Here is a 55,544-nt window from a genome sequence, read left to right on the forward strand (position 1 = left end):
CGCAGGGGCGGTCTTCGCCCGGCCTGTGGGTGGGGTTCTAGGTCTTCCACCCAAAAAACCTCCCGTTTTTTCCGCGGCCGGCGGCGCGGTCGCGGTTATACTGGGGGGCGGGGTTGCCCCGGCCCCACGGTTCATAGGCCAGCCTACATGCCGAGCGAAGCTTTGTAGAGCTTGATCTGGTTGTCGCGGCCGATCTGGTCGGTCAGCTTCTCCCAGGCCGCCGCAATGGCGTCGGCGCCTTCCTGCGCCTTCATCTTGCCGGCGAAAGTGTTGGCCAGGATGTCCTCGGCGGCGCTGTAGTACTGGAAGATGCCGGGGATGCGTGGCTCGATCGCCGCGTTCGGATGGTTGTAGCTGTCGGATTCCGACTTGAGGTAGGAGGTGATGAACGCCTCGTCGTAGCCGGCCGCCACCCATTCGGGAATGTCGAAATGCGAGTTGCGGTAAGGCTGGAAGCCCGATGGATACATCGCCGTCCAGATCGACAGGTCCTTGCCGCCGAGATGAGCGGCGGCGGACCATGCCGCCTTCTTCTTCTTTTCGTCGGCATCGACGCGGGCCATGACATAGACGCCCCAGCCGAGATAGGCGCAGTTGGGCGCATAGTTCGGGCCGCTGGCGAGCTTGTCCCAGGCGCCGGTCTTCGCATTGTAGACATCGTCCGAGCCAGGCAGGATCGAGAAGCCGGTGACGTCGCCGACGACGGAAGAGTCGTTGGTCTTGACGTTGGAGCCGACGTCGCCCCACCAGGTGACCATCGAGCCGGTGCCGGCCAGGAACTGCTGGAAGGCGGTCGTGTTCGGATCGGCGTTGATCTGGTCGGCGGGTTCGGACGGCAGCGCGTCGATGACGTCCTGGATGGCGCGCACCCAGGCCGGATTGTTGACGCGCGGCTTCATCGTGTCGGCGTCGAACAGCCAGGCCTTGTCGTCCGGATGCTTGGCATAGGCGCTAGCGCGGCTGCCGAGGAAATAGAAGCCGAAACCACCCCACGCCTTGGGCGCGTCGAGATAGCCAAAGACGTCCTGGTCCTTGAGTTTCTTTCCCTTGAGGAACTTCGTCACCGCCTGGACCTGCTGCCAGGTCTTCGGCACGCCCCATTCACCTTCGCCGCCGCCGTCCTTCCAGGCCTTGGCGAGGTCGGCATCGGTAAACACGTCGGTGCGGTAGTTGAAATTGTGCGCGTCGCCGTCGACGGTCACGCGGTATTGCTTGCCGTCCCAGGTGCCGACCGGCGGCTGCAGATAGGCCACGACGTCCTTCATGTCGATCTGGTCCTTGACCCAATCCGGCATTTCCGAGGTCAGGCCCTTGCCGCAGACATCGCCTTCGAACGGCGCGCCCATCTCGATGATGTCGAAATCGACGGTGCCGGTGGCGATCGACTGCTGCAGGCGGGCGTTGTAGTCGGCCTGCGCCAGGTCGATCCAGTTGATCTTGGCGCCGGTATAGGTCTCCCATGGCTTCAGGAAGCCGCGGAACAGCACATTGTGCAGGTTCTGGTTGTTGAGACCCATGAAGGTCAGCTCGACGCCGGCGAATTCGCCTTCCTTGACGTTGGCCTTGGTCGCCTCGAGGCAGAGTTCACCGACCTTCTGGAAATCGGCGTCCGTCGGCTGGCCTTTGCCGACGCCGGGGATCTGCAGGATTTTGGAGCGCAATTCGCTTGCCGCGGAGGCCGGTCGCGTCAAGGCGCCAAGTCCGGCGCCGGATGCGGCTGCGATCGCGGCCATGCTGGCCGCGCCCTTCAATATGTCGCGCCTTGTGGCGCCGGCACGAACCAGTTTCTCGTAAAGACCCGTTCTCATCGCCTATTTCCTCCCAGAACATCAGTGTGAATAAATCGGCCAACTGTCGGACGCTGGAGCGCCAAGGATGCTCCCCGGTTCGGAAACGAATTAGGCAGGACCCCACCCTGCGTCGATTGAAATTCCCTGCGGATCGGGTACCGACATTTTGACCAGCGCCTGCCACTATTCTCACAACCAAACGCCGTGTCAACGAGAGCGGGTTTTTATCTATAAGAGACCGACTTGCCCTGGCAGGTCGCGTTGGGTAGCTTCTGCGCCTACGGCTAATGGAGCCGATGGGGGAGATATGGCGCAAGTCGCGATCAGCAAGGTGGCCAAGGCCTTTGGAACGGTCAAGGTTCTGCACGAAGTCAGCGTCGATATCGCAGACGGACAGTTCGTGGTGCTGGTTGGCCCTTCGGGTTGCGGCAAGTCCACGTTGCTCAGGATGGTGGCTGGGTTGGAGACCGTCTCCGCCGGCACGATCGCCATCGGCGACCGCGTCGTCAATCATCTGCCGCCGGCCAAGCGCGACATCGCCATGGTGTTCCAGAACTATGCGCTCTATCCGCACAAGACGGTCGAGCAGAACATGGCCTTTGCCCTCAAGCTCAGGAAAACCGATCCGGCCGTGGTCGCCGAGCGGGTCAAGCGCGCCGCCGATATCCTCGACCTCAACCCTTATCTGAAGCGCTATCCCCGCCAGCTTTCCGGCGGCCAGCGCCAGCGCGTGGCCATGGGCCGCGCCATCGTGCGCAATCCGCAAGTGTTCCTGTTCGACGAGCCGCTCTCCAATCTCGACGCCAAGCTGCGCGTGCAGATGCGCACCGAGATCAAGGAGCTGCACCAGCGGCTGAAGACCACTACCATCTACGTCACCCACGACCAGATCGAAGCCATGACCATGGCCGACAAGATCGTCGTCATGCGCGACGGCCGCATCGAGCAGGTCGGCGCGCCGCTCGAACTGTTCGACAGACCGGCCAACCTGTTTGTCGCCGGCTTCATCGGTTCGCCCTCGATGAACCTGCTCAAGGGCGTCATGCGCAAGGGTGCCAGGCCCGGTGTCGACATTGCAGGCACGCTGTTCCCGATTGCACCAGGCAATGCAGCGCAGGATGGCCAGGCTGTCGTCTATGGCGTGCGCCCGGAGCATCTCGAGATCCATCCCGATGGCGTGCCAGCGAAGATTTCGGTGGTCGAGCCGACCGGCTCGGAAACGCTGGTGTTCCTGCGCTTCGGCGACGGCGAGATGGTGGCGCTGTTTCGTGAGCGGCACGACTTCAAGCCCGGCGACACGCTGACCCTGAAGCCCCGGCTCGATCAGATCCACCTTTTCGACGCAGAGACCGGCAAGCGTCTCTGATCCCAACTCACGAGGAATACCATGCTCAAAGGCATCAACCCGCTGCTCAATGCCGACGTGCTGCAGGCATTGCGGGCAATGGGGCATGGCGATGATCTGATCATCGCCGACACCAATTTTCCGTCCGATTCGGTGGCGCGCCAGACGGCGCTCGGCCGCGTGCTGCGCATCGATGCCTCGGCGGCGCAAGTGGTCAAGGCGGTGCTGTCGCTCTACCCGCTCGACACATTCGTCGATGATTCGGCCGCACGCATGGAGATTGTCGGCAAGCCGGACGAGATTCCGCCCGTGCAAAGCGAAGTGCAGAAGGAGGTCGACAACGCCGAGGGCAAGTCGTGGCCGATGATCGCGGTCGAGCGTTATGCTTTCTACGAGCGCGCCAAACAGGCCTATTGCGTGATCCAGACAGGTGAGCGCCGCTTCTACGGCTGCTTCGCCTTCCGCAAGGGCGTCGTGCCGCCGGATGCGGAGTAGCGGCATGGCTTCGGGCAAGCCGGTCGTCATGAAGCCGGTCGTCATCCTGGGTGTGTTCGTCGCCGACACCGCCTACAGGGCGCAGCGGCAGCCGCGCATGGGCGAAACCATCCTCGGCACATCCTTCACGCTGGGGCCGGGCGGCAAGGGCTCGAACCAGGCCGTGGCCGCCGGGAAGCTCGGCGCCGACGTCACCTTCCTCACCCGCCTCGGCGTCGATCCCTTCGCCGACATGGCCAGGCAGACCTGGGCGCAGGCGGGCGTCAAGAATGCCGTCATCGACACGCCGGAAAGCTACACCGGTGCCGCCTACATCTTCGTCGAGGAGACCACCGGCAACAACGCCATCATCGTCAGCCCCGGTGCCGCCATGCTGATCTCGTCAGCCGATATCGAGGCCAATGCCGGGCTGATCGGCGGTGCCGCGTCTTTGTCACCCAACTCGAACAGCCGATCGAAGCAGCCATGCGGGCGCTGGAGATCGCGCGTGGGGCAGGGGTGACGACGATCCTCAATCCGGCCCCCGCGGCAAAGCTTCCCGACCGCATCTACACGCTCTGCGACTACCTCACACCCAACGAGACCGAGACGGAGGAACTGACCGGGATGAAGGTGTCCTCGGTCGACGAGGCGCGGCGCGCCGCGGACAGCCTGCTCGAAAAGGGGGTCGGCACGGTCATCGTCACGCTCGGCGACAAGGGCGCGCTTTTGCACTCTAAGACCCGCTCGGACCATGTTCCAGCCGTCAGTGCCGGGCCGGTGGCCGAAACCACGGGGGCAGGCGATGCCTTCAATGGCGGGCTTGCCGCAGCACTTTCGAGGGGCGTGGAGCCGCTGCAAGCGGTGCGCTTCGCCTGTGCCGTCGCTGGCATTTCGGTGACCCGGCCAGGGACCGCGCCGTCAATGCCGACGCTTCGGGAGGTCGAGGCGCTGCTGGCTGGGGGATAAGATCGGCTTGGCTGACTGGCCGCTGACGCCGCCTCCGGCCAGTTCTTGAGGCCCTATGGTTTTTTCGAACGCAAGCTTGTGGAGATATTGCGCAGCGGGCCTGTGAAGCGCCAGCTTCTGGACTGATGCAAGGCCGCGACTTGCATCTGGCACGCTTGCAACCTTTGTTCGATCTCGTCCTTCTCGTTCCTGGCATCCGAAGCGGCGCTCTGCAGCCCGACGCTGCTTTGGTGAGCCGCCTCAAGCGCACTGCGCAACCTTGAGATTTCAGAATGCAATGTCGCCTTCTCGGCTTCAGCGCTTGCAAGCATCGGTCGGATCGTCTGCACATCCTCCCAGGCAAGGCGCGCTACCAGATCCCCGACGGCACGGCGCATCTGCTCGCTCCAGGCCCTGGGATCAACGCGCATGAGGCGCGAGTATTCGGATTGTTCCTTGCTGGCGTTCGGTATCCAGACTCGCAAGGCCGAAGGCCACCAGCCGGCTCTGTCGGCGATATCAAGCAGTGTGGCGAGTTGGGATACTGCGGAGTGCCGTGATTTTTTCCATGCGGCGCTGAAATGCAGGACGGTTGGAACGCGGCAATAGGTGAAGGGGTTTCGCGGATTCTCGCGCATGATTCGCCGCCACAATTGCCAGTCCCCGGCCGATGCGACGTCTTCGGGCCAGACATCTCGCGACGGCAGGCAATCGGCCCGATACAGGAAGCAACTGGCGGGTATCGTGTTGCCGACCTCAGTGAACCCCCTGAACTCGTCGGCCAGGTCCAGATTGGTCAGGAAGGGGGCTGCGATGCCATCGGTGGAAACCCACAGCGCCTGACTGTACGCGATGGCAGCTCCAGTTTTGAGGCCATCCGCCAGGATCTCAAAATGATCCGGAAACAGGAGGTCGTCATCGGCGGCAAAGCCAATCAGCTCGCCGCGTGCCTCACGCAGCACGATGTTGCGGTTCGCGTAGCCGAAGTTCGGCGCCTTGGGGAGATCGAAGAAACGAATGCGGCTGTCATGGAAGGCTTCGACCACCTCGGCCGTGCCGGCCGCGCAGCCGTCGCCGACGACCAGCAATTCAAAATCGTCGACGGTCTGGTCCAGCACCGATTGGATAGCCACACCGATGACATCCACGCGCGAGTGCGTCGGCATGAGGATGGAAAAGCGGGGCTTGCTCACCATCCCTTCGCGCTGCCGAAATCATGGGGGATGAGATCGGTATCGATCGGCAGGCGATACTTATCGGGATTTGCGTGATCGTATTGTATCGTTGGGAAGTTGATGGCGACCACGTCGGATGTTCCGATGTTTCGGTCGGCATGCCAGACAAATTTCGGAATATTGACCAGGCGTGGATGATTGCTGGAGAGGTAAACCTTCGAAATCTTGCCGTATGTGCTGGATTCGGGGCGAGGGTCATAAAGGACCAGTTCCATCTCGCCGCTGATCACAAAATAGCGGTCCTCGTGCAGCTTGTGCAGGCCCCACCCTTTCACCAAGCCAGGGCGAATTGTGAACATGTAGGAAAAGACCAGCGGGTCGGCATGCCAACCCCAGCGCGGGTCATAGATCTCCGTGACGCTGCCGCGGTCGTCATTGTGCCGGATGCTGTCGAAAAAGGACATGCCGTCCACAAGAGGCGTGGTGCTTTGCCGCTGCTCGTCCAGAGTCCGTTGATCCTGCTGGGCGGCGGCAAGTGTGGTCTCCAGAAGATTCAGGCTGGTGTGATCGCTCATGAACAAAGTCCCCGCTGTTTGACTGCCTTCAGATCGACCTTCCTCTCACAATTTTCGATGGATGTCCTGATCGAGCTCACAGGTTCGTGCAGCCATGATGACTTTTTCGGGGGCGGTTGGATGGGATCGGAGACAGGGGATGGCCAGACGTGCGGGTGCGCGCCGGCGTGCGACTGACAGGATTTGGGCGGCGCCTTGCTTGCGCCGGTTGACGCGACCAGAGCGCGGCGTCGTCAATGCCGACGTTGCAGAGGCGGTTCCTGGGTCTATGCTTGGGAGATCAAACTCAGATCCGAGACAATCCGAGTTGCCTCATCCAAGATGATTTTTTGACAATCAATGTCGACATTTCTCTGAAGCCAAGGGCTTGATACCCTTGAGAGAAATGGCGCGAGTGACGGGGCTCGAACCCGCGACCTCCGGCGTGACAGGCCGGCACTCTAACCAACTGAGCTACACCCGCGCATGGCGAACACGTGTCAGCCGTGTTCGTCGTTGGGGCGCTGGATAAGGGGTTCGCCACCGGGTGTCAAGCGTGACAGGACAGCATAACAGCAAACAGGAGAAGGTTTTTTGACAGCCGGCGTTTTGTTGGCAAAACCGGCATCCAACCAGGGCGTCCTGCATTCATTTGGCCTTGCGAAGCGGACCCTGACCGCTTAAAGGTCCGGCCCGGAGCGGGCGATTAGCTCAGTTGGTAGAGCGCTTCGTTTACACCGAAGATGTCGGCGGTTCGAGCCCGTCATCGCCCACCATTCCATAGTCCATTCAAACTGTTGCCAGACACGGACCCGAGTCGTCTGGTTCGTGCTGCACTCAAGGCGGCAACAGACGGAAATCATTGCCCTCGGGCAGCAGCTGTCCGCCATCGACAACAATGGTCGTGCCGGTGATGTAGCTGGCATCGTCGGAGGCGAGGAACAGGAAGGCGTTGGCGACGTCGCGCGGGCTGCCGAGGCGGCCGAGCGGAATGGAGTCCTCCATGTTCTTGATGTAAGCCGCGCCGCGATGCAGCTCGATGGCTTCGGTCAGGATGTTGCCGGGCTCGACGCCGTTGACGGTGATGCCGTAGCCGGAGAATTCCAGTGCGGCGGCGCGGATGAAGCCGTTGATGCCGGCCTTGCTGGCCGAATAGTGGCCATGGCCCGGGCTGGTGACATGCGGGCCGGTAATGGACGAGGTGTAGAGCATGCGGCCGAAGCCTTGCGCCTTCATCGGCACCAGGGCCGCGCGGCTGGCATTGAAGGTGCCGCGCAGATTGACCGCCATGACGCGGTCCCAGTCATCAGTGCTGGTGTTCTCGATCAGCTGCCAGGGATAGATGCCGGCATTCTGCACGATGACGTCGAGGCGGCCATGGAGTTTGAGCGCCAGCGCCACGGCGGCCTCGGCGTCGCTCATTTGCGAGATGTCGGTGCGGATGAAGGGGACGCCCAACTCGCCAGCGGTGGCTTGCCCGGCCTCGACCTCGGTGTCGGCGAGCACCAGCCTCGCGCCTTCCTCGGCAAAGCGTAGCGCGATGCCCTTGCCGATGCCGCGGGCGCTGCCGATGATCAGCGCTACCTTGTCTTGTAACCGATTGGTCATGCGAGCCGTCCTGTCATGCGAGTCTTTGGCGAATGGTTTGCTTGAAGGCGTCGAGCAGCACGGCCGCCAGCACCAGCAGGCCGTGGATCACCTGGGTGAAATTGGCCGGCAGGCCCATCAAATTGATCGCCGTGTTGATGGCCGAGAGCAAAAGCACGCCGGCATAGACGCCGGGGAGGGTGCCGACACCGCCTTTCAGGCTGACCCCGCCGATGACGACCGCGGCGAACGCGTTGAACAGCAGGCCGACGCCGAGATTGGCGGTGGCGCCCGAGGTGCGGATCGCCAGCAGCCAGCCGGCAAGGCCGGCAATGGCGCCGGCGAGAACGAAGGCGATGATGAGATTGCGGTTGACGCGGATGCCGGCGCGGAAGGTCGCCGTCTCGTTGCCGCCGATCATCACCAGATGCCGGCCGAACGGCGTCTTGGCCATGATCAGCGAAAAGACGACGAAGCAGCCAACCGCGATCCAGGCGGTCAGCGGCAAGCCGATCAGGCGCTGGATGCCGAACCAGCGGATGGCCGGCGCCAGGTCCTGTGCCGAGCGGCCGCCTGACACGACCAGCACGAGGCCGCGCACCCAGATGTAGGACGCCAAGGTAATGATGAAGGCGCTCATCTTCACCTTGACCACCAGATAGCCGTTGAAGGCGCCGATGAGGCCGCCGACTGCCAGCGCCAGCAGCAGCGAAACCGGAACCATCAGCCATTCGGGATGCAGCTGCACGCCCATGCCGATGCCCGACGAGCAAAACAGGATGCCGACCGCCATGGCGCTGAGCGCTGCGACGGATTCGACCGACAGATCCATGTGGCCGGCGATGATCACCAGCGCCAGGCCGATCGACATGACGCCGAGCACGCTGGAAGCCTCGATGATGTTGGCGAAAATGCCGAGCTGAAAGTAGTTCGGGACAAAGATGGAGAAGACCACCAGCACGAACAGCAGCATGAACCAGACGAGGTTGTCGAGTACGAACTCCAGGGCTTTGCGTGTGCGCGGGTTCATGGGCTGATCCGGTTGGCGCCCCCGCGAAATCAACTCGATTTCGTCGGGTTAAGGCGCGGATTCAAATTCGCCACGGCATCCTTTCGGACGCGGCGTTGTGAAAGGGCAGGCTCCGGGCTGCTATGGCCCGGAGCGCTTTCAATGACTATTCGACCGACTTGACGGTGTCCGTCGGTGGCTTCTGGTTGCCCCAGAAGGCCGGATTGTCGACGTTTTCCTTGGTGATGGCGGCACCGGGGATCTTGATGTTCGGACCCCAGGCTTCCGTGGTCACGGTCGATTTCAGGCCGAGCACGTCGTATTCGCCGGGCTTGATCTCCTGCTTCTTGACGATCTTGTCCATGAACATGGCGACAGCCGCGGCCTGCGCGTAGAGCGGCTGCTCGATTTCGGCGTTGAGCCAGCCCTTGCGGATCAGGTCGAGGCCGACCGGAGCGCCGTTCGAGCTCATCAGCATGACGTCGCCCGGCTTCTTGCCGGCCGCCTCGAGCGAGGCGACGGCGGCGACTGATAGGTGCGCGGCATGGCTGAAGATCAGGTCGATGTCGGGGTTGGCCAGCATCTGGTCGGCAACGATTGTGCCGGCATTGCTGGCTTCCCATTGCATGGCCGGAAGCGAGATGATCTTGACGTCCGGAAACGCCTTCATCTTCTCCTCGAAGCCCTTCTGGATGTCGAGCGTATAGGGATCGCCGGGATCGCCGAGCACCTGCAGAACCTTGCCCTTCACCGAGCCGTTCTTGGCTTTCAGCAGCTTCTCGGCCTGGTCGGCGGCGACGTAGCCGATCTCGACCGTTCCGGCGACAGAGGTGAAGTCGGATGGCGTTGAGGTGATCTGGCGGTCGAACTCGACCACTGGGATGCCGGCGGCGCGGGCTGCCTCGATCGACGGTTTCAGTGCATTGAAGTCAACTGCCGCCAGGATGATGGCCGCCGGCTTCAGCGCGATGACATCGTTCATCTGCGATTGCTGGGCGTCGGTCTTGTTGTCGGCGTTCAGCGTCTTCATCTCGTAGCCGGTCTGCTTCAGGAACAGTTCCAGCGCGCTCACCGATCCGGTCTGAAACTCGTCCAGCAGGGTCGGCACCATATAGTAGACGATACCCTTGGACTGGGCGAATGCCGGCGTGAGCGTGGCAAAGGCCAGTGCAAGGATACCGAAGACAGCAAGAAGTATTCGCTTCATGTCGTTCGCTCCTCTTAAGCCGGACCCCTCTTTGTCCCTCAGCCTGTCGGTCCGGCACCGGCAAGCGTCTCACCGGTGATCATGTTGATCACCGCATCGGGACTTGTTTTATTGCGTGCGACATCGCCGGCCACGACGCCTTGGCGGATCACCACGATCCGGTCGGCGACCTGAAAAGCCTGCTGCATGATATGGGTGATGATGACGACGCCGATGCCCTGGTTCGCCACCTGGCGGATCATGTCGAGGCCGCGCCGCGTCTGTTCGACCCCGAGCGCTGCGAACGGTTCGTCGAGCAGCACCAGCTTGCCGCCCCAATGCACGAACCGGTTGAGCTCGATGGCTTGCCGCTGGCCGCCCGAAAGGTGCTCGACATTGGCGCGCAGCGAGGGAATGCGGGTGCCGGCACTGGCCAGCGCCTTTCCGACGACGGCTTCCATGGCGCGCTCGTCGAGCACGGGAATGCCGAAAACCTGTCTGGTGATTTCGCGGCCCATGAAGAAATTGGCGACCACGTCGACATTGGTGCACAGCGACAGGTCCTGGTAGACGGTCTCGATGCCGGCTGCCTTGGCCTCTGCGGGCGACCGGGCAAGGAACTCCTTGCCCTCGAACAGCATTCGGCCGGAGGTCGGCTCCAGTCCGCCGGCGATAATCTTGACCAGTGTCGATTTGCCGGCGCCGTTGTCGCCCAGCAGCGCCACGACCTCGCCCTTGCCGATCGAGAAGCTGATGCCCTTGAGCGCTTCGATCGCGCCATAGTTCTTGGTGACGTTGTCGAGCACCAGCAGGGGTTCACTCATGCCGCAATCTCCCTGCCTTTGAGAAGGTCGCGCTCGCGTTCGCGTTCGGCCGCGAACATCTGCCCGAAGCGAGGTGACAGCACCCCGGAAACCGCAAGGGCGGCGGCGCCGCGCAGCACGGAATGCTGCCCGCCGCGTGCGACCACAACCCTGGGCGTCGTGCGGTCCTTGCGAGCCGAGACGGAGTTGTGCAGGCCTCCGACCGAACCAGCCAGCATTTCGAGCAGGTCGGCGGACGCCAGCCCGCCGAGGATGACCGTCTCCGGGTCGAACAGGTTCTCGATGACGGCGACGGCGTTGTGAAAGATCGGTGCGACTTCGGCGACCCAATCCGCCTCGCTGCCGTTCCAGCGCCGGAGCGCCTCGAGCGACAAATATCTTTCGAGACAGCCGCTGTTGCCGCACGGGCAAGCCTCGCCGCCCGGAATAACGGGAATGTGCCCGATCTCGCCGGCATTTCCCCAGGCGCCGCGCAAGGCGCTGCCGTCATGAACCATGACGCCGCCAAGGCCGACGCCGAAATAGAGATAGTAATATTCGGAAAACTGGGCGCCGAGGCCGTAGAGGCGCTCGCCCATGGCGGCTGCTGCCATATCGGTTTCAAAGAAGGCCGGCAATCCGGTGGAGGCCGCCAGCCGTTCGCGCAGCGCTACATCCTTCCAGCCGGTCATGGTGGTCGGCCCCACGAAACTCATGGACTCCACGTCGAATGGGCCGGGCAGGGCCATGCCGACGCCTAGCACCCGTCCGCCAGCCCGTAGTCTGGTCAATTCCACCACCATCGCCCCGATCAGCTCGAAGGCGTGGTCCGGCGTCGCATTTGGCGCCTCGCGGTAGATGCTCTCGATCACGTCGCCGCTCAGATTGATCAAGGCGGCGCTGATACCAAGCGGAGTGATGTGGATGCCGACGGCATAGCCCCCATCGGGGTTGATCCGGAGCGTCGCTGGCGGCAGGCCGCGCCCCTTCGGCTCTTCGCGCAGCGACAGGATGTAGCCCTGATCTTCCAGTTCGCGAACGATGGTCGACACCGTCTGGACGGTGAGGCCGACGCGCCGGGCGATCTCGCCGCGGGCGATAGGTCCATGCAGGCGGATGGACTCAAGCACGATGCGCCGGTTGTACGGCCGCCCGAACTCCTGATTGGTCCCCCGCAGTGCCATGATTGCGCCCCTTAGGAGAGCGCAGCTTTGCATTGCTTATTTATTCAGTCAAATGGAATTCAAAAATAAATTCACGACGAAGTTTTCCAGGGAAGGCTTTCGAGGACGTATTCGGTTCAGGACCTGCTCACACGCCGCCCTGGCTGATTGCCGCCATGTCGAAACCGTTTCAAAGGTGGGCGGACCCCGCGACCGTTGATCCGACAAAGCATGGAGCAAAGATGATCGAATTGCCGTTTGCCCGCGACGAGTACCAACAGCGGCTACGAAAAATCCGCACCGAGATGGCGAAGCGCGATCTCGAGCTCCTTGTCGTCAACGACGTTGCCAACCAGCATTACATCACCGGCTACGATGGCTGGTCGTTTTATACGCCGCAGGTGGTGCTGGTTCCAATCGAGGATGTCGAGCCGGTCTGGATCGGGCGCGCCATGGATGCGGCAGGCGGTCTTCTGACCGCCTGGATGAAACCGGAAAACGTGGTCGGCTTTCCGGAAGATCATGTTCAGCGCGTCGATCGCCATCCCATGGACTGGATCGCGAACTGGATCGTCGCCAGGGGCTGGGGTGTCAGACATATCGGCATCGAACTCGAAGCCTATTATTTCTCCCCCAAGGCGCACGCCCGGCTTGTCGCCGGACTTCCCAACGCAAAATGGCACGATGCCGACCTGCTGGTGAACTGGATCCGCGCGGTCAAATCGGCGCCCGAGATCGCGTATTTGCGCAAGGCATCGACCCTGGCCGAAGCGGCCGTCACGCGGGCTTTCGAGGTGATTGCGCCGGGTGTTCGCGAATGCGATGCCATCGCCGCCATCCAGGCGGCGCAGATTGCGGGCAGCCCGGATTTTGCCGGCGACATCACCGCGCTTCCACCGACAATCCTCGGTGGCGAGAATGCCTCGGCGCCGCACATCATGTGGAGCGACAGGCGGTTCGGGGAAAACGAGACGATCGCGCTGGAACTTGCCGGCGTCTGCCGCCGCTATGCCGCCGGCCTCGCCAGGACCATGCAGCTTGGCAAGACGCCGACAAATGTTTCGGACACGGCAAAAGCGGTGATCGAGGGTATGGATGCGGTGCTCGACGCGGTCAGGCCGGGAACATCAGCCGAAGCCGTCGAAGCCGCCTGGCGCAAGGTCATCCAGCGCTACGGACTGAAGAAGGAATCGCGCATCGGCTACTCCATCGGGGTTGCCTATCCGCCGGATTGGGGCGAGCACACGATCAGCCTCAGGCCGGGCGACAAGACCGTGCTTGAACCGGGCAATGTCGTTCATTCCATCCTCGGCATGTGGATGGACGGCTGGGGCATCGAGATCAGCGAGACCATCCTGGTCACCGAAACCGGCCATGAGACCCTGACGAAGTTCCCGCGAGAGATCCATGTCAAATCCTGAGGGTTCGGCCACGGCGGATGGTGTTGCGAAAACCGTGACGACCGATATCGCCGCCGGAATTCTCGATCGGATGATCGAGGTCCGCCGCCATCTGCACCGCAATCCCGAGCTCTCGAACCAAGAGGCCGGCACGCAGCGTTATCTCAGGCAGATGCTGGTGGATCAGGGGATTGCCGACATTCGCGACGTCGCCGGCTTTGGCCTTGCCGTCGATATTGTCGGCACCGGCAAGCCGTCAAATCGAAAGATCGCCATTCGCGCCGACATCGATGCCTTGCCGATCGAGGAGGAGTCCGGCGTCGATTATGCATCGACGAATCCAGGCGTGATGCATGCCTGCGGTCACGACGCCCATGCATCGATGGCTTTCGCAGTGGCCGCGCATCTTCACCGGTCGCGGGACAGTTTTGGCGGCACCGTTCGCCTCATCTTCCAGCCGGCCGAGGAAGACGAACCGTCGGGCGGCAGGCGGGTGGTGGAAGAGGGGCTTCTCGACGATATCGATGCCGCCATCTGCGTCCACGTCGATCCCTACACGCCGACCGGCAAGATCGCCGTCGGCTCCGGTCCCTACACTCTGGCCTGCGATACGTTCGATGTGGCCGTCATCGGCTCGGCCTCGCACGCGGCAAAACCGCATGAAGGTGTCGATGCGTTGGCCGTGGCTTGCTCCCTGGTGAGCGAATTGCAGAAGATCGTTTCGCGCGAGATCGACCCGTACGATCCGCTGGTGATTTCCGTGACGGCCATCAACGGCGGCAACGCCTACAATGTCACCGCCGGCAAGGTCACGTTGAAAGGCACCATCCGCAGCGGCAGCGATGCAACCCGCGAGCGTGCCTGGCGCCGCATTCGTACGATAGCCGATGGGGTAGCGACCAGCCACGGCGCGCGTGTCGAGGTCGACATCCACAAGGGCGAACCGGGGGTTGTCAACGATGTCGAGATGACTGAACTGATTGCCGCCAGCGCCAAGGCCTGCATCGGTGCCGACAACGTCCTCAACACGCCCGGATGGACGATCGCGGACGACTTTGGCTACTACAGCGAGAAACGTCCTTCGGTCTATTTTCGGCTGGGAATCCGAAACGAGGCGATCGGATCGGTCTTTCCGCTCCATCACGCCCGGTTTCGTGTCGACGAGGCCGCGTTGGAGGTCGGCGCGGCCACCCTGGTTGCGGCAGCGACGGCGTTTCTGTCGATGGAAGCGCCTTAGTCAGCCATCATGATGGTCATCGGCGCATGGGGCAGGAGCCCAGGATCGCTTACAGATACTGGGCGACCTTCTTGCCGACCGTGAGGAAGCGCAAGGGATCGATCGCTTCGCCATTGTGGCGGACTTCGTAGTGCAGATGCGGGCCGGTCGAGCGGCCGCTGCTGCCGGTCTTGCCGATGACGGCGCCGGCGTCCAGTTTCTCGCCGACGGTGACGTCGATCTCGCTGAGATGCCCGTAACGTGTCGCAAAGCCATTGCCGTGGTCGACTTCCACCATGCGGCCATAGCCGCCGTTCCAGCCGGCCTTGGTGACGGTGCCGGGCGCGGTGACCTTGGCGGCCATGCCGATCGGCGCCCTGAAATCCATGCCGGAATGCAGTGCCGCGGTGCCGAGGATCGGGTCGGTGCGCACGCCGAACGGGCTGGTGACGGAGTGGCCCGGCGCGGGGTTGGTCAGCGGCAGCTGGCGCGCTTCGTTCTTGAGATGGTCGAGCGCGTCAAGCGCTTCGTCCAACTCCTTGACCTTGCTGTCGAACATCATCGAACTGTCGACCGGAATGAGCGGTCCGCCGACATCGCTGTCGCCCTTGCCGAAGTCGCTGTCGACGGGCAGTCCGGCCGCCTCGAGCGCCTGGGTGATGGCATCGGCGCTCTTGTAGGCATTGTCGGCAAGCGTGCTGATGCGGGTCAGTTGATCGCTCTCGATGGATCTCAGCGATTGGTTGATCGAGACGAAGAGCTTGTCGGCACGATCGGCGGCTGAATCGCTGGGCAGCGGATCGGAGCGGGTCGACCACAGCGAGAACGGCCTTGTGTCGCCGGCGCCGGGATCGGCGCTCAGGCTGGCGACCGCATAATTGCGCGCGGGCTCCTTGATGCTGCCGGTCACTTCGGCGCGTTTGTCCGGCTTCGCAACCGCTGCCGGATATTCGGCCGGCGCTGCGCCGACTTCGCTCTCGGCGCGTTCGAGCAGCGGGCCAAGGCGGCCGTGACGCTGGCTCAGCTGGCTCTGCCGTTCAAGCAGTTCGCTGACCTTGGTTTCCATCAGCTGCTGGTCGAGCAACTGCCGGCTGGTGATGCGGTCGACCTGGGCGCGAAGCGCCGAAATGCGATCTTCATAGGCTTGCTGCATGCGCGCCTGACGCGCCGTGGTGGCGCCGATCAGATCGTCGCGCAGCACGAGATAGGATGTGGCCATGAGGTAGCTTATGGCAATGGCGGCCAGCGCCGAGCCGATGAAGGCCGCCAGCCAGGGCCGGATCGTGAAATGCCTGATCTCGTTGCCCCGGGCGATGATGATCGTATGGGGCTCCTTACGCCTGCCGAAGACTGCGGACTGACCGGTTGCGTTCACGGGACCAAGCTTTCGTTTACGACACCACGACAGCTTGACTACACATTATTAAGGTTAACAAAGGCTTGCAGCGCCGACTTGTCCGCAGCGATTGCCCGCCAGGCGTGCGTAAGGTTGTAAGGGAAACCGGGCCGGCCTCGCCGGCAAAATCTCAAAGCGCACGAACGGCCTCGAGCACCTCTTCCGCATGGCCCTTGACGCGGACCTTGCGCCAAATCCCAGCGATCCGCCCGTCGCGGCCGATCAGGAACGTCGCGCGCTCGACCCCCATATACTTGCGGCCATACATCGATTTCTCGACCCACAGATGGTAGGCCTCGATCACCTTGCGCTCCTCGTCGGCGGCGAGGTCTATGGTGAGATTGTACTTCGACTTGAACTTGTCGTGCTTCTTGACGGGGTCGGGCGACAGGCCGATCACCACGGCGCCGGCCTTCTCGAACTCCGGCTTCAGCTGCGAGAAGCTGATCGCCTCCTGCGTGCAGCTTGTTGTGTCGTCCTGCGGATAGAAATAGAGCACGATGGGCTTGCCGGACGATGCGGCAAGGCTGACTGATCCGCCGCCGTCCCGCGGCAGGTCGAATTGCGGCGCGAGATCGCCTACGTCGAGGTCAGCCATACCGATGCCCTTGTTTGAGGTTACGCGCGAAGCCACACCGATATAGTGTCGGACGGGGATTCGTCCACGATCGAGTTCGTACAACGGAAAATTGCGTGGATCAGGAGCGACCGCAGCACGAGAAGATCCGGTTCAGGCGTGATGAGATCACCGACCTGGGGACCTTTCCGTCCGCCTGCCGTGTGCCGCCGCTCGGTCAGGCGTCGATCGGACGCGGTTTTCGCATCCTGTCGCGACTGTTCGCCGGTCTGGTCGCTTTCGTGCTGCTGGCCGCCATGCTCGTTTATCTGGTTGGCGCCTCCGGCATCGGAGCCGACCGGCTTCGCACCGAGGCGGAAACGGCGCTCGAGAAACTGGCGGGCGTCGATGTCAATGTCGCGGTCGGGCCTGCCCGCATCACGCTCGACGGTTCGAGTTTCATCGCGCTCCAGGTCAGCGACGTCAGCTTGAAGACATCGGACGGCAAGCCGATGGCCGATGCCGGCCGCGTGCGCTTCGGCGTGCGTCTGTTCCCGCTGCTGTGGGGGGATGTGCGGTTGACCAGCGCCAGGATCTCGGATGCCCGCATCGTCGTGGCTGCGATGCCGTCCGGCGGCGACTGGACCGCCGGCCTGCGCAATGGGGACGGCCTCATCGATCCGGAGAAGCTGTCCGCCGCGGTGTTCGGAAACATCAACCACGCACTCGATGCCGTGCGGGAGGATTCGCTACGCCGGATCGACCTTCGCAATGTCGAATTCGTGCTGCCCGAAACCGGAGCAATCAAGCTCGTCAAGATCACCGACGCCACCGTCGTGCAGTCAGGCCCGGGCGGCATGCAGTTCTCGTCCACGGCGGACATCGACGGCAGGACGGCTACCGTTGCCGCTTCCGCCTCCCGCGATATCGCGGCGCACCGCGTCACGGCACTGGATGCGAGCGTCGATCTGGCCGATACCGGCGACATGGCGGCCGCTGCCGGCAAGCTGGGAACCGTCGCGCTGAAGCTGATGGGATCGGAAGGGTTCGGCGCGAACGCATCGCGACTGACGGCCGCTTTGTCGTCGACGGGTTCTGTCCTCGATCTCGGCACGCGAGGACTGCTGCCGGCGGACGTCGATATCAATGCGACGCTGGTTGCGGGCAGCAACAAGATCCAGGTCGACAGATTGCTGCTGAAGACCGGCCGCTCGACATTCGATTTCGCCGGGTCGATCGGGCCGAAGCCGGCAAGCGGAGCGGTGGGTGAAGAACCCTCCTATCGCTACGACCTGACCAGCGACGGGTCATCGCTTGCGCCTTCGGAGTCGCCCGAGCCGGCGCTCACCTTCCTCGCCCGGATTGCCGGGGTCTACAATACGGTGAGCCACAAACTGGTCGCCGAGCAGATCGCGCTTCGGTCCGCCGGCTCCGGCGAGGTGCTTGGCACCGCTGCCGTGGCGTTCGTCGACGGCAAAGTGCCGGGGATCAATCTGGCGTTCAACATCCACGACATGCAGGTCTCTCACGTCAAGCAGCTGTGGCCGTGGTTTTCGGCGCGCAATGCCCGGCTCTGGGTGCTGGCCAATCTGTTCGGCGGCCGTGTCGTCGACGCCAACCTTCAGTTCCAGGTGGTGCCGGGCCGGCTCGGCAACGGCGTGCCGCTTTCGGCCGATGAGGTGTTCGGCCGCTTCCAGATCGAGGGATCGCGCTTCGACACCGCCGGCCGCATCCCGCCGATACGCGACGCGGTCGGTGTCGTCGGTTTCCACGGCAACGATGTCGATATCTCGCTCTCCTCGGGCACCGTCTACATGCCCAGCGGCCGCACCGTGGCGGCCAGCAACGGCACGCTGACCGTCAAGGCGGCCAACCGCCCGCCGGTCGTCGGCGCGCTCGATATCGACGTCGACGGCGAAGCGTCGGCCGTCGCCGAACTCGCATCCTACGAGCCGATCAACGCCATGCGCCATGTCGGCATTCTGCCGGAAGACCTGTCGGGCAGCGTCACCGGCCACGTCAAGGCTGATATTCCGCTGCAGTCGGGCGTCGACAGTTCGAAGCTCGATTGGCTGGTGTCGCTCGACTACACCGGTATGTCCTTGGCCAAGCCCTTCGAGGGCCAGATCGTGACGGATGCCGACGGTTCGATCACGGTCGATCCGGAGAAGGCGGTGATCTCCGCCAAGGCATTGCTGAACGGCATTCCGGCCGAACTCGATCTGGTAGAGCCGCTCAGGGATGACGGGCCGGCGCGCAGCCGCAAGGTGGCTCTGGTGCTTGACGACAAGATCCGCGCCGCCGCCATGCCCGGCCTGAAGCCGCTGCTTGCCGGAACGGTAAAGGTGGCGATCGACAAGAACGGCAGCGGCGACCAGAACGTCTCGGCCGACCTGACCAACGCCAGGCTGGACATTCCCTGGGCGGGCTGGAGCAAGGGGGCAGGGGTCCCCGCCAAGGTCACCTTCGTCATGACCAGGTCCGGCGAGACCATGACGCTGTCCGATTTCGACCTCGACGGAAAGACGTTCTCCGTCGACGGCAGCATCGTGCTGGTCAATGGCGCCTTGTCGTCGGCGCGGTTCAGCAAGGTCACCTTGAACAGGGGCGACGACGTTGCCGTGTCGGTGAAGCGGTCCGGCAAGGGCTATGCGGTCGACATATCGGGCAACGCGCTCGATGCCCGCTCGCTCATCAAGCAGTTCACCTCGGACGTCGACACGGCGACCAAGACCACCGGTTCCGACGCCATTTCCGTCAGCGCCGATGTCGACCGGCTGACGGGTTTCCACGACGAGCAATTGTCCAACCTGAAGCTCGACTACAGCGCGGCCGGCTCGCGGGTGAACGGGCTGAAGGTCAGCGCCACGGCAAGTTCAGGCGCCGCCATATCGATCAGCAACACCACTGGCGCCGGCCGGCGCACGCTCAACATGCAGTCCGCGGACGCCGGCGCCATCCTGAGATTCCTCAACATCTACGAGCATATGGAAGGCGGCGCGATCACGCTCGCACTGGCGGGGCCAAGCGACGGATCGCTCAAGGGCAAGGTCGACACCAGCAACTTTTTCGTCGTCAACGAACCGAAACTCGCCTCCATCGTCTCGACCACGCCGGCCGGCGACAACCGCAGCCTCAATCAGGCGGTCAAGGGCAAGCTGGACACATCGCGGGTGAAGTTCGAACGCGGCTACGCCGAGATCGACAAGGGCAGCGGCTATCTGAAACTGGCCAATGGCGTGCTGCGCGGACCGCGCATCGGGACGACGTTCCAGGGCACGCTCTACGACCAGAACAACAACATGGACATGACCGGCACGTTCATGCCGGTCTATGGCCTCAATCGCATCTTCGGCGAACTGCCCATCGTTGGCGCGCTGCTCGGCAATGGCCGCGACCGTGGCCTGATCGGCGTCACCTATCGGCTCAAGGGCAATGCCAACAAGCCGCTGCTGGACGTCAATCCGCTGTCGGTGATCGCGCCTGGAATATTCAGGTCGATCTTCGAGTACCGGTGAGCTTGGTCAGTTCGCGTATATTGCCAAACTGGTGCTTGTGAGTCCTGCCAAAAATCGGTTAGATCGGCGTGTTTTGGGAGGACTTAGAGCTAATGGTAAAAGAGGCCAACGTTACTTGGCGCTCAAAATATCAGAGCGATATCGAAAGCGGCGAGCTCACCGCGAAATTCAGCGCAGACGGCTCGCGTATCCTGCGTTGGTACATAGACTTTCGACACAAGCTGCTCCATGTGCACAAGGAGTTAAGTGCGCCAGAGCTGTTCATGCTTCAGCACAAAATAGACTCACTGATGGAGCAATGGGACGAAAGGGCGGACGAGCAGCACCGAAAGCGAAAAGTATTTGCCAGCAAATATCAGGCCGAGCAAGATACAGCTGAAGCAACGGTGCGGCTTGAAGGGCTGCATCGGCTTCTAACTCATACACTTGCGGTCAATGACCGCGTTAATTGGAATGCCCTCAAGGACCACAGCTTGTATGATGGCCCAATGACCTTTCAAAGGGCCATGCCTCAACGCAGGAGGCATGTCGAGCCCAAATTCACACCCCCAGACATCTCATTCTTCGACAACTTATTCGGTAGGGCAAAGCGTCGGATAGCGGATGCCCAAGCGCGATTTGAGCGAGAGAAGTCCGATTGGCATACTTTGGAGCAGAGAGAGACCGGCAAGCTTAATCAGTCGATTGCCCATTGGACAGCCGAAAAGGCAGAGTTTGAAGCAACTGCGCAGCGACAGAGGCGTGAATTTCTAGAAAGGCAGGCTGCGGCCAATCAACGTGTCGATGCCTTGGTCGCGAATGTCGCAAATGGCGATCCGCAAGCGGTCATAGAGCACGCGACGCTGGTTCTCGATGCCTCAGATTATGACGAAATGTATGAAAAGTCTTATGAAATTGAATACGCCTCGGACGCAAAAACTTTGATGCTCGAATATCAGTTGCCATCGCCAGATGAACTGCCGGTCGTTAAATCCGTTCGCTTCGTCGCTGCGACGGGCGAACTGAAAGATACCCATATCTCAGAGAAAGAGCAGAAGGCAAACTATGACTCAGTCTGCTACCAGATTTGCCTTCGAACCATTCATGAACTGTTTGAGGCCGACGAGTCCGACAATCTGCAAAGTGTATTGTTCAACGGCATTTCGACGTTCGTCGACCGGACAACAGGTCGGGATACGACATCGTGTATCATGTCGATTTTGGTGAACCGCGAGGACTTCCTTAGAGTTGACCTTCGGCGTGTCGATCCGAAGGCTTGCTTCAAAAGCCTCAAGGGCGTGTCTGCTTCTTCACTTGCAGCACTGGCACCCATCCCTCCCGTTATGGTTCTGAACAGGGAAGACAGGCGTTTTATTGACCCGCGCATGGTTATGGATACGCTTGATACTGCGATGAATTTGGCCTCCATGGATTGGGAGGATTTCGAACATCTCGTTCGCGAACTCTTCGAAAAGGAATTTGCTTCACGTGGAGGCGAGGTAAAGGTCACGCAGTCGAGCAATGATGGAGGAGTTGACGCTGTAGCTTTCGATCCCGACCCCATTACTGGCGGGAAGATCGTGATCCAGGCTAAGCGATACACTCGAACAGTCGGCGTTGCAGCCGTCCGTGATTTATACGGAACTATGCAGCACGAAGGCGCGTCACGCGGTGTCCTCATTACAACTGCTGACTATGGCCCTGATGCGCACAAATTCGCGGCGGGGAAGCCAATCACACTTTTTACCGGGGCCAACCTCCTGCACCTTCTTCAGAGGCATGGGTATAATGCGAAAATCGATTTGCGCGAGGCCCGCAAGGAACTCAACTTGCGCGATTATAGCTGACGGACGGCGGCCCTCAGGCCGGCCGCACCAGAATGTGTTTTTTCTTTCCCAAAGACAGCTTTACGACGTTTTCCGGACTCAAATCCTTCGAGGTCACCAGCCGGCGCTCGTCGCTGACAGGCTCGTCGTTCAGGCGCACGGCACCGCCCTGCACATGCCGCCGCGCTTCGCCGTTCGATGCCGCCAGTCCGGCAGTGACCAGCAGCGACAGGATACCGACGCCGGTTTCAAGCGCCGTTTTGTCGACCTCGACGGTCGGTAGCGACTCCGCGAGCGCGCCTTCCTCGAACGTCTTGCGCGCCGTATCGCTGGCTTGCTCGGCGGCTGCACGGCCGTGCAGCAGGGCGGTGATCTCGGTGGCGAGGATCTTCTTGGCCTCATTGATCTCGGATCCGCCGAGCTGTTCGAGCCGCGCCACCTCGTCCAGCGGCAGCGTCGTGTAGAGCTTCAGGAAGCGGGCGACGTCGGCATCCTCGGTGTTGCGCCAGTACTGCCAGAATTCGTAGGGGCTCAGCATCTCCGCATCGAGCCAGACCGCGCCCGAAGCCGACTTGCCCATCTTGGCGCCCGACGAGGTGGTGAGCAGCGGCGTCGTCAGCGCATAGAGCTGCGCATCCTCCATGCGGCGGCCGAGATCGATGCCGTTGATGATATTGCCCCACTGGTCGGAGCCGCCCATCTGCAGGCGGCAGCCGAGACGCTTGTAGAGCTCGACGAAATCATAGGCCTGCAGGATCATGTAGTTGAATTCGAGGAACGACAGCGACTGCTCGCGATCGAGCCGCAACTTGACGGAATCGAACGCCAGCATGCGGTTGACGGAAAAGTGACGGCCGACATCGCGGAGGAAATTGACGTAGTTGATCTCCATCAGCCAGTCGGCGTTGTTGACCATGATGGCGTCGTTCGGACCGCTGCCGAATTTGAGGTAGGGCATGAAGTTGCGGCGGATGCCGGCTAGATTGTCTTCGATGTCCTGCGGGGTCAAAAGCTTGCGCGCCTCGTCCTTGAAGGACGGGTCGCCGATCATCGAGGTGCCGCCGCCCATCAACGCGATCGGCCGATGACCCGTCTGCTGCAGCCAGTGCAGCATCATGATCTGGATCAGCGAGCCGGCGTGCAGGCTCTTGGCGGTGGCGTCGAAGCCGATATAGGCCGTCACCGTCTCCTTGGCGAAGATATTGTCGAGGCCGGCATCATCCGAAGTCTGGTGGATGAAACCGCGCTCGCTCATCGTGCGCAGGAAATCGGATTTGAAGGCGGACATTGTTTCTTTCCCGAAAGCGCCCGGCCGCTGTGGCTCGGATGTGCATGAACGCGGGCGTTTAGCATCCAAGCGCGATCAGCAAAAGTGGTTTCCGGTTTTGCGTCTGATCGCGCGCCAGACAAAGATCCAGCGATCAGCAAAAGTGGTTTCCCGTTTTGCAGCTCGCGCGGATGGCGTTTGCGAATCCTTGCTTCGTCGTTTGGGCTGGCGTATTGAGGCGCCGCGCAGGGGCAGGGCCTGAGGCGCCGCGACGGGGCCATCCCGCAGATCAGATCCGGAAAGCTCCGCGATGAACAGGAACTATCTTTTTCTCTTTCTGTTCAGCGTGCTGATGACTTTCAGTGGACTGGCGAGCCTTCCACCCGTCGACCGGGACGAATCCCGTTTTGTCCAGGCCACCAAGCAGATGGTCGAAACCTCCGACTATGTCGACATCCGTTTTCAGGATGCCTCGCGCTACAAGAAGCCGATCGGCATCTACTGGCTGCAATCGGCGGCCGTGGCGCTGAGCGGCGAGGGGGCGGCGGCGCCGATCTGGGTCTACCGCCTGGTCTCCATGCTTGGCATTGCCTTGGCCGTCGTCGGCATTGCCTGGACAGGCACCAAGCTGTTCGGGGCCAATGCCGGTCTCGCCGCCGGCCTGATGATGGCGGCTATCTTCGCCACAGCCTTCGAGGGCCGTGACGCCAAGACCGACGCCATGCTGCTGGCCTGCTGCGTGGCGGCGCAAGGCGCGCTCGCCCAGATTTATCTGGCATCGCGCCGCAACGAACCGGTGGCCGCCCATTTGCCGTGGATCTTCTGGGCGGCTCAAGGCCTGGGAATCCTTATCAAGGGGCCGGTGGCTCCGCTCCTGTCGGTGCTGACGGTCGCCGCCCTGTTTGCCTTCGAGCGCGACTGGCGCTGGCTCCTGAAGCTGAAGCTCGTGCGTGGTGTCGCCCTGGTGCTGCTCATCGTGCTGCCCTGGGTCGCCCTCATCACCTGGAAGAGCGGCGGCGCCTTTCTCAGTGATGCCGTCGGCAAGGACATGATGGCCAAGGTCGCCTCGGGTGAGGAATCGCACGGCCTGCCGCCGGGCTTCTACATGCTGACCTATTCCTTGTTCATGTGGCCGTTCGGTCTGATCGCGGTTGGCGCCGGGCTGCAGGCCCTCAACCGTCTGCGCGACGATCCCCGGTTACGTTTCTGCCTCGCCTGGTACATTCCGTTCTGGCTGGTGTTCGAGCTGATCCCGACCAAGCTGCCGCACTATGTCCTGCCGGCCTATCCCGGCATGGCGCTGCTGATCGGCTGGCTGCTGACCTTGCCGCCGCAGGAGGCGAATGCGCCGCTCAGGCGCTGGCAGGATTGGTTGTGGTGGTCGACCGCATTCGGTCTTGCCGTGGTCAGCCTTGGTCTGGCGGCGGTCTGCGTCGGAGCGCCGATCTATCTCACCGGCGCCTTCTCCTGGTGGAGCATTCCGGCAGCCGCGGCAGCACTGGGGGCGGGCTACCTTGCCTTCTCGCGGGAGTTGCAGGTTCCGCTTCCTCGCATCGGCGCCGTCGCGGCTTGCGCGGGCATCACCTATGGGCTGTTGTTCGGCGTCATCGCGCCTTCGCTGAAGCCGATCTGGCTGAGCCCGGCGATCGAGGCGGCGTTCCAGGCCAACAGGCCTTGCGACACCACGGTGCTCGCTTCGGCGGAATATCACGAGCCGAGTCTGGTGTTCCTGGTCGGCACCAAGACCGTCCTGACCGATGTCGATGGCGTCGCCAAGCATCTGCTCGGCGATCCTGCCTGCGCCCTGGCGCTGGCGCAGGTCGGCGACGAGCAGAAACTGAATGGGCTGCTGGCGGCGCAAGGCAAGTCGGCGAACCGCGTTGCCGAGGTCGACGGCCTCAACTATTCATCGGGAGACAAGCTGTCGCTCGGCCTCTATCGTGTAACCCAGTGACGGCTCGCCGATGCCCATGACGGCAACAATAGGGTCGAATTTCCTATGCTGGTGAAATCACGCCCGCCCGTTTCGAGCCTGCTCCTTGGGGTAGGGCGCCGGTCGCTCGACAATTTTCGCGATACGATGCAGATCGCCAAAAGCCGCCTTGCCACCCGTCCGGCCAGATACCCGAACGTTTTGTGGTCGGTCTGGGTGCTGGTCTGGATTTTGCTGACGGCGGCGGCGTTTGTTCGTCTCGACACCCCGGCCGGAATGCTTCACGGCAAGTGGTCGGCGGGATTTGCCCGGACTGCCGACTTTTTCACCCAGTTCGGCCTGGGTGGCTGGTATCTCATTCCGTCGGCGCTTCTGCTTGTCGCCGCGAACCTGACGGATTGGCGAAGCCTCTCCCGGCGCTCGCTGATGCTCCTCTACAACTGGACCTGCCTGGCTTTTCTGGTGCTGTGCGCCACCGGCCTGTCGGGAATCGCCGTCAATGTGCTGAAATATGCGATTGGCCGGGCTCGCCCGCTCTATTACGAGGACTTTGGCGTGCTTACCCTGCACCCCTTCGCTTTCGATGCGCGCTTCGCCGGCTTTCCATCCGGCCATGGTACGACGATGGGCGCGGTGTTCGGGGTCGCTTTGCTGTTGTTTCCGCGGCGCTGGTACATCGCCCTGGCGATCACTGCCTGCATCGCCTCGACCCGTATCTTCGTTGGCGCGCACTATCCCAGCGACACCGTCGCCGGCTTCGGCCTTGGCTGCGGTTTCGCGCTGGCCTGCGGGCTGGTCTTTGCCCGGCTCGGCTTCATCTTCCGGCCGATGCCTTCGGGACTGCCGGTCCGCAAGACAACGTTTTGGCTGATTGGGCGGAGAAGGAAGGCTTCCTGAGCATTCGAAGTTCAGTTGCCGTCCAGCCCGCCATAGGATCTGACCAGGCCGGCCATGCCGGGCGACTGGTGGTCTTCGCTTTCCAGCCCCTGTGCAACGCCGACGCGATCGGCGACCGGCCGGTTCTGGCTGACCTTCCACTTGCCGTGGATTTCGCTGATCTCGATTTCCAGCCCGATAATGCCTTTGATCTGCGACTGGATGAACGGCTCCGGCGCGTCGGTCACTGCCCAGGGCGCTTGGCGAGCGCCTTCCTGCGACGCCGTCAGATCGGCGATCTGCTGCGCCAGCCAGTCCTGGTCATCCATCACCTTGACTGTGCCGCGAACCTGCACGATGGCATAATTCCAGGTCGGCACCACCTTGCCGGTCTCGCGCTTGGTCTCGTACCAGGACGGCGTCACATAGGCATCGCTGCCCTGGAAGACGATCAATACCGGTGAAGCCGGATTGTCGGCCAGCAGGCGCCATTGCGGGTTGGCCCGCGCCAGATGGGCGCGCAGCCTGCCGTTAGGCCCGATTTCCGCGTCGAGCAGGAACGGGACAGCGTTGGCGACCGGCCCATCGGACCCGTTGGAAATCAACAGGCCCAGCGGATGCGTCCGGATCAGCCCGTGCAGGATTTCCGGCCGCGTTTCCCTGAAATGAGGAGGCTCGTACATCGCCGTCCGTTCTTTTCTTGTTTATCTCAGCCGCTTCGGACGCGGATCCGACAATTCGCCGGCCAGCCGGCGGTCGAGATAGTCGGCGCATTCCTCGAGCAGCAGGTCGGCATCGTTGGCGAAGAAATGGTTGGCGCCGGGCAACGTCTTTTGCGTGATGGTGATGCCCTTCTGCGTGTGCAGCTTGTCGACCAGGCCCTGCACATCCTTCGGCGGCGCCACCTTGTCGGCATCGCCATGGATGATCAGGCCCGATGACGGGCAGGGCGCCAGGAACGAGAAATCATAGGTGTTGGGCTGCGGCGCGATCGAGATGAAGCCTTCGATTTCCGGCCGGCGCATCAGAAGCTGCATGCCGATCCAGGAGCCGAAGGAGTACCCGGCGACCCAGCAACTCTTGGAATCCGGATGCAGCGACTGCACCCAATCCAGCGCCGCGGCGGCATCCGACAACTCGCCGGTGCCGTGGTCGAACTCGCCCTGGCTGCGGCCGATGCCGCGGAAATTGAAGCGCAGCGTGGTGAAATCCCGCTTCTGGAACATGTAGAAGAGGTCGTAGACGATCTTGTTGTTCATCGTGCCGCCGAATTGCGGATGCGGGTGCAGGACGATGGCAATCGGCGCGCTTTTTTCCTTGGAAGGCTGATAGCGACCCTCCAGGCGGCCGGCAGGACCGGTGAAAATGACCTCAGGCATAAAATACTCCACTTGGTAATACGAACGCGCGGTGCCTGGAACGTTTCCTCTGGCCTTGACGCAGGGCGAGCGTCTTCTTAGAAGCTAGTTTAGAATTGTTCAAAACTGGGTGGCAAGACATTGAGCCCGGCCACCCGCGCCGCAAGCCGCGTAAATAGGACGGCTCGCCTTGGAATTTCAAGGAAATAACGCCATACGACATCGGAATGGCTTCTGACGGGACTTGACGGACGAAAATGGCCGCAAAACGCGCCTATCTCGATTATAATGCCAGTGCGCCGCTGCTTGCCGCGGCCCGCGAAGCTATGGTCGGGGCGCTTGACGTCGCCGCCAATCCGTCATCGGTTCACGCCGAGGGGCGGGCGGCCCGCCGTATGATCGAAACCGCCAGGCGTGATGTTGCTGCACTGGTCAACGCCAAGCCCGAGCATGTCGTGTTCACCTCCGGTGCGACGGAAGCAGCCTCGACGCTGCTGTCACCCGACTGGCGGATGGGGCGCGGCACCGTGCGCATGAGCCGACTTTATGTGTCCGAGGCCGATCATCCCTGCCTGTTGAACGGCGGACACTTCCCGGCAGCGCAGCTCACCCGGATCGGCGTCGACGCCAACGGCATCGCCGATCTCGGCGCCTTGGAGTCGGCGCTCGGCGGTCATGACAAGAGCGAAGGCCTGCCGCTGGTCGCCATCCACGCCGCCAACAACGAAACCGGCGTCATCCAGCCGATCGATCGCATCGCCGGGATTGTCAAGGCGGCGGGCGGTATCCTCATTGTCGACGCCGTGCAGGCCGCCGGGCGTGTTTCGATCGATCTATCAGCTGGTTACGCCGATTATCTGATTCTGTCCTCGCACAAGATCGGTGGCCCCAAGGGCGTCGGCGCCATCGTCGCCGCTTCGGATCTGATGATGCCGAAGCCGTTGATCAATGGCGGCGGCCAGGAGAAGGGCCATCGCGGCGGCACCGAAAACCTCGCTGCCATTGCCGGTTTTGGCGCGGCCGCCCGCGAGGCCCTGGCCGGATTGCTGGCAATGGATGCGGTGCGCCAGCGCCGCGACGAAGTCGAGGCCATCGTCAAATCGCTGGTGCCGGACGCGGAAATCTTCGGAACCGGTGCGCCAAGGCTTGCCAATACGGCATTCTTCGTTATTGCGGGCGTCAAAGCCGAAACCGCGCAGATCGCCTTCGATCTGGCCGGTGTAGCGCTGTCGGCCGGCTCCGCCTGTTCGTCGGGCAAGGTCGGACCGAGCCATGTGCTGAAAGCCATGGGATACGGTGACAGCCTCGGCGCCTTGCGCGTGTCGATCGGGCCTGCGACCGGCGCGGAAGACATCGAGTTGTTTCGCGTTGCGCTGACGGGAATCGCTGCACGCAGGGCGGATAGGGAAAAGGCCGCGTGAGCGGTTGGACAATTTCGGGCCTTTCGGCCTGGTAGAGCCGTGCGTTTCATGCTGGCCGGGTGAATTTCCGGTCGAAGCGCACTATATGAAACTTACGCTGCCGCTAGCGCTTCTTTGGCGTTCAATTTTGGCGGTGCCATAGTTTGAAAACTGTCGGGCCTTGACCCCGGCGTGGATGGAGAACGCATATGCCTGCTGTGCAGGACACGATCGATCGGGTCCGAAAGATCGACGTCGACCAATACAAATACGGATTCCAGACCGAAATCGCGATGGACAAGGCCCCCAAGGGCCTCAGCGAAGACATCATCCGTTTCATTTCGGCCAAGAAGGACGAGCCGTCCTGGATGCTGGAATGGCGTCTGGAAGCGTATCGCCGCTGGCTGACGCTTGACGAGCCGACCTGGGCGCGCGTCCACTATCCGAAGATCGATTTCCAGGACATCTATTTCTATGCGGCGCCCAAGAGCACGCCCGGCCCGACCTCGCTCAGCGATGTCGATCCCGAACTCTTGAAGGTCTACGAAAAGCTCGGCATTCCGCTGCGGGAGCAGGAAATCCTTGCCGGTGTGCAGAAGACCGATGCCTCGGAGCTCGAGGAGGTCAGCGATAACGTCTACAAGTCGGGCCGCGTCGCTGTCGACGCCGTGTTCGATTCCGTCTCGGTCGTCACCACTTTCAAGAAGGAGCTGGCGCAGGCCGGCGTCATTTTCTGTTCGATCTCGGAAGCCATCCGCGAGCATCCGGAACTGGTGAAAAAGTATCTCGGCTCGGTCGTGCCGACCTCCGACAATTACTACGCCACGCTGAATTCGGCTGTCTTCACCGACGGCTCGTTCGTCTTCGTGCCCAAGGGCGTGCGCTGCCCGATGGAGCTGTCGACCTATTTCCGCATGAACGAGAAGAACACCGGCCAGTTCGAGCGCACGCTGATCATCGCCGAGGAGAGGGCCTACGTCTCCTATCTCGAGGGCTGCACGGCGCCGCAGCGCGACGAGAACCAGTTGCACGCCGCGGTGGTCGAACTGGTGGCGCTCGACGATGCCGAGATCAAATATTCGACGGTGCAGAACTGGTATCCCGGCGACGCCGAGGGCAAGGGCGGCATCTACAACTTCGTCACCAAGCGCGGCGACTGCCGTGGCGACCGCTCCAAGATTTCGTGGACGCAGGTCGAGACCGGCTCGGCGATCACCTGGAAATATCCGAGCTGCATCCTGCGCGGCGACGATTCCCAAGGCGAGTTCTATTCGATCGCCGTGTCGAACGGCTATCAGCAGGTCGACAGCGGCACCAAGATGATCCATCTCGGCAAGAACACGTCGAGCCGCATCATCTCCAAGGGCATCGCCGCCGGCTTCTCGCAGAACACCTATCGCGGCCAGGTCTCGGCGCATCGCAAGGCGACCAACGCCCGCAACTTCACCAACTGCGACAGTCTGCTGATCGGCGACCAGTGCGGCGCGCACACCGTGCCCTACATGGAAGCCAAGAATTCGACGGCGCAGTTCGAGCACGAAGCGACGACGTCGAAGATTTCCGAGGACCAGAAATTCTACGTCATGCAGCGCGGCATTCCCGAAGAGGAAGCGATCGCGCTGATCGTCAACGGCTTCGTCAAGGACGTCATCCAGCAACTGCCGATGGAATTCGCGGTCGAAGCGCAGAAGCTGATCGGTATTTCGCTGGAAGGTAGCGTTGGGTAACTGAGAAAATGCTGAAGGCCTTGGGAAACGTATTGGTAGGCTCATTGGCGATAGCGCTGTTTCTGGCGATCGCAGGCGCGGTGGTGGCGCTTTTTGGTTCTATCTGGGGTTTTTCGGGTTTGAAGCAGGCTGGCGCCTTTGTTTCCGCCATGGGTGCTTTTTGCTTTTTTGCTGCCCTTGTTCTGTTCCGTTACATTGGCCGGATGAAACCGAGGACACCGAGCAGAGCTGATGGCGGGAGCGTGGGGTGACAAAGCCGCCCAAACGCGTATCCACAGAAAAGCACGTCTATCTGCGGGATCGGATGAACGGTTGGTCTGCGGGTCTGGAACTGGCGTTGTGGTTGGGCGCGATGGGCGTTGCTTGGCTCGTCGCCGCCTATTCGCCGGATGGCTTTTGGCCCGGGCTTTGGGAAGCCCTGAAGCAGTTGTTAAATCGAGTTTAGCCGGGCAGACGGCTACGGACAGGACGAATAGAAATGCTTGAAATCAGAAACCTGCACGCCCGCATCGTCGATGACGGCACCGAAATCATCCGCGGCTTGACCCTGACGGTGCAAGCCGGCGAGGTCGCCGCGATCATGGGGCCGAACGGCTCGGGAAAATCGACGCTGTCCTACATTCTCGCCGGCCGCGAGGACTATGAAGTGACCGAAGGCGACATCCTCTACAACGGCCAGTCGATCCTCGAAATGGATCCGGCCGAGCGCGCCACGTCAGGCATCTTCCTCGCCTTCCAGTATCCGATGGAGATACCGGGCGTTGCGACCATGGAATTCCTGAAAGTGGCGATGAACGAGCAGCGCAAGGCACGTGGCGAGGAGCCGCTGAAGATCCCGGAATTCCTGAAGCGCGTGAAGGAAGCCGCCGCCTCGCTCAGCATGGACATGGCGATGCTCAAGCGGCCGCTCAATGTCGGCTTCTCCGGCGGCGAGAAGAAGCGCGCCGAGATCCTGCAGATGAAGCTGCTGGAGCCGAAATTGTGCGTGCTCGACGAGACTGATTCCGGCCTCGACATCGATGCGCTGAAGATCGTTTCCGACGGCGTCAACGCGCTGCGCGCGCCGGACCGGGCGTTCCTGGTCATCACCCACTACCAGCGCCTGCTTGAGCACATCGTGCCCGACACCGTGCACGTGCTCTACAAGGGCCAGGTCATCAAGTCAGGCGACAAGTCGCTGGCGCTCGACCTGGAAGCCAATGGCTATGCCGGCGTGATCGGCGAAGCCGCGTGAGATGCCAGAGGGCAAGGTCAAACTAATGAATATGCACGCACAGCCCCAGCGGACACCGGCCGAGACAGCGTTGATCGACGCGTTCGGCGACCGATTGTCGCTGCTGCCGGGCGACGGCGCGGTGATGCTGAAGCGCGACGACGCCATCGAGACGATCAAGCACGGCCTGCCGACGCGGCGCGTCGAATCCTGGCACTATACCGACCTGCGGCGGTTGCTGAATACCGTGCCGGACTTCGACCCGGCCGCCATGGCTAAAGCCATCGCACCGATCGTCGAGGGTTCTGCCGTGGTGTCGATCCTGAACGGCAAGTCCGACGCGAAGGTGCCTGTCCTTGAAGGCGTCACCTTCCAGCGCCTTTCGGAAAAGCTGGTCGACGGCAGCATCGCACCGGGGCTCGATCCCTATGGCAGCGACGACGCAATCGGCGCGCTGAACACGGCTTTCGTCGCCGACGGGTATTTTGTCGACATCGCCGATGGTGTGGAACTTGAAAAGCCGATCGAACTGCAGAACCTGCAGGCCGGCGGCCAGACGCATGTGCGCCTGCCCGTGCGTGTCGGCGCCGGCGCCAAGGCCGTCATCGTCGAACGGCAGACGGGTGATGGCGCTGCCTTGAGCAGCTCGGTCAGTCAGATCGTGCTCGACGAGGGCGCCGAGGTGACGTGGCTGGTCGTCCAGGAGCAGCCGGAAACGGCGACGCATCTGGCGCAGTTCAAGGCCCATATCGGCAAGAATGCGAAACTGACGCTGTTCGTCATGAACGCCGGCGGCAAGCTCGTGCGCCAGGAGATCATGGTCAGGACGACTGGCGAAGGCGCCGATTTCAAGCTTCGCGGCATCAACCTGCTGGCCGGCGACACCCACACAGACGTGACCATGGTGCTCGACCACGCCGTGCCGCACACGACCTCTACGGAAGTGATCCGCAATGTGGTGACGGGCAAGGCGCGCGGTGTGTTCCAGGGCCGCATCAACGTCCATCAATATGCGCAGAAGACCAACGCGAAGATGGCCTGCAACACGCTGTTGCTGTCGGACGATGGCGAGTTCTCGACCAAGCCCGAGCTTGAAATCTTCGCCGACGACGTGATTTGCGGCCACGGCGCGACGGTCACTGAAATCGACCACGACCATCTGTTCTACCTGATGGCGCGCGGCGTCGACGAGAAAAGCGCGCGGGGGTTGCTCGTGAAGGCCTTCGTCGCGGAGGTGATCGAGGAACTGGACGACGAAGCGATTGTCGAGGCGCTGGAAGCGCGGCTCGACGACTGGTTCGTGGCACACGGGTGACCTGATGAACGCTCCAGGCAAGATCGGAGATTTCTACGACGTCGAAGCGATCCGCCGCGATTTCCCGATCCTGTCGCGGGAAGTCTACGGCAAGCCGCTGGTCTATCTCGACAATGGCGCCTCGGCACAGAAGCCGCAGGTGGTGCTGGACACAATCCAGCATGCCTATTCCCAGGAATACGCCAACGTCCATCGCGGCCTGCATTTTCTCTCGAACGCCGCGACCGACGCCTACGAAAAGGCCCGTGAGACGGTGCGCCGCTTCCTCAACGCGCCAAGCACCGAAAACATCGTCTTCACCTCGAACACGACCTCCGCCGTCAATACCGTCGCCTATGGCTATGGCATGCCCAACATCGGCGAGGGCGACGAGATCGTACTGTCGATCATGGAGCACCACTCCAACATCGTGCCGTGGCATTTCATCCGCGAGCGGCAGGGCGCCAAGCTGGTCTGGGTGCCGGTCGACGATCTCGGCGTCTTCCACATCGAGGAATTCGAGAAGCGCCTGACCGACCGCACCAAGCTGGTCGCCATCACGCAGATGTCGAACGCGCTGGGCACGGTGACGCCGATCAAGGAGATCGTGCGCATTGCGCATGCGCGTGGAATTCCCGTCCTTGTAGACGGCAGCCAGAGCGCCGTGCATATGCCGATCGATGTGCAGGATCTCGACTGCGACTTCTTCGTCTTCACCGGCCACAAGGTCTACGGCCCGTCGGGCATCGGCGTGCTCTACGGCAAGAAGGACATTCTCGCTGGCATGCGGCCCTTCATGGGCGGCGGCGAGATGATCGAGGAGGTGACGGAAGACATCGTCACCTACAACGAGCCGCCCCACCGTTTCGAAGCCGGCACGCCGCCGATCGTCCAGGCGATCGGGCTGGGTGCTGCGCTCGACTATATGGAAAAAATCGGCCGCGAGCGCATTGCCGCCCATGAGGAAGACCTCAAGAACTACGCGCATGAGCGGCTGCGCGCCATCAATTCGCTGCGCATCTTCGGCGATGCGCCCGGCAAGGGCGCCATCATCTCGTTTGAGCTGCAAGGCATTCATGCGCATGACGTGTCGATGGTGATCGACAGGCAGGGCGTTGCTGTCCGCGCCGGCACCCATTGCGCCCAGCCGCTGTTGAAACGGTTCGGCGTAACCTCCACATGCAGGGCATCGTTCGGCATGTATAATACCAGGGCCGAAGTCGACGCTTTGGCCGAGGCGCTCGAAAAAGCGCGCAAATTCTTCGGATGATGATTTTTTTGGGTGACGACCATGGATGATGCAAGCATCGCTGCCGAGACCATTCCGGAAACCGCGCCCAATGCGCTGGTTTCGGGATCGGCCATTCCAGCCGACGAACTGGCGCGGCTGACCGACGACATCGTCTCGGCCCTGAAGACCGTCTACGATCCGGAAATTCCGGCCGACATCTACGAACTCGGCCTGATCTATAAGATCGACATCGAGGACAATCGCTCGGTCAAGATCGACATGACGCTGACCGCGCCCGGCTGCCCTGTCGCCGGCGAAATGCCCGGCTGGGTGGAAAACGCCGTCGGCGCCGTCGAAGGCGTGTCCGGCGTCGAGGTCAACATGACTTTCGACCCGCCATGGTCGGCCGACCGCATGTCGGAAGAGGCGCAGGTGGCGGTGGGTTGGTACTAGCCCGACAGAGGCTGGTGCACTTGCGCCAGGGATAAAACTTCACCATTTTAGGTGAGGAATCATTCGGCAGGCCTTGAACCTGCATGGAATGGAAGGAAAAAGAATGGGACGCTTCGCCGTCATCACGATGACCGAAAAGGCCGCCGACCGGGTGCGCGAGATCGTTGCCACCCGCGACAACGCGCACGGCATCCGCCTCGGCATCAAGAAGGGCGGCTGCGCCGGCATGGAATATACGGTCGATCTGGTGACCGAGCCCAACACCAAGGACGACCATATCGAGCGCGATGGCGCGCATGTCTATGTGGCGCCCGAGGCAGCGCTATTCCTGTTCGGCACCGAGATGGATTTCGAGCAGACGACGCTGCGCACTGGCTTCACATTCCGCAATCCGAATCAGAGTTCGGCCTGCGGCTGCGGTGAGTCCGTCGAGTTGAAGCCGGCGGACCTCAAGGCGCTGGCAGAAGCACGCGCCTCGGCCTGATCTTCCAGCCCCGTAAGCGGCAGGGGTGATCGCATATGACTGGCTTGCGCTCTACGAATACCCCCACCCTTAATCCCTCCCCACAAGGGGGAGGGAGACTCGGTAGGCGCTGATTCCGCAAATCCCCGAGGTTTCGACGCCAAAAGGATGGCGCGCGGCAGCGTTCCCTCCCCCTTGTGGGGAGGGTTAGGGTGGGGGTCCTCTTCGTAAAAACCCATATGCAATCGCCCCGCCGTAAACGAGGTGAAGGACGCTAATCCACCCACATGCCCGTCCGCTTGTGCCAGTCGACGATCGATTCCTCGGGATAGACGTCGAAGACCTTGTCATGCTTGCCAACCTCCGGCTCCACCCAGTTCGCCTTGTATTTCAGCATCAGGTGCACCTTGCTTGGCGGAATGGGTAAATCGCTGTCGACCGCCGAGGCGAAGGGATGCACCAGTTCCGGCCATGTAGGGTCGTAGAGCCAAAGGGCCGCCCCGCATTTCTTGCAGAAATTGCGCTCGCCGGTCGAGATTTCGCAATGCGGATGCTCGTCATCCTCGATCTCCGCCCGAAAGACGCCGAGGCTGCGCTTGCCCCTGATGTTCAGTGTTTCGTTGTCCGCACCGAGATTGATGGCAAACCCGCCACCGCCCTGCTGCTTGCGGCAGATCGAACAGTAGCACAGCATGAATGGCGCCGGCGTGTGGCTCTCCACCTCGAAACGCACGGCATTGCAGCGGCAGGACCCTTTGAGCAGGACGGGCATGGCGGGAAACTCCGATCGACCTCACACAACCTGTCAGCATGATTTTGGTTGCGGCGATGACAAGGCCAGACGCCGGTGACATGATCGCGGCATGGACAATGAACGCATCGCCGAACTGTTCGAAGGCCTTGGCCCTGTCAGCATCCGCAAGCTGTTCGGCGGCAAGGGCATCTATTTCGACGGTGTCATCGTCGCCATCGTGCTGCGCGGCGAATTGCTGCTGAAGGCCGACGAGCAAAGCGCGCCCGAGTTCGAGGCCGCCGGCTGCGCGCAATGGACCTATACCGGCTCGCGCCACGGCAAGCTGGTCGCCATGCCCTACTGGAGCGTTCCCGACAGCGCTTTCGATGATCCCGACGAGATGGCGGCCTGGGTACGGCGGGCGTATGCGGCTGGACGGCGGGCGGGGAAGTGATGCCAGCCTTGGGACGGTCGAGGGACACCACCCCCTCTGGCCTGCCGGCCATCTCCCCCGCAAGGGGGGAGATTGGCGGTTTCACCGTCTGCCTGCTTTTTTCAACGTTGAAGATTGGCAGAGGCGTTGACGACATTCGATCTCCCCCCTTGCGGGGGAGATGTCCGGCAGGACAGAGGGGGGTGCTGTCCCGCCGACGTTGGCCTACAACGCCTTCGCAATCCGTGCCGCCAGCCGCGCGTTGTTTTCCACCAGCGCGATGTTGGTCTTGAGGCTCCTGCCGCCGGTCAGTTCGAGGATTTTCGACAGCAGGAAGGGTGTCACCGCCTTGCCGGTCACGTTGAGCGCTTCTGCGGCCTTTTGCGCGGCGTCGATATAGCCCGCCATCTCCTCAGCCGGGATTTCATGGTTTTCCGGCACCGGATTGGCAATCAGCATGCCGCCGGCGAGCCCCAGCGCTGCCCTCGTCTGGTAGAAATGCGCGATCGCTTCCGGCTCGTGCAAGGTCAGCGGCGCGCGGAACGGCGACTGCCGCGACCAGAAGGCGGGCATCGTCTCGCAGCCATGGCCGATCACCGGCACGCCGCGCGTCTCCAGCACCTCCAGCGTCTTTTCGATGTCGAGGATCGCCTTGGCGCCGGCCGAGACGACGATGACCGGGGTGCGCGCCAGCTCGTCGAGATCGGCGGAAATGTCAAAACTCTTTTCGGCGCCCTTGTGCACGCCGCCAATGCCGCCGGTGGCGAACACTTTTATGCCGACCATATGCGCCGCGATCATCGTGGCGGCGACCGTGGTGCCACCGATGCGCCCTTGCGCCACGGCAAAACCGAGATCGGCGCGCGACAGCTTCATGGCGTCGCCCGTCATCGCCAGCGATTCGCGCTCGCCGTCCGAAAGCCCGATCTTTATGCGGCCGCCAACCACGGCGATGGTCGCCGGCACGGCGCCGCCGTCGGTGATGATCTTTTCGACATCGGCCGCCATGGCGCCATTGTCGGGGTAGGGCATGCCATGGGTGATGATGGTGCTTTCCAGCGCCACCACCGGCCGCCCGGCAGCCAGGGCCTGCGCCACCGGCGCGTGGATGTCGATGAAGGGGCGGGCGGTCTCAGGGGTCATCAGGGTCTCCAATCCGGAATGCGGCGCGTCATCGGGACGCGCGGCAACATCGCGGCACTATGAATTCGCCGGTCTCATGCCACTTCCCTGGCATCCGGCACAAGAGCCAACGCTTCCGCGAAGCTCGCCGCGGTGAACTCCGGAACGGCGTTGGCGCTTTCGATGGCAAGCGTCGCCCCGGCAATGCCTTCGCGCAGAGCTGCCCGCAGCGGCAGGCCACGCAGCAAGGCAGCAACCGTAGCGCCCGCCAGCGCATCGCCGGCGCCGGTGACGTCAGCGACCTTTCTTGGCGGCGGCGGCAGGATCGAGAAGGCGCTGGCTTCATCGAAGCCCAGCATGGGCTCGCTGCCCGCCGTCACCACGCCGCTGACGAGGCCGCTGCATCGCAACCCGTCGACGACCTCGCGCTCCGTGGCAGTCGCGGCGACGCCGGCCAGCACCATGGCCTCGCGCCGGTTCATGAAGACGAGCGAGAGCTCCTTCAGCACCGGTATCAGCCGCGTTACCTTGGCAGGCGAGATGGCAATGGCGAAAACCGGCTTGCCCGCGGCGAGCGCCACCAGCCGTTCCAGCGCCGAAGAGGGCAGATTGGCGTCGCACAGGATCGCATCGGCGGCAGCGATCACCTCCCGCACCTTGGAGCGCCTGATCTGCTTGGGAAACGCCAAATCATAGAGCGCCATATCGGCAAAGCCGACGATCAGCTCGCCTTCGCTGTCGATCAGCGCCGTGTAGCTCGGCGTCGTGCGGTCGAGGAAGACCGCCGACAGGTCGGTAATGCCTGCCTCGGCAATGGCTCGCGAAACGGTATCGGCAGCGGCATCGCCGCCGCGAACCGATGTGAGCGACGCGGAGACGCCGCGCCGCACGGCGCTGCGCAAAGCGTTGAAGACGCCGCCGCCGACATCCTCGCGCATCGTGCCGGGATTGGAGGCAGCCGGCACGTAAGCGCCGGACACCTGGCCGCGCCGGTCGATATGGGCGCCGCCTACGGCCAGTATTTTCGCGGATTTCAGCATGCCGGCGATATGACCTTTGTTATTCCAGCCGCACAAGCGCTAGGCTGTGCGACGGAGCTTCGCATGCAAGGCGGCGATTCGGCAGATCGAAAACAACCGAGCCGTCTGGCCCAACGTGTGGTGCATCCCTGATCGAATCCTTGGACAAAAAAAGAACAAATCCGGATAATGTTTGTTTTTCAGATATTTGACCCCTCTTGCCAAATGAGAACAAAAAAGGTACAAATAGGCAGGGATTACGGATTGTCCGGCCTTCATTGACGACCAAGGGGTGATGTATCATGGCTCAGAATTCTTTGCGGCTGGTAGAGGACAAGGCAGTGGACAAATCAAAGGCTCTGGATGCGGCGCTGTCGCAGATCGAGCGGGCTTTCGGCAAGGGCTCGATCATGCGGCTCGGCGCCAACGATCAGGTCGTCGAGATCGAAACGGTGCCGACCGGCTCGCTTGGCCTCGACATCGCGCTTGGTGTCGGTGGCTTGCCGCGCGGTCGCATCATCGAGATCTACGGGCCGGAAAGCTCGGGCAAGACGACGCTGGCGCTGCACACCGTTGCCGAAGCCCAGAAGAAGGGCGGCATCTGCGCCTTCGTCGATGCCGAGCACGCGCTTGACCCGGTCTATGCCCGCAAGCTTGGTGTCGATCTTGAAAATCTTCTGATCTCGCAGCCGGACACCGGTGAGCAGGCGCTGGAAATCTGCGACACGCTGGTGCGCTCCGGCGCCATCGACGTGCTGGTGGTCGATTCGGTCGCGGCGCTGACGCCACGCGCCGAAATTGAAGGTGAGATGGGCGATTCGCTGCCCGGCCTGCAGGCCCGCTTGATGAGCCAGGCGCTGCGCAAGCTGACCGCGTCGATCTCGCGCTCCAACACCATGGTCATCTTCATCAACCAGATCCGCATGAAGATCGGCGTCATGTTTGGTTCGCCCGAGACCACGACGGGCGGCAACGCGCTGAAATTCTACGCTTCGGTGCGTCTTGACATCCGCCGCATCGGCTCGATCAAGGACCGCGACGAGGTTGTCGGCAACCAGACCCGCGTCAAGGTGGTCAAGAACAAGCTGGCGCCGCCCTTCAAGGTGGTCGAATTCGACATCATGTTTGGTGAGGGCGTGTCCAAAACCGGCGAACTGGTCGATCTCGGGGTCAAGGCCGGTATTGTCGAGAAGTCTGGCGCCTGGTTTTCTTATAATTCGCAGCGTCTCGGCCAGGGCCGCGAAAATGCCAAGCTGTTCCTTCGTGACAATCCCGACACGGCACGCGAGATCGAGTTGTCGATCAGGCAGAATGCCGGGCTGATCGCCGAGAAATTCCTCGAGAATGGCGGCCCTGAGCGCGGCGAAGACGACGGTTTCGAGGAAGAATCCGGCGCCATGTAACAGCTTCGTGCGCGATGCCGGCCGGAGTTCGGCCATAATCGCGTTCTATTATCTCAGGCTTATGTAATTGAGTTCCGCGTTATTGCGTTTCGAAACCGCCGGCCCAGTGCCGGCGGTTTTGCGTTTGGCGGCGAAAACAGGCCGGTTCGAATGGCCGGCAAAGGCCGTGGATTGGACCAATTCCGTGTTTCTGGACAGGGTGAGGCGCGGCGGCTAAAAGGCCAAGTCCTAATCTTCTAAAAACGCAGAGCCCATTTCCGCCGGTTTGCCGGCGGCTCTTCCGAAAAGGCAGCATTCATGAGTGGCGTGAACGAGATCCGGTCGACATTTCTCGACTACTTCCGCAAGGAGGGTCACGAGATCGTCGCGTCGAGCCCGCTGGTGCCGCGCAACGATCCGACACTGATGTTCACCAACGCCGGCATGGTGCAGTTCAAGAATGTCTTCACCGGTTTGGAGAAGCGGCCCTATTCGCGCGCTTCGACCGCCCAGAAGAGCGTGCGCGCCGGCGGCAAGCACAACGACCTCGACAATGTCGGCTACACCGCGCGCCATCTGACCTTCTTCGAGATGCTCGGCAATTTTTCCTTTGGCGACTACTTCAAGGAGCGCGCCATCGAGCTTGCCTGGAACCTGATCACCAGGGAGTTCGGGCTGAACAAGGACAAGCTGCTGGTCACCGTCTATCACACGGACGACGAGGCGGCCGGTTTCTGGAAGAAGATCGCCGGGTTTTCCGACGACCGCATCATTCGCATCGCGACATCGGACAATTTCTGGGCGATGGGCGACACCGGCCCGTGCGGTCCGTGTTCGGAGATCTTCATCGACCGCGGCGAACACATCTGGGGCGGCCCTCCCGGCAGCCCGGAGGAGGATGGCGACCGTTTCCTGGAATTCTGGAACCTGGTGTTCATGCAGTATGAACAGGTGACGAAGGAGGAGCGGATCGACCTGCCGCGCCCCTCGATCGACACCGGCATGGGCCTGGAGCGCATGGCGTCCATCCTGCAAGGGGTGGAAAGCGTCTTCGAGACCGATCTGTTCCGTCACCTGATCGACGCGGCCTCGTCCGCGATCGGGCATGGTCCCGACAAGGAGACTGTCGCGTCCTACCGGGTCATTGCCGATCATCTGCGCTCGTCCTCCTTCCTGGTCGCCGATGGCGTGCTGCCTTCGAACGAAGGCCGTGGCTATGTCCTGCGCCGCATCATGCGCCGCGCCATGCGTCATGCGCAGTTGCTCGGTGCCAACGAACCGCTGATGTGGAAGCTGGTGCCGGCGCTGGTGCGCGAAATGGGTCAGGCCTATCCGGAACTGCTGCGCGGCGAACAGTTGATCACCGAGACGCTGAAGCTCGAGGAGACCAGGTTTCGCAAGACGCTGGTGCGCGGCCTCGGCCTGCTTTCGGAGGCGACCGAAACGCTTCATGCCGGCGACATGCTGGATGGCGAGACGGCCTTCAAGCTCTACGACACCTATGGCTTCCCGCTCGATTTGACGCAGGACGCGCTGCGCCAGCGCAGCATCTCGGTCGATCTTGCCGGCTTCACCAATGCGATGGAGCAGCAGAAGGCCGAGGCGCGCAAGCACTGGGCCGGGTCCGGCGACGCGGCGACCGAGACCATCTGGTTCTCCGTGCGCGAGAAGGCCGGCGCCACCGAGTTCCTCGGATATGAGACTGAAGCTGCCGAAGGCATCATCCAGGCGCTGGTCAGGGACGGCAAGACCGTCGACAGCGCCGGCAAGGGCGACGCGGTGGCGATCGTCGTCAACCAGACGCCGTTCTATGCCGAGTCCGGCGGCCAGATGGGTGACACCGGTGTCATCTCCGGCGAAGGGTTCTCGATCGAGGTTTCCGACACGCAGAAGAAGGCCGACGGGCTGTTCGTGCATATCGGCAAGGTTGCCAGCGGCACGGTCAAGACGGGCGCCGCCGTCGAACTGAAGGTAGATCATGCGCGCCGCTCCAGGTTGCGCGCCAACCATTCCGCGACGCATTTGATCCATGAGGCTCTGCGCGAGGTGCTGGGCAGCCATGTCGCGCAGAAGGGCTCGCTGGTGGCGCCGGAGCGTCTGCGCTTCGACATTTCGCACAACAAGCCCATTTCACCGGAAGACCTCGAAGAGGTCGAGCGCATGGCCAACGAGATCGTCGTCCAGAACGGCCCGGTGTCCACGCGCCTGATGTCGGTCGACGATGCCATTGCCGAAGGCGCCATGGCGCTGTTCGGCGAGAAATATGGCGACGAAGTGCGCGTCGTGTCGATGGGCACCGGCGTGCATGGCGCCAAGGCCAACCGGCCCTATTCGGTCGAGCTCTGCGGTGGCACGCATGTCCGGGCGACCGGCGATATCGGCCTGGTGCGTGTCGTGTCGGACAGCGCGGTCGCCGCCGGCGTGCGCCGCATCGAGGCGCTGACCGGCGAAGCCGCGCGCAAACATCTCGACGAGCAGGACCGGCGTTTGAAGGCGACGGCGGCCGTGCTCAAGATTTCGCCGGCCGATGTGCCGGCGCGCGTCGAGACGCTGCTCGAAGAGCGCAAGAAGCTCGAGAAGGAATTGACCGAGGCGCGCAAGAAGCTGGCGCTGGGCGGGGGATCGTCAGCCGATGCTCCAGCCGCCAATGAGACGGTCGCCGGTGTCGGCTTCCTCGGCAAGACGGTCTCCGGTGTCTCGCCGAAGGATTTGAAGCCGCTGGCCGATGCCGGCAAGAGCTCGCTCGGCTCCGGCGTCGTCGTCTTCGTCGGCGCCGGCGAAGACAACAAGGCAAGCGTCGTGGTGGCCGTCACCGACGACCTCATCGGCCGCTTCAGCGCCGTCGACCTTGTCCGCGTGGCCTCCGCCGCATTGGGCGGGCAGGGCGGCGGCGGGCGGCCCGACATGGCCCAGGCCGGTGGCCCCGACGCTTCCAAGGCCGATGATGCGATTGCAGCGGTGAGGGCGGCACTCGAAGCGGCGTAGGCAAGTGGGTTGAATTATAGCAACGGTTGGAGGGCCAGCGCCCCCCTCTGTCCTGCCGGACATTTCCCGCACTTGGGGGGAGATCGGACGTCGCGTCGGCTTTCGCCAATCTACCGCGTGGAAATACGACCGCGCCGGAATAGGCGCCTTAGCGGACGCTGCCAATCTCCCCACTCGTGGGGGAGATGTCCGGCAGGACAGAGGCGGGCGCTGTCCCGCGGACGTCTCTTATCAGCCGACTTTTTCAGTCCGCACGAAGCTCGGCCGAGCCGCAATGCGCGTATACCAGTCCAGGATATCAGGGAACTCGGCCAGCACCTTTTGCCCCTCGCTGACCTTGACGAAATAGCCAATGATCGGCGCCGCATACAGGTCGGCCAGCGTCAGCTGATCGCCGAGCAGCCACGGTCCCGGAGCCTTGAGCGCGGCAAGCACCCGCAGCGCCGTTTCTGCCTGGTGCAGCCCGCCGGCGATCAGCGCCTCGTCTGGCGCCTCTTTCTCCAGCCGCTCGACGGCGACATCCCAGACCAACGACCTGTAGGCGTAGGCGTCGAGTATGCCGATGATCTGGTTCATGGTTGCGCGGCCGCGAGGCTCCGTCGCTTGCAGGGCCGGCCCGTCAAACACCTCGTCGACATATCTTGCGATCGCGCTTGTCTCGAAGAGGCGAAACCCGTCATGCTCGAAGGCCGGGATGCGGCCGAACGGATGATGCTCGAAATACCAGGCGGGAACGCCATCGGCGGCAAAGACATCGACCGGCACAAGCTCGTAGTCGATGCCTTTTTCCGCGAGTACGAGGCGGACGATGCGTAGATAGACGCTGTACTCCGCCCCGTAGACGATGGGCTTGCCCATCTTGCTTACTTGTCAGGCCATCGCCTTCTGCAGGTTCTCGTCGATCTTGTCGAGGAAACCGGTGGTCGACAGCCAGGGCTGGTCGGGGCCGATCAAGAGCGACAGGTCCTTGGTCATGAAGCCGGACTCGACCGTCTGGATGCAGACCTTTTCCAGCGTTTCGGAGAAACGCTTCAGGTCGGCATTGTCGTCGAGCTTGGCGCGGTGCGCGAGGCCGCGCGTCCAGGCGAAGATCGAGGCGATCGAATTGGTCGAGGTTTCCTCGCCCTTCTGATGCTGGCGATAATGGCGGGTGACGGTGCCATGCGCGGCTTCGGCTTCCACGGTCTTGCCGTCCGGTGTCATCAGCACCGATGTCATCAGGCCGAGCGAGCCGAAACCCTGAGCAACCGTGTCGGACTGCACGTCACCGTCATAGTTCTTGCAGGCCCAGACATAGCCGCCCGACCATTTCAGGGCGGAGGCCACCATGTCGTCGATCAGGCGGTGCTCGTACCACAGCTTCTTCGACTTGAACTCGGCCTCGAATTCAGCCTCGTAGACCTCCTGGAAGATGTCCTTGAAGCGGCCGTCATAGGCCTTGAGGATAGTGTTCTTGGTCGACAGATAGACCGGATAGTTGCGCAGCAGGCCGTAGTTCAGCGAGGCGCGGGCAAACTCGCGGATCGAGTCGTCGAGATTGTACATGGCCATGGCGACACCGGCGCCGGGCGCGTCGTACACATCGTGCTCGATCACCTGGCCGTCCTCACCCACGAATTTGATGGTCAGCTTGCCCTTGCCGGGGAAGCGGAAATCGGTGGCGCGGTACTGGTCGCCGAAGGCATGACGGCCGACGATGATCGGCTTGGTCCAGCCGGGCACCAGGCGCGGCACGTTCTTCATGATGATCGGCTCGCGGAAGATGGTGCCGCCGAGGATGTTGCGGATGGTGCCGTTCGGCGACTTCCACATCTTCTTCAGCTTGAACTCCTCGACGCGCTGTTCGTCGGGCGTGATCGTCGCGCATTTCACGCCGACGCCGTGTTTCTTGATGGCGTTGGCCGAATCGATGGTCACCTGGTCGTTGGTGGCGTCGCGATGCTCGATGCCGAGGTCGTAATATTCAAGCTTGAGGTCGAGATAAGGGTGGATCAGCTTGTCCTTGATGAACTGCCAGATGATGCGGGTCATCTCGTCGCCGTCGAGTTCGACGACCGGGTTCGCCACCTTGATCTTCGCCATGAAAGAATGCCTCGTTGCTGGGATATGGGACGGCCTTGCCCGCGTGGCGTTGGGCCGGGAGATGTCGCCCGTATATCAAAGCGCTTTTGGCCACGCAAACGGCGATCGGTCACGAATTGGAGGCCAGAGCCGTCGTCATTTGCGAATGCTTCATTTTCCCGGCCGAATATGGCAGGGACGCTGAAATGCCGCAAACAGCAGTTCATTGACAATCATGCCCGTCATCAAAGATCCCGATAGCATTGCAGTCGCCGGCCCGGCGATCATCCTCGTCGAGCCGCAGCTTGGCGAGAACATCGGCATGGTCGCGCGCGCCATGGCCAATTTCGGTCTGTCGGAGCTGCGCCTGGTCAACCCGCGTGATGGTTGGCCGAGCGAGAAGGCACGCGCGGCGGCCAGCCGCGCCGACCATGTCATCGACGCCGTGAGAGTGTTCGACGACCTGGCCTCGGCGCTCGCCGACTTGAATTTTGTCTTCGCAACCACGGCCAGGCAGCGCGACGGCTTCAAATCCGTGCGCGGGCCGGTGGAGGCGGGCAGGATGCTTCGGACCCATCATGCAATGGGACAACGCACTGGCATCCTGTTCGGACGCGAACGCTTCGGCCTCTACAATGACGAGGTCGGCTTGGCCGACGAGATCGTCACTTTCCCGGTCGATCCCGATTTCTCCTCGCTCAACATCGCCCAGGCCGCGCTGCTGATGTCCTATGAATGGATGAAGTCCGGCCTGGAAGATGAGACCAAGACCAATTTTTCCGGCCCGGACATGAAGCCGGCAAGCAAGGAAGAATTGCACGGCCTGTTTGCGTATCTGGAAGGCGCATTGGAAGCGCGCGGCTATTTCCGGCCGGCGCCGAAGAAGCCGAAAATGGTCGACAATCTGCGCGCGGTGCTCACACGCCCCGGCTTTGCCGAACCGGAGCTCAAGGTGCTGCGCGGCATCATCTCGTCGCTCGACAGGTTTTCTCCGGCGATGCCGCGCGGCGACGGGTCCCCTGGCGACGATCCGCGGCGCTTGCCCGCGGCCGCCGCGCGTGCCCGCAAGGCGGAGGCGGCGCGCTTTGCCGACACCGGCAAGGACGATGACATACCGCCGCTTGGCGGAAAAGGAACCGACAATGACTGAGCGGCCGATCCTGATGTTCGATTCGGGCATCGGCGGGCTTACCGTGCTGCGCGAGGCACGCGTGCTGATGCCCGACCGCCGCTTCATCTATGTCGCCGACGACGCTGCGTTTCCCTACGGCGCTTGGGAAGAGCCGGCGCTGAGGGCGCATATACTCGAATTGTTCGGCAAACTGCTGGAGCGCTTTGCGCCGGCCATTTCCGTCATCGCCTGCAACACCGCCTCGACGTTGGTGATCGATGCGTTGCGCGATAGATTTCCCGAGCATCCTTTCGTCGGCATGGTGCCTGCGATCAAGCCGGCGGCGGAACGCACGCGCTCAGGGCTGGTTTCGGTGCTGGCGACGCCTGGCACCGTCAAGCGCCAATACACGCGCGACCTGATCAGCAAATGGGCGCAGAAATGCCATGTCCGCCTGGTGGGCAGCGACAGGCTGGCGGGACTGGCTGAGATCTACATGCGTGAGGGCTTCGTCGATGAAGAAGCCGTGCGCACCGAGATTACGCCGTGCTTCGTCGAACATGATGCGCTGCGTACGGATATCGTCGTGCTCGCCTGCACACACTACCCCTTTCTGGCCAATCGCATGCGCAAGACGGCGCCCTGGCCGGTCGATTGGCTCGACCCCGCTGAAGCGATCGCGCGCCGGGCGCTGTCGCTTCTCGCCGACATCGATCCGAGCGGTCGTGGCGAGATGCTGCCTGAAGGCCCCGACCTTGCCGTCTTCACATCGAAAAGAGCCGATTTTCCGACCCGTCGCCTAATACAGGGCTTCGGGCTGGCGATGTCGTGATTCCGAAGCGGAACATCACGGCAGTCGTTGCGTTTTTCTCCAGATTCTAACGGGAGAAAGAGCCATGCCAGCCACCTCGAAAGCCCAGCAGAAAGCCGCCGGCGCGGCTCTGTCGGCCAAGCGCGGCGAGACCAAGAAGAGCGAACTCCAGGGCGCTTCCAAGGGAATGTACGAATCGATGAGCGAAAAGCAGCTCGAGGAATTCGCCGAGACGAAGCGCAAGGGCCTGCCGGAGAAGAAGTCGAAAGACTAAGGGTTAAGCATCCGGAATCAAAGAGCCCGCGGCCAAGACCGCGGGCTTTGAAATGATATCGGCCGCCTGAGACCGGATAGGAGCCTACCAGCGCCCGCTGCAGCGCTTGATCTTGTAGCGTATGACCTTCTTGTGGCCGTGCCGCCAGATAACCTTCTTCTTGATCACGATGCGGCAAGCCTGGTGATGCCGGTGTCCTTGCCAATGCCTGGCCTCCGCCGGCTCCGGTGTCAGGACCGCCATGGATCCCGCCAACACAGCGGCTCCTGTCAGGGTAAGGAAGAATTTCTTCATGCGAATGTAGCTCCTCTGCTCCGGTCCCTTCCTGATGCCGCTGGCGCAACCTCCCGCCACATCCGGCACTGCACTCAACCCAGAGACGCTATATCGTCGCCATGGCCTACGCCAGCCACAAGCTTGACACCGGTTAAATCTCCGTTTAATCAGCGCCCCAACACCGGGCCGCAATGCCCGGTGGTTTTCTTTATGTGCGCAAGATGCGTGGAAATCCAATTCTACTATCTTGTTTGAACTGACGTGTCCCGTGGGTTTTCCGCCGCGTTGCGTGGGAAAACCCTGTCAGGTCTCGAAAACGGAGGCCAGAGGAGGGCGCGTTTCCTTCACCCGGACCATGAGGTTCCGGGTGTATTGTTTTGAAAAGGGAATGCGATGAGCAAGCGCGAATCCGCGAAGTACAAGATCGACCGCCGTCTCGGCGAAAATATCTGGGGCCGCCCGAAGTCCCCGGTCAACAAGCGTGAATACGGTCCTGGCCAGCATGGCCAGCGCCGCAAGGGCAAGCTTTCCGATTTCGGCCTGCAGCTGCGCGCCAAGCAGAAGCTGAAGGGTCACTATGGCGATGTTTCGGAAAAGCAGTTCCGCAAGGTCTATGAAGAGGCTGACCGCCGCAAGGGCGACACCTCGGAGAACCTGATCGGCCTGCTCGAATCGCGTCTCGACGCGGTCGTCTACCGCGCCAAGTTCGTGCCGACCATTTTCGCCGCCCGTCAGTTCGTCAACCACGGCCACGTCAACGTCAACGGCAAGCGTGTCAATATCGGCTCGTATCGCTGCAAGCCGGGCGATGTCGTCGAAGTGCGCGAAAAGTCCAAGCAGCTGGTCATCGTTCTGGAAGCGGTCGGTCTCGCCGAGCGCGACGTGCCGGACTACATCGAAGCCGATCACAACAAGATGGTCGCGACCTTCTCGCGCATCCCTGGCCTTGCGGACGTTCCGTTCGCCGTGCAGATGGAACCGAACCTGGTCGTCGAATTCTATTCGCGCTAAACGAGCGCGTTCTGCGATACCAAGCAAAGGCCGCCTGTCGAGGCGGCCTTTTCTTTGTCGGTCATGTCCGCTAATCCGGCGCTCTGGGCCACTGAAAGCGACATGCCATGAACATGCTTCCAGACATCGAACCGATCGCCGACAGCGAAGGCGGCTTCCATCCGCTGTTCGCCGACGTGCCGTCCTCGGTCGAATTCAACAAATTGCGCAAGCGGCTGCTGCGGCTGACCCGGCAGGCGATCGAGGATTTCTCGATGGTCACGCCCGGCCAGCGCTGGCTCGTTGCCCTGTCTGGCGGCAAGGATTCCTACGGCCTGCTCGCGGTGCTGCTCGACCTTAAATGGCGCGGGCTCTTGCCGGTCGATCTTCTGGCCTGCAATCTCGACCAAGGCCAGCCCAATTTCCCCAAACATATCCTGCCGGACTATCTCGACAGCCACGGCATTGCCCACCGGATCGAGTATCAGAACACCTATTCCGTCGTCACCGACAAGCTTCCTGCGGGCAGCACCTATTGCTCGCTCTGCTCGCGCCTCAGGCGGGGCCATCTCTACCGCATTGCGCGCGAGGAGGGGTGCTCGGCGCTGGTGCTCGGCCACCATCGTGAGGACATTCTCGAGACCTTTTTCATGAACCTCTTCCATGGGGGCCGTCTCGCCGCCATGCCGCCAAAACTGCTCAACGACGAAGGCGACGTCATGGTGCTGCGGCCATTGAGCTACTGCGCCGAAGCCGATCTGGAAAAATTCGCTGCCGCCATGCAATTCCCGATCATTCCCTGCGATCTCTGCGGCAGCCAGGAAGGTCTTCAGCGCAACGCCATGAAGGCGATGCTCGAGGATCTGGAAAAGCGCATGCCGGGCCGCAAGGATACGATGCTGCGCGCACTGTCCAACAGCAGGCCATCGCATCTGCTCGACAGAAAGCTGTTCGATTTCGCCGCCCTCAATGAAACCCTCACAGCCAGGCAAGACGTTCCCGATGACATTTGACGATACTGCGATCGACTGGCTTGCCGGTCTTCTGTCCGACGCCGCAAAAGCCGAGATCATGCCGCGTTTTCGCCGGTTGGGCGACGGCGATATCAGGCAGAAGACCTCGGCAGCCGACCTGGTGACCGAAGCCGACGTCAATGCCGAGCGGCTCATCACCGCCAGGCTGCGCGAGCGCTATCCCCAGGCGATGGTCGTCGGCGAGGAGGCCTGTTCCGACAATCCGGCGCTGTTGAACGGGTTGGGCGATGCCGATCTGGCCTTCGTCATCGATCCGGTCGACGGCACTTTCAACTTCGCCTCCGGCGTGCCGCTGTTCGGCGTCATGCTGGCGGTCGTGGTCCAGGGCGAGACGGTTGCCGGCATCATCCACGATCCCGTCGGCAAGGACTGGCTGATTGGCGCCAGGGGCGCCGGCAGCCATATCCGGCATGCGCATGGCAGCCTGGAGAAGGTGCATGTCGCGGCACCCGCCTTGATCTCGGAAATGACCGGCTCGGTCTCCTGGCAATATATGGCCGAGCCGGAGCGGTCGCGGCTGGCGCGCAACCAGACGAAGATCCTGTCGCAGTTCGCCTATCGCTGCGCCGCGCACGAATACCGCTTGCTGGCGAGCGGCCATGCCCACTTCGTCGTCTACAACAAGCTGATGCCGTGGGATCATCTGGCCGGCGTGCTGATCCATGCCGAGGCCGGCGGCCATGCGGCGCGCTTCGACGGCAGCACCTATCTGCCCTCGCATCTCGGCGGCGGCCTGCTTGTCGCGCCCGATCGCGAAAGCTGGCACGAATTGCGCCGCGAACTCTGGGCGGCACAGGATTAATTGCTGCGTTAGCCGAAGGAGCGGTGCAATTTCACGCAAATCCGGAGGCTCTCGAATGAAACCTCGGTTCGCATTTGTCGCGGCGGCTCTTGCCGCCGCTTTGTTTGCCAGTTCCCTGGAAGCAAAATTGCAAGAGCGCAGCTGTCGCAGTTCCGATCCCGTCGATACGATAAGGGAGATGTCGGACGCTATCTATGCCTGCTGGAAACCGCCACCCGGAACCGCGGGCATGTCCCTGACACTGCGGTTCTCGCTTCGCCGCAACGGCACACTGATTGGCAAACCTCGCGCCACATATTCCGATCTGGGAACCGATGCCCAGCGCAGCAGGGCCTTCGTGGCATCCATCCTCAGGGCACTCGATGACGCTCTGCCATTGCCTTTTTCGGACAGCATGGGTGAAGCAATCGCAGGGCGCATGCTTGCCCCTCGGTTCACGGCAACTCTTGAAGGTGCGTCCTAATGCAAGTCGGTGATGTGCCCTGAAACGGGCGGGTTCTGTGGCTGGAACATCTTGCCGCGCTCGGCGATGAAGATCGTCAGCAGCGCCGCGACCGAGACACTGCAGAAGCCGGCGGCCAGCGGCGTCACCGTGCCGTTGAAGGCCTGACCGATCAGCGTGCCGAGAATGCCGCCGAGAAACGTCTGCATGAAACCGAGGATCGACGACGCCGTGCCGGCCAGTTGTCCGAGCGGTTCCATGGCCAGCGCGTTGAAGTTCGCGCCGAGCGCACCGAACGGAAGCATGGCACAGGCAAAGAAGGTGATGAACAGCCAGAGCGGCATCTTCATTTCCAGCGAGACCACCAGCCAGGCAAGGCTGATGACCAGGAACAGCAGCAGTGCGCTTTGCGACAGGCGGCGCATGCCGATGCGGCCGACAAGGCGCGAATTCAGAAAGTTGGAGAAGGCGAGCACGCCCGCAACCCCGGCGAAGATGACCGGGAACATCTCGCCGACATGGAAGATGTCCACATAGATCTGCTGCGCCGAAGCGATGAAGCCGAACATGGCGCCGAAGATGAAGGTGCTGGCGAAGGCATAGCAGATCGCAATGCGGTTGGTGAGCACGATGCGAAACCCACCGACAATCGAGTTCACGGTCAGCGGCCGGCGATGTTCGGGATGCAGCGTTTCAGGCAGGCGCAGCAGCGACCAGGCCGAGACGAGGAGCGCACCGACGGCCATGGTGACAAAGATCCAATGCCAGGTCGCAAACAGCATGATGAACTGGCCGATGCCGGGAGCAATGACCGGTATCGCCATGAACACCATGAAGATCAGCGACATCACCTCGGCCATGCGCCGGCCGTCGAACGTATCGCGCACGATCGAGACGGCGATGACGCGGGTGGCGGCCGCACCGATGCCTTGCACGGCCCGGCACAGCAGAAGTGTTTCAAAGCTTGGCGCAATGGCGGCAGCCGCCGCCGCGGCGACATAAATCACCAGCCCGGCGACCAGCGGTGCGCGACGCCCGAAGCGATCCGAGATCGGCCCGAAGAACAACTGTCCGCCGCCGAAGCCCAGAATGTAGGCCGTTATGACGTACTGCCGGTGGTTTTCATTTTCGACGCCGAGCGAGGCGCCGATCTGCTGCAGCGCCGGCAGCATGATATCGATGGCCAGCGAGTTCAGCGCCATCAGCGCCGCGCACAGGGCGATGAACTCCCAGCGCGGAATGGGCAGTTTGCTTGCCGATTGCGGCTCTGGTTTTGACTGGTCCACGGCAAGTCCGATCTTTCAAACGAAAATGCGCCGGCGGGCCGGCGCATTGGCTCGTCTTGGTCCTGGGTTCAGGACATGAAAATTGCCGAGGTGGGCTGCTCCCGGCGCCTTTGTGCATGACCCCGAAAATCAAAATCAACCTTCGGATGGCAATATGCACAAACAGAAATCAGGCGGCGCCTTTGACGCTGACGCCCTTCTCGACGAGGAATGTCTGCAACTCACCGGCCTGGAACATCTCGCGGATGATATCGCAGCCGCCGACGAATTCGCCCTTGACGTAGAGCTGAGGGATCGTCGGCCAGTTGGAATATTCCTTGATGCCCTGGCGCAGTTCAGCCGAGTCCAGAACGTTCACGCCTTTGTAGTCGGCGCCGATATAGTCGAGGATCTGGACGACCTGGCCGGAAAATCCGCATTGCGGGAAACCGGGCGTGCCCTTCATGAAAAGGACGACGTCGTTGCCCTTCACTTCATTGTCGATGTAGTCGTTGATACCGCTCATGGAAAATCCTTTCCCGCCTGTGGGAGTCAGGCTCGAAACATATCCCTTCAAATAAACCCAACGATTGCTCGAAACAAGACGTTAGCCGTGCCGTGGCTGAAATGGCGCAAAGGATGAGCCGTGTTGGGCCAAGCGGTTCTCTCGACACTGATCCGCGTGGTTGCGGTTGTTCCGGTGCGGCTCAGTCAGGAACGCTGGTCTGCAGCGCCAGTGCGTGCAGCACGCCACCCATATTTCCTTTCAGCGCGTCATAGACCATCTGGTGCTGCTGCACGCGGCTTTTCCCTCGAAAGCTCTCGGCCACCACCTCGGCCGCATAATGGTCGCCGTCGCCGGCGAGATCGCGGATCGTCACCTTGGCGTCCGGAATGCCGTCCTTGATCAGTTTTTCGATGTCGTGGGCATCCATTGCCATGGCAAAATCCTGTTTCGAGCGGCCGGCAGCCGGCCATAAGATGAGAGTCGGGCGAGCCTAAAGCCTTTCCGGTCCGGATTGAAGCCGTTCTGTCCCACCAACGGCAAGACGGTTCGATGGCTTCAGAGAAAGACTAGACCGGTGGGCTTGCTTCATTCTCGGCAACGTCCTCGCGTGTCGAGAAAGCACGGCCAAGGCTGAAGGCAAGTACATAGAGCGGCAAGTTGAGCACGAGGCTGACAATGGGAAGATAGCTCGTCATTTGCCAAGCCGGCGAGAAGAACGCCTGGCCGTAGCCGTCGCAGGTCAACGACGAGCCGTACTCCCACAACGCGCCTACGACCACCGCGCTGGCAAAAAGCTTGATGCAGGTGACAATGTGCCTTGCCCGTGCCGGATCCGGCGCCAGGCGGTCCCACAGAACCAGGCAGACGATCGGGACCGCGTAGACGAGATTCTGCGCGATGAGCATGGGGATGGCGCCATTGGCCGCGGCAAGGAACTCCGCGCGCGTTTCCAGCCGCATGCATACCTCGCTTGAGGTTGTCGACAGCAGGAAAAAGACGAACGGTCCCAGGAACCAGAAGAAGAACAACGACGGCCAGAAGACGACTGCAAGCAGCGCCCGGGCAGCCAGTTTCCTGTGATTGATCATGAGTTTCCCGAAAAACCGTTCCCACTTTTCGGGATCATGCTCTCGTCAACTGGCCTGGTCCATGAAGCGGGGGAACCAGCCTTCGTGCGCCGCGGAGAGTTCGCTGACCGGGATTGCCCTGGCGTCGCCAAGCTTCAGCGCGTTGCCCCCGGTCGAGCCGATCCACGGCGCGAAGATGCCGAGTTCGCCCTGCTGCTTGCGAATGGCGTCCCATTCGTCACCATGCGGATCGATCGACAGCGTCAGGAGATAACGGCCCTGATCCTCGCCGAACCAGACCGGGATCGGGTCGGTGCCGACAAGCCCGGGAACGGCGGCGCCGATTCCGGACGCCATCGCCATCTCGGCAAGTGCAACGGCGACACCGCCATCGGAAACGTCGTGCGCCGCCGTGACGATGCCGGAGGCGATGAGCGCTCGCACATGGTCGCCGACGCGTTTTTCGTGATCGAGATCGACCGGCGGCGGCGGGCCATCCGTGCGGCCGTGTACGTCCCTGAAATAGACCGATTGGCCAAGATGCGTTCCCCAGGACGCCGGTGCGCCGACCAGCAGGATCATCTGGCCCTCGGCCGCAAAGCCGATCCGCACCATCTTCGACCAATCGGCGATCAGCCCGACGCCGCCTATGGTCGGGGTTGGCAGGATGCCTTGGCCGTTGGTCTCGTTGTAGAGCGAGACATTGCCGGAGACGATCGGGAATCCGAGCGCACGGCAGGCGTCGCCTATGCCTTTCACCGCGCCGACCAGCTGGCCCATGATCTCAGGCCGTTCCGGGTTGCCGAAATTGAGGTTGTCGGTTGCGGCCAGCGGCAGAGCGCCGGTGGCGGTCAAATTGCGCCAGCATTCGGCCACCGCCTGCTTGCCGCCCTCATAGGGGTCGGCCTCGCAATAGCGCGGCGTCACGTCGGAGGAGAAGGCGAGCGCCTTGGTCGCATGGCCTTCGACCCGGACCACGCCGGCATCGCCGCCTGGAAGCTGCAGCGAATTGCCCTGGATCAACGTGTCATACTGTTCCCACACCCAGCGCCGCGAAGACAGGTCGGGCCCGCCGAGCAGCTTCAGCAGCGCGTCTGCAACGTCGGCTTGCGGAATGTCATTGGCGGCCAGCGGCGCCGGCTTTTTCGGTTCGGTCCACGGCCGATCATATTCCGGAGCCTTGTCGCCAAGATCCTTGATCGGCAGGTTGGCGACCTCGTCGCCCTGGTGCAGAACGCGGAAGCGCAGATCGTCGGTGGTCTTGCCGACGATGGCGAAATCGAGCCCCCATTTGTGGAAGATCGCCTCGGCTTCCTTTTCCTTTTCCGGGCGCAGCACCATCAGCATGCGCTCCTGGCTTTCCGAAAGCATCATTTCGTAGGCGCTCATGCGCTCTTCGCGCACAGGAACCTTGTCGAGATCGAGCTCGATTCCGAGGTCGCCCTTGGCGCCCATTTCGACCGCCGAGCAGGTGAGGCCGGCGGCACCCATGTCCTGGATGGCGATGACGGCGCCCGAGGCCATCAGTTCGAGGCTGGCTTCCAGCAGGCATTTTTCGGTGAAGGGATCGCCGACCTGCACTGTCGGGCGCTTCTCATCGATTTTGTCGTCGAATTCGGCCGAAGCCATGGTGGCGCCGCCGACGCCGTCGCGGCCAGTCTTGGCGCCGAGATAGACGACCGGCAGGCCGACGCCCTTGGCTTCCGACAGGAAGATCGCATCGGTTTTGGCAAGGCCCGCCGCAAAGGCGTTGACCAGGATGTTGCCATTGTAGCGGGCGTCGAAATTGACCTCGCCGCCGACTGTCGGCACGCCGAAGGCGTTGCCATAGCCGCCGACGCCGGAAACCACGCCTGAAACGAGGTGCCGGGTCTTGGGATGGTCAGGCGAGCCGAAGCGCAGCGCATTCATCGCCGCGATCGGCCGCGCGCCCATGGTGAAGACGTCGCGCAATATGCCGCCGACGCCGGTCGCCGCGCCTTGGTAGGGCTCGATATAGGACGGGTGGTTGTGGCTCTCCATCTTGAAGACGACGCAGTCGCCGTCGCCGATGTCGACCACGCCGGCATTCTCGCCCGGCCCCTGGATG

General features: G+C 62.3%; 52 protein-coding genes, 2 tRNA genes and 1 pseudogene (1 of these 55 running past the window's edge). 30 read left to right on the forward strand and 25 right to left on the reverse strand.

Translation table 11 applies throughout. The annotated features are described in order from the left end of the window. Positions 1 to 143: 143 nt before the first annotated feature. Positions 144 to 1,808, reverse strand: coding sequence for an ABC transporter substrate-binding protein (locus NKJ37_RS05325; RefSeq protein ID WP_023810293.1), 1,665 nt, complete (start codon positions 1,806 to 1,808; stop codon positions 144 to 146). Positions 1,809 to 2,097: 289 nt separating this feature from the next. Here NKJ37_RS05325 and NKJ37_RS05330 point away from each other — a divergent pair, with 289 nt between their 5' ends. From NKJ37_RS05330 to rbsK, 3 genes and pseudogenes are all read left to right on the forward strand, one after another. Then, positions 2,098 to 3,156: an ABC transporter ATP-binding protein gene (locus NKJ37_RS05330; protein ID WP_023810294.1), complete on the forward strand. Its 1,059-nt coding sequence runs from the start codon at positions 2,098 to 2,100 to the stop codon at positions 3,154 to 3,156. A 21-nt stretch (positions 3,157 to 3,177) separates the two neighbouring features. After that, a complete protein-coding gene (locus NKJ37_RS05335; RefSeq protein ID WP_023810295.1) occupies positions 3,178 to 3,630 on the forward strand; it encodes an RbsD/FucU family protein in 453 nt (150 codons plus the stop codon). 4 nt (positions 3,631 to 3,634) lie between these two features. Further along, positions 3,635 to 4,578: pseudogene (gene rbsK / locus NKJ37_RS05340) on the forward strand (ribokinase). A gap of 53 nt (positions 4,579 to 4,631) precedes the next feature. Here rbsK and NKJ37_RS05345 read toward each other — a convergent pair. From NKJ37_RS05345 to NKJ37_RS05355, 3 genes are all read right to left on the reverse strand, one after another. Then, positions 4,632 to 5,753, reverse strand: coding sequence for a glycosyltransferase family 2 protein (locus NKJ37_RS05345; RefSeq protein ID WP_023810297.1), 1,122 nt, complete (start codon positions 5,751 to 5,753; stop codon positions 4,632 to 4,634). Further along, positions 5,747 to 6,307 carry a polysaccharide biosynthesis C-terminal domain-containing protein gene (locus NKJ37_RS05350; protein WP_023810298.1) on the reverse strand — a complete coding sequence of 187 codons (561 nt, stop codon included), beginning with the start codon at positions 6,305 to 6,307 and terminating at the stop codon, positions 5,747 to 5,749. Before NKJ37_RS05350 ends, NKJ37_RS05345 begins: the two co-directional genes overlap by 7 nt. A gap of 386 nt (positions 6,308 to 6,693) precedes the next feature. Further along, a tRNA-Asp gene (locus NKJ37_RS05355) sits at positions 6,694 to 6,770 on the reverse strand. Positions 6,771 to 6,986: 216 nt separating this feature from the next. Here NKJ37_RS05355 and NKJ37_RS05360 point away from each other — a divergent pair. Beyond that, positions 6,987 to 7,062, forward strand: a tRNA-Val gene (locus tag NKJ37_RS05360). Between the two features lie 61 nt (positions 7,063 to 7,123). On the opposite strand, the gene NKJ37_RS05365 is transcribed toward NKJ37_RS05360, so the two are convergent. The 5 genes from NKJ37_RS05365 to NKJ37_RS05385 form a co-directional block, all read right to left on the reverse strand. Next, the gene (locus tag NKJ37_RS05365; RefSeq protein WP_023810299.1) at positions 7,124 to 7,894 is read right to left on the reverse strand and encodes an SDR family oxidoreductase; all 771 of its coding nucleotides are present in this window, start codon (positions 7,892 to 7,894) and stop codon (positions 7,124 to 7,126) included. A gap of 13 nt (positions 7,895 to 7,907) precedes the next feature. After that, positions 7,908 to 8,903: an ABC transporter permease gene (locus tag NKJ37_RS05370; RefSeq protein WP_023810300.1), complete on the reverse strand. Its 996-nt coding sequence runs from the start codon at positions 8,901 to 8,903 to the stop codon at positions 7,908 to 7,910. Positions 8,904 to 9,048: 145 nt separating this feature from the next. After that, complete coding sequence (locus tag NKJ37_RS05375; RefSeq protein ID WP_352673861.1) at positions 9,049 to 10,089, reverse strand: sugar ABC transporter substrate-binding protein; 1,041 nt, start codon at positions 10,087 to 10,089, stop codon at positions 9,049 to 9,051. A gap of 38 nt (positions 10,090 to 10,127) precedes the next feature. Further along, positions 10,128 to 10,892: an ATP-binding cassette domain-containing protein gene (locus NKJ37_RS05380; protein ID WP_128305438.1), complete on the reverse strand. Its 765-nt coding sequence runs from the start codon at positions 10,890 to 10,892 to the stop codon at positions 10,128 to 10,130. Beyond that, positions 10,889 to 12,055 (reverse strand): ROK family transcriptional regulator, encoded by a 1,167-nt coding sequence (locus NKJ37_RS05385; protein WP_352773082.1) that lies wholly within the window; start codon positions 12,053 to 12,055, stop codon positions 10,889 to 10,891. Before NKJ37_RS05385 ends, NKJ37_RS05380 begins: the two co-directional genes overlap by 4 nt. 221 nt (positions 12,056 to 12,276) lie before the next feature. Between NKJ37_RS05385 and NKJ37_RS05390 the strand changes: the two genes are divergently transcribed. Together NKJ37_RS05390 and NKJ37_RS05395 are read left to right on the forward strand one after the other, a co-directional pair. After that, entirely contained in the window at positions 12,277 to 13,455 is a 1,179-nt protein-coding gene (locus tag NKJ37_RS05390) for a M24 family metallopeptidase (RefSeq protein ID WP_352773085.1), read from the forward strand. Further along, the gene (locus NKJ37_RS05395) at positions 13,442 to 14,671 is read left to right on the forward strand and encodes a M20 metallopeptidase family protein (protein ID WP_352773087.1); all 1,230 of its coding nucleotides are present in this window, start codon (positions 13,442 to 13,444) and stop codon (positions 14,669 to 14,671) included. Before NKJ37_RS05390 ends, NKJ37_RS05395 begins: the two co-directional genes overlap by 14 nt. Before the next feature lie 49 nt (positions 14,672 to 14,720). Here the strand turns inward: NKJ37_RS05395 and NKJ37_RS05400 are convergent, their stop codons facing one another. Beyond that, positions 14,721 to 16,025 carry a M23 family metallopeptidase gene (locus NKJ37_RS05400; RefSeq protein ID WP_352773090.1) on the reverse strand — a complete coding sequence of 435 codons (1,305 nt, stop codon included), beginning with the start codon at positions 16,023 to 16,025 and terminating at the stop codon, positions 14,721 to 14,723. Between the two features lie 151 nt (positions 16,026 to 16,176). Further along, entirely contained in the window at positions 16,177 to 16,644 is a 468-nt protein-coding gene (locus NKJ37_RS05405) for a peroxiredoxin (protein WP_352552758.1), read from the reverse strand. 95 nt (positions 16,645 to 16,739) lie between these two features. Here NKJ37_RS05405 and NKJ37_RS05410 point away from each other — a divergent pair, with 95 nt between their 5' ends. Then, a complete protein-coding gene (locus NKJ37_RS05410; RefSeq protein WP_352773093.1) occupies positions 16,740 to 20,120 on the forward strand; it encodes a hypothetical protein in 3,381 nt (1,126 codons plus the stop codon). A 92-nt stretch (positions 20,121 to 20,212) separates the two neighbouring features. Next, the gene (locus tag NKJ37_RS05415; RefSeq protein ID WP_352773096.1) at positions 20,213 to 21,946 is read left to right on the forward strand and encodes a restriction endonuclease; all 1,734 of its coding nucleotides are present in this window, start codon (positions 20,213 to 20,215) and stop codon (positions 21,944 to 21,946) included. A 13-nt stretch (positions 21,947 to 21,959) separates the two neighbouring features. Here the strand turns inward: NKJ37_RS05415 and tyrS are convergent, their stop codons facing one another. After that, entirely contained in the window at positions 21,960 to 23,213 is a 1,254-nt protein-coding gene (gene tyrS / locus NKJ37_RS05420) for a tyrosine--tRNA ligase (protein WP_352773099.1), read from the reverse strand. On the opposite strand from tyrS, the gene NKJ37_RS05425 reads away from it, so the two are divergent. Genes NKJ37_RS05425 through NKJ37_RS05435 form a run of 3 tightly spaced genes read left to right on the forward strand, consistent with a single transcriptional unit; the run spans position 23,200 to position 26,022 of the window. Further along, positions 23,200 to 23,454, forward strand: a complete 255-nt coding sequence (locus NKJ37_RS05425; protein WP_128303258.1) for a hypothetical protein — start codon at positions 23,200 to 23,202, stop codon at positions 23,452 to 23,454. The two genes, tyrS and NKJ37_RS05425, sit on opposite strands and share 14 nt — an antisense overlap. 48 nt (positions 23,455 to 23,502) lie before the next feature. Beyond that, a complete protein-coding gene (locus NKJ37_RS05430; protein ID WP_352773101.1) occupies positions 23,503 to 25,146 on the forward strand; it encodes an ArnT family glycosyltransferase in 1,644 nt (547 codons plus the stop codon). Positions 25,147 to 25,191: 45 nt separating this feature from the next. Beyond that, on the forward strand, positions 25,192 to 26,022 hold the full coding sequence (locus NKJ37_RS05435; RefSeq protein WP_352673846.1) for a phosphatase PAP2 family protein: 831 nt from the start codon (positions 25,192 to 25,194) through the stop codon (positions 26,020 to 26,022). An 11-nt stretch (positions 26,023 to 26,033) separates the two neighbouring features. Here the strand turns inward: NKJ37_RS05435 and NKJ37_RS05440 are convergent, their stop codons facing one another. Both NKJ37_RS05440 and NKJ37_RS05445 read right to left on the reverse strand, forming a co-directional pair. Then, positions 26,034 to 26,684: an FMN-binding negative transcriptional regulator gene (locus tag NKJ37_RS05440; RefSeq protein ID WP_352440138.1), complete on the reverse strand. Its 651-nt coding sequence runs from the start codon at positions 26,682 to 26,684 to the stop codon at positions 26,034 to 26,036. A 21-nt stretch (positions 26,685 to 26,705) separates the two neighbouring features. Then, complete coding sequence (locus NKJ37_RS05445; protein ID WP_023669128.1) at positions 26,706 to 27,380, reverse strand: alpha/beta hydrolase; 675 nt, start codon at positions 27,378 to 27,380, stop codon at positions 26,706 to 26,708. Between the two features lie 236 nt (positions 27,381 to 27,616). Between NKJ37_RS05445 and NKJ37_RS05450 the strand changes: the two genes are divergently transcribed. The 9 genes from NKJ37_RS05450 (at position 27,617) to sufA (ending at position 35,161) form a co-directional block, all read left to right on the forward strand. Then, entirely contained in the window at positions 27,617 to 28,780 is a 1,164-nt protein-coding gene (locus tag NKJ37_RS05450; protein ID WP_352673845.1) for a cysteine desulfurase family protein, read from the forward strand. A gap of 188 nt (positions 28,781 to 28,968) precedes the next feature. Further along, the gene (gene sufB, locus NKJ37_RS05455) at positions 28,969 to 30,486 is read left to right on the forward strand and encodes a Fe-S cluster assembly protein SufB (RefSeq protein ID WP_352673843.1); all 1,518 of its coding nucleotides are present in this window, start codon (positions 28,969 to 28,971) and stop codon (positions 30,484 to 30,486) included. Between the two features lie 8 nt (positions 30,487 to 30,494). After that, positions 30,495 to 30,737, forward strand: a complete 243-nt coding sequence (locus tag NKJ37_RS05460) for a hypothetical protein (RefSeq protein WP_352773104.1) — start codon at positions 30,495 to 30,497, stop codon at positions 30,735 to 30,737. Further along, a complete protein-coding gene (locus tag NKJ37_RS05465; RefSeq protein ID WP_352773107.1) occupies positions 30,734 to 30,931 on the forward strand; it encodes a hypothetical protein in 198 nt (65 codons plus the stop codon). Before NKJ37_RS05460 ends, NKJ37_RS05465 begins: the two co-directional genes overlap by 4 nt. 33 nt (positions 30,932 to 30,964) lie before the next feature. Continuing rightward, positions 30,965 to 31,720, forward strand: a complete 756-nt coding sequence (sufC, locus tag NKJ37_RS05470; RefSeq protein ID WP_352720369.1) for a Fe-S cluster assembly ATPase SufC — start codon at positions 30,965 to 30,967, stop codon at positions 31,718 to 31,720. Positions 31,721 to 31,745: 25 nt separating this feature from the next. Then, on the forward strand, positions 31,746 to 33,014 hold the full coding sequence (gene sufD, locus NKJ37_RS05475; RefSeq protein WP_352773110.1) for a Fe-S cluster assembly protein SufD: 1,269 nt from the start codon (positions 31,746 to 31,748) through the stop codon (positions 33,012 to 33,014). A gap of 4 nt (positions 33,015 to 33,018) precedes the next feature. Beyond that, positions 33,019 to 34,263: a cysteine desulfurase gene (locus tag NKJ37_RS05480; RefSeq protein ID WP_352773112.1), complete on the forward strand. Its 1,245-nt coding sequence runs from the start codon at positions 33,019 to 33,021 to the stop codon at positions 34,261 to 34,263. A 21-nt stretch (positions 34,264 to 34,284) separates the two neighbouring features. Continuing rightward, entirely contained in the window at positions 34,285 to 34,677 is a 393-nt protein-coding gene (locus NKJ37_RS05485; protein ID WP_023810315.1) for an SUF system Fe-S cluster assembly protein, read from the forward strand. Between the two features lie 103 nt (positions 34,678 to 34,780). Next, positions 34,781 to 35,161, forward strand: a complete 381-nt coding sequence (sufA, locus tag NKJ37_RS05490) for a Fe-S cluster assembly scaffold SufA (protein WP_023810316.1) — start codon at positions 34,781 to 34,783, stop codon at positions 35,159 to 35,161. Positions 35,162 to 35,414: 253 nt separating this feature from the next. Here sufA and NKJ37_RS05495 read toward each other — a convergent pair whose 3' ends face one another. After that, the gene (locus NKJ37_RS05495) at positions 35,415 to 35,912 is read right to left on the reverse strand and encodes a GFA family protein (protein ID WP_352720364.1); all 498 of its coding nucleotides are present in this window, start codon (positions 35,910 to 35,912) and stop codon (positions 35,415 to 35,417) included. A 91-nt stretch (positions 35,913 to 36,003) separates the two neighbouring features. Between NKJ37_RS05495 and NKJ37_RS05500 the strand changes: the two genes are divergently transcribed. Then, complete coding sequence (locus NKJ37_RS05500) at positions 36,004 to 36,327, forward strand: TfoX/Sxy family protein (protein WP_352773115.1); 324 nt, start codon at positions 36,004 to 36,006, stop codon at positions 36,325 to 36,327. A 204-nt stretch (positions 36,328 to 36,531) separates the two neighbouring features. Here NKJ37_RS05500 and NKJ37_RS05505 read toward each other — a convergent pair whose 3' ends face one another. Then, positions 36,532 to 37,449: a pseudouridine-5'-phosphate glycosidase gene (locus NKJ37_RS05505; RefSeq protein ID WP_352773117.1), complete on the reverse strand. Its 918-nt coding sequence runs from the start codon at positions 37,447 to 37,449 to the stop codon at positions 36,532 to 36,534. A 74-nt stretch (positions 37,450 to 37,523) separates the two neighbouring features. Next, the gene (locus NKJ37_RS05510) at positions 37,524 to 38,468 is read right to left on the reverse strand and encodes a carbohydrate kinase family protein (protein ID WP_352773120.1); all 945 of its coding nucleotides are present in this window, start codon (positions 38,466 to 38,468) and stop codon (positions 37,524 to 37,526) included. A gap of 281 nt (positions 38,469 to 38,749) precedes the next feature. Between NKJ37_RS05510 and recA the strand changes: the two genes are divergently transcribed. Together recA and alaS are read left to right on the forward strand one after the other, a co-directional pair. Then, complete coding sequence (gene recA, locus NKJ37_RS05515) at positions 38,750 to 39,850, forward strand: recombinase RecA (protein ID WP_023810321.1); 1,101 nt, start codon at positions 38,750 to 38,752, stop codon at positions 39,848 to 39,850. Between the two features lie 297 nt (positions 39,851 to 40,147). Further along, a complete protein-coding gene (gene alaS, locus NKJ37_RS05520; protein ID WP_352773123.1) occupies positions 40,148 to 42,814 on the forward strand; it encodes an alanine--tRNA ligase in 2,667 nt (888 codons plus the stop codon). Between the two features lie 231 nt (positions 42,815 to 43,045). On the opposite strand, the gene NKJ37_RS05525 is transcribed toward alaS, so the two are convergent. After that, on the reverse strand, positions 43,046 to 43,672 hold the full coding sequence (locus NKJ37_RS05525; RefSeq protein ID WP_352773124.1) for a glutathione S-transferase family protein: 627 nt from the start codon (positions 43,670 to 43,672) through the stop codon (positions 43,046 to 43,048). A gap of 12 nt (positions 43,673 to 43,684) precedes the next feature. After that, positions 43,685 to 44,896 carry an NADP-dependent isocitrate dehydrogenase gene (locus tag NKJ37_RS05530; RefSeq protein ID WP_127321786.1) on the reverse strand — a complete coding sequence of 404 codons (1,212 nt, stop codon included), beginning with the start codon at positions 44,894 to 44,896 and terminating at the stop codon, positions 43,685 to 43,687. A gap of 214 nt (positions 44,897 to 45,110) precedes the next feature. Between NKJ37_RS05530 and NKJ37_RS05535 the strand changes: the two genes are divergently transcribed. The 3 genes from NKJ37_RS05535 to NKJ37_RS05545 all read left to right on the forward strand — a co-directional run bounded on the left by NKJ37_RS05535 (position 45,111) and on the right by NKJ37_RS05545 (position 47,071). Next, positions 45,111 to 46,025, forward strand: coding sequence for an RNA methyltransferase (locus tag NKJ37_RS05535; RefSeq protein ID WP_128303273.1), 915 nt, complete (start codon positions 45,111 to 45,113; stop codon positions 46,023 to 46,025). Next, positions 46,018 to 46,818, forward strand: coding sequence for a glutamate racemase (murI, locus tag NKJ37_RS05540; protein ID WP_023810327.1), 801 nt, complete (start codon positions 46,018 to 46,020; stop codon positions 46,816 to 46,818). Before NKJ37_RS05535 ends, murI begins: the two co-directional genes overlap by 8 nt. Before the next feature lie 64 nt (positions 46,819 to 46,882). Next, on the forward strand, positions 46,883 to 47,071 hold the full coding sequence (locus NKJ37_RS05545) for a DUF3008 family protein (RefSeq protein WP_023810328.1): 189 nt from the start codon (positions 46,883 to 46,885) through the stop codon (positions 47,069 to 47,071). Between the two features lie 84 nt (positions 47,072 to 47,155). Here the strand turns inward: NKJ37_RS05545 and NKJ37_RS05550 are convergent, their stop codons facing one another. Then, positions 47,156 to 47,365 carry a hypothetical protein gene (locus NKJ37_RS05550; protein ID WP_023810329.1) on the reverse strand — a complete coding sequence of 70 codons (210 nt, stop codon included), beginning with the start codon at positions 47,363 to 47,365 and terminating at the stop codon, positions 47,156 to 47,158. 375 nt (positions 47,366 to 47,740) lie between these two features. Between NKJ37_RS05550 and rpsD the strand changes: the two genes are divergently transcribed. The 4 genes from rpsD (at position 47,741) to NKJ37_RS05570 (ending at position 50,636) form a co-directional block, all read left to right on the forward strand. Then, complete coding sequence (gene rpsD, locus NKJ37_RS05555; protein ID WP_023759539.1) at positions 47,741 to 48,358, forward strand: 30S ribosomal protein S4; 618 nt, start codon at positions 47,741 to 47,743, stop codon at positions 48,356 to 48,358. 107 nt (positions 48,359 to 48,465) lie between these two features. Then, entirely contained in the window at positions 48,466 to 49,350 is an 885-nt protein-coding gene (gene ttcA / locus NKJ37_RS05560) for a tRNA 2-thiocytidine(32) synthetase TtcA (RefSeq protein ID WP_352773127.1), read from the forward strand. Beyond that, the gene (locus NKJ37_RS05565) at positions 49,340 to 50,173 is read left to right on the forward strand and encodes an inositol monophosphatase family protein (protein ID WP_352773129.1); all 834 of its coding nucleotides are present in this window, start codon (positions 49,340 to 49,342) and stop codon (positions 50,171 to 50,173) included. Before ttcA ends, NKJ37_RS05565 begins: the two co-directional genes overlap by 11 nt. A 55-nt stretch (positions 50,174 to 50,228) precedes the next feature. Next, positions 50,229 to 50,636 carry a UCP034077 family protein gene (locus tag NKJ37_RS05570; RefSeq protein ID WP_352773131.1) on the forward strand — a complete coding sequence of 136 codons (408 nt, stop codon included), beginning with the start codon at positions 50,229 to 50,231 and terminating at the stop codon, positions 50,634 to 50,636. Here NKJ37_RS05570 and NKJ37_RS05575 read toward each other — a convergent pair. The 5 genes from NKJ37_RS05575 to purL all read right to left on the reverse strand — a co-directional run. Beyond that, positions 50,633 to 51,817, reverse strand: coding sequence for a multidrug effflux MFS transporter (locus NKJ37_RS05575; RefSeq protein ID WP_352773340.1), 1,185 nt, complete (start codon positions 51,815 to 51,817; stop codon positions 50,633 to 50,635). The two genes, NKJ37_RS05570 and NKJ37_RS05575, sit on opposite strands and share 4 nt — an antisense overlap. 253 nt (positions 51,818 to 52,070) lie before the next feature. Next, complete coding sequence (gene grxD, locus NKJ37_RS05580) at positions 52,071 to 52,406, reverse strand: Grx4 family monothiol glutaredoxin (protein WP_006332883.1); 336 nt, start codon at positions 52,404 to 52,406, stop codon at positions 52,071 to 52,073. 181 nt (positions 52,407 to 52,587) lie between these two features. Further along, a complete protein-coding gene (locus tag NKJ37_RS05585; protein WP_010909092.1) occupies positions 52,588 to 52,821 on the reverse strand; it encodes a BolA/IbaG family iron-sulfur metabolism protein in 234 nt (77 codons plus the stop codon). A 133-nt stretch (positions 52,822 to 52,954) separates the two neighbouring features. Next, positions 52,955 to 53,476 carry a hypothetical protein gene (locus NKJ37_RS05590; protein WP_031212939.1) on the reverse strand — a complete coding sequence of 174 codons (522 nt, stop codon included), beginning with the start codon at positions 53,474 to 53,476 and terminating at the stop codon, positions 52,955 to 52,957. 45 nt (positions 53,477 to 53,521) lie between these two features. Continuing rightward, positions 53,522 to 55,544, reverse strand: partial view of a phosphoribosylformylglycinamidine synthase subunit PurL gene (gene purL / locus NKJ37_RS05595; RefSeq protein WP_023810335.1) — the 3' portion only. It continues 209 nt past the right edge of the window; only the last 2,023 of its 2,232 coding nucleotides appear in the window; its start codon lies beyond the right edge, outside the window — the gene reads right to left on this strand; its stop codon occupies positions 53,522 to 53,524.

It is taken from the genome of Mesorhizobium sp. M0140, assembly GCF_040322475.1.
GTDB lineage: Bacteria > Pseudomonadota > Alphaproteobacteria > Rhizobiales > Rhizobiaceae > Mesorhizobium.

Bases quoted from the DNA above. Each gene is read 5' to 3' on its own strand.
- NKJ37_RS05570 (WP_352773131.1), top strand. From the start codon at position 50,229: ATGAAACCTCGGTTCGCATTTGTCGCGGCGGCTCTTGCCGCCGCTTTG.
- NKJ37_RS05495 (WP_352720364.1), bottom strand. From the start codon at position 35,912: ATGCCCGTCCTGCTCAAAGGGTCCTGCCGCTGCAATGCCGTGCGTTTC.
- NKJ37_RS05505 (WP_352773117.1), bottom strand. From the start codon at position 37,449: ATGACCCCTGAGACCGCCCGCCCCTTCATCGACATCCACGCGCCGGTG.
- NKJ37_RS05480 (WP_352773112.1), top strand. From the start codon at position 33,019: ATGAACGCTCCAGGCAAGATCGGAGATTTCTACGACGTCGAAGCGATC.
- NKJ37_RS05365 (WP_023810299.1), bottom strand. From the start codon at position 7,894: ATGACCAATCGGTTACAAGACAAGGTAGCGCTGATCATCGGCAGCGCC.
- NKJ37_RS05375 (WP_352673861.1), bottom strand. From the start codon at position 10,089: ATGAAGCGAATACTTCTTGCTGTCTTCGGTATCCTTGCACTGGCCTTT.
- grxD (WP_006332883.1), bottom strand. From the start codon at position 52,406: ATGAGCGGTATCAACGACTACATCGACAATGAAGTGAAGGGCAACGAC.
- sufD (WP_352773110.1), top strand. From the start codon at position 31,746: ATGAATATGCACGCACAGCCCCAGCGGACACCGGCCGAGACAGCGTTG.
- NKJ37_RS05450 (WP_352673845.1), top strand. From the start codon at position 27,617: ATGGCCGCAAAACGCGCCTATCTCGATTATAATGCCAGTGCGCCGCTG.
- NKJ37_RS05575 (WP_352773340.1), bottom strand. From the start codon at position 51,817: ATGGCGCTGAACTCGCTGGCCATCGATATCATGCTGCCGGCGCTGCAG.
- NKJ37_RS05385 (WP_352773082.1), bottom strand. From the start codon at position 12,055: ATGGCACTGCGGGGGACCAATCAGGAGTTCGGGCGGCCGTACAACCGG.
- alaS (WP_352773123.1), top strand. From the start codon at position 40,148: ATGAGTGGCGTGAACGAGATCCGGTCGACATTTCTCGACTACTTCCGC.
- NKJ37_RS05445 (WP_023669128.1), bottom strand. From the start codon at position 27,380: ATGCCTGAGGTCATTTTCACCGGTCCTGCCGGCCGCCTGGAGGGTCGC.
- rpsD (WP_023759539.1), top strand. From the start codon at position 47,741: ATGAGCAAGCGCGAATCCGCGAAGTACAAGATCGACCGCCGTCTCGGC.
- NKJ37_RS05535 (WP_128303273.1), top strand. From the start codon at position 45,111: ATGCCCGTCATCAAAGATCCCGATAGCATTGCAGTCGCCGGCCCGGCG.
- NKJ37_RS05435 (WP_352673846.1), top strand. From the start codon at position 25,192: ATGCTGGTGAAATCACGCCCGCCCGTTTCGAGCCTGCTCCTTGGGGTA.
- NKJ37_RS05485 (WP_023810315.1), top strand. From the start codon at position 34,285: ATGGATGATGCAAGCATCGCTGCCGAGACCATTCCGGAAACCGCGCCC.
- NKJ37_RS05415 (WP_352773096.1), top strand. From the start codon at position 20,213: ATGGTAAAAGAGGCCAACGTTACTTGGCGCTCAAAATATCAGAGCGAT.
- NKJ37_RS05525 (WP_352773124.1), bottom strand. From the start codon at position 43,672: ATGGGCAAGCCCATCGTCTACGGGGCGGAGTACAGCGTCTATCTACGC.
- murI (WP_023810327.1), top strand. From the start codon at position 46,018: ATGACTGAGCGGCCGATCCTGATGTTCGATTCGGGCATCGGCGGGCTT.
- NKJ37_RS05545 (WP_023810328.1), top strand. From the start codon at position 46,883: ATGCCAGCCACCTCGAAAGCCCAGCAGAAAGCCGCCGGCGCGGCTCTG.
- NKJ37_RS05405 (WP_352552758.1), bottom strand. From the start codon at position 16,644: ATGGCTGACCTCGACGTAGGCGATCTCGCGCCGCAATTCGACCTGCCG.
- NKJ37_RS05380 (WP_128305438.1), bottom strand. From the start codon at position 10,892: ATGAGTGAACCCCTGCTGGTGCTCGACAACGTCACCAAGAACTATGGC.
- NKJ37_RS05565 (WP_352773129.1), top strand. From the start codon at position 49,340: ATGACATTTGACGATACTGCGATCGACTGGCTTGCCGGTCTTCTGTCC.
- NKJ37_RS05550 (WP_023810329.1), bottom strand. From the start codon at position 47,365: ATGAAGAAATTCTTCCTTACCCTGACAGGAGCCGCTGTGTTGGCGGGA.
- sufA (WP_023810316.1), top strand. From the start codon at position 34,781: ATGGGACGCTTCGCCGTCATCACGATGACCGAAAAGGCCGCCGACCGG.
- tyrS (WP_352773099.1), bottom strand. From the start codon at position 23,213: ATGTCCGCCTTCAAATCCGATTTCCTGCGCACGATGAGCGAGCGCGGT.
- recA (WP_023810321.1), top strand. From the start codon at position 38,750: ATGGCTCAGAATTCTTTGCGGCTGGTAGAGGACAAGGCAGTGGACAAA.
- NKJ37_RS05510 (WP_352773120.1), bottom strand. From the start codon at position 38,468: ATGCTGAAATCCGCGAAAATACTGGCCGTAGGCGGCGCCCATATCGAC.
- sufC (WP_352720369.1), top strand. From the start codon at position 30,965: ATGCTTGAAATCAGAAACCTGCACGCCCGCATCGTCGATGACGGCACC.
- NKJ37_RS05440 (WP_352440138.1), bottom strand. From the start codon at position 26,684: ATGTACGAGCCTCCTCATTTCAGGGAAACGCGGCCGGAAATCCTGCAC.
- NKJ37_RS05335 (WP_023810295.1), top strand. From the start codon at position 3,178: ATGCTCAAAGGCATCAACCCGCTGCTCAATGCCGACGTGCTGCAGGCA.
- NKJ37_RS05350 (WP_023810298.1), bottom strand. From the start codon at position 6,307: ATGAGCGATCACACCAGCCTGAATCTTCTGGAGACCACACTTGCCGCC.
- NKJ37_RS05395 (WP_352773087.1), top strand. From the start codon at position 13,442: ATGTCAAATCCTGAGGGTTCGGCCACGGCGGATGGTGTTGCGAAAACC.
- NKJ37_RS05345 (WP_023810297.1), bottom strand. From the start codon at position 5,753: ATGGTGAGCAAGCCCCGCTTTTCCATCCTCATGCCGACGCACTCGCGC.
- NKJ37_RS05325 (WP_023810293.1), bottom strand. From the start codon at position 1,808: ATGAGAACGGGTCTTTACGAGAAACTGGTTCGTGCCGGCGCCACAAGG.
- sufB (WP_352673843.1), top strand. From the start codon at position 28,969: ATGCCTGCTGTGCAGGACACGATCGATCGGGTCCGAAAGATCGACGTC.
- ttcA (WP_352773127.1), top strand. From the start codon at position 48,466: ATGAACATGCTTCCAGACATCGAACCGATCGCCGACAGCGAAGGCGGC.
- NKJ37_RS05500 (WP_352773115.1), top strand. From the start codon at position 36,004: ATGGACAATGAACGCATCGCCGAACTGTTCGAAGGCCTTGGCCCTGTC.
- NKJ37_RS05370 (WP_023810300.1), bottom strand. From the start codon at position 8,903: ATGAACCCGCGCACACGCAAAGCCCTGGAGTTCGTACTCGACAACCTC.
- NKJ37_RS05330 (WP_023810294.1), top strand. From the start codon at position 2,098: ATGGCGCAAGTCGCGATCAGCAAGGTGGCCAAGGCCTTTGGAACGGTC.
- NKJ37_RS05585 (WP_010909092.1), bottom strand. From the start codon at position 52,821: ATGGCAATGGATGCCCACGACATCGAAAAACTGATCAAGGACGGCATT.
- NKJ37_RS05460 (WP_352773104.1), top strand. From the start codon at position 30,495: ATGCTGAAGGCCTTGGGAAACGTATTGGTAGGCTCATTGGCGATAGCG.
- NKJ37_RS05390 (WP_352773085.1), top strand. From the start codon at position 12,277: ATGATCGAATTGCCGTTTGCCCGCGACGAGTACCAACAGCGGCTACGA.
- NKJ37_RS05590 (WP_031212939.1), bottom strand. From the start codon at position 53,476: ATGATCAATCACAGGAAACTGGCTGCCCGGGCGCTGCTTGCAGTCGTC.
- NKJ37_RS05430 (WP_352773101.1), top strand. From the start codon at position 23,503: ATGAACAGGAACTATCTTTTTCTCTTTCTGTTCAGCGTGCTGATGACT.
- NKJ37_RS05530 (WP_127321786.1), bottom strand. From the start codon at position 44,896: ATGGCGAAGATCAAGGTGGCGAACCCGGTCGTCGAACTCGACGGCGAC.